This is a genomic window from Shinella sp. G-2 (genome assembly GCF_050172695.1).
Classification (GTDB): Bacteria; Pseudomonadota; Alphaproteobacteria; order Rhizobiales; family Rhizobiaceae; genus Shinella.
Map to the genome: position 1 here is coordinate 114192 of NZ_JBBEYH010000010.1, position 52665 is coordinate 166856.

Consider the following 52665-nt stretch of genomic DNA (forward strand, 5'->3'; position numbering starts at 1 on the left):
GTGCTCGGAGAGGTGCCGCAATCCAGCGACTTCGAGATCCTGAAACTCAATTCCACCCCGATCATTGCCTTTGCCAGCCGGGACTACCCTATCGGCGACACCGCACGCATTTCCTTTGCAGAGCTTTCGAAACACCCGCTGGTCATGCGGGAAATGGGGTCGAAAACCCGCCAGAAACTGGAAGTCATGGCACAGCAATGTGGGATCCCCCTCACCCCGCTCATCGAAGCGGAGGGACGGGAAGCGGTACGAGAAATCGTTGCTGCCGGCGGCGGTATCGGCTTTGTCTCCTCGGCCGAGTTCGGACAGGACAACCGTCTCGTCCCAATCGAGATTGACGCCCCGGAAATGCTGATGGACGAGGCTCTCATCTGCCTTCGCGAGCGCGCGAACGGCAAACTCGTAAGCGCATTCTTCGATATCGCACGGAAACTTGCCCCCATGCATGCCTAGGTCAGAAACGACGAACCCGGCATGTCGGGTTCTGCTCTTGATGGGAGTCGGACCACACACGCCCTCGAGCGGCAGCCTGTCGCCAACTGGCACCAATCACAGGGCGTGTCGTTGGCGTACGGATCGCACCGTCCTCGAAGGGAATGATGATCATTCCCGGTCCGATGAGCATCTTGATACGGTCGAACTGGAGCTGGCCGAGGTGCCGGTGGAAACAATCGTCCATGCTCGCGGAGGGTTTGTCTGCTGCCCAACACCGCCGCCATTCCGGCCTGCGCCGTCGGGCGCATAGTGTCAAACCTCAGGGGTGCTCTGGCTTTCGATGCTATGAAGCAGTTTTCGAAGCAACGCGGACAACAGGTCTCGCTCCTCCCGGTTCAGCGGCTGCAAGATCAGAAGCTCGTTGGCCATATCCGCCCTGAAAGCCTGTTCCGCTAGCTCTATTCCCCGCGGCAGCAATGTCACGACGACGCTTCGCCCATCGAGGTTCGATTTCTCGCGCCGGATGAGCCCGGTTTTCTCGAGCCGGCTCAGCCGATGCGTGAGGCCGCCTGACGACAGCATCATCGACGTGTACATCTCGGTCGGCGTCAGCTGGTAGGGCGGCCCCGCCCGGCGCAGCGTACTGATCACGTCGAACTCACCGCGGTCGAGACCAAAGGCCGCGAACGTCTCCTCGATGCTGCCGGCCACGAGATTGGAAAGCCGCTTCGCCCGGCCGAGAATGGCCATGGGCTCGGTATCGAGGTCCGGCAGCTCTCGCATCCATTGAGCGCGTCGTCGATCGACGTGATCTTCCAGTGACGCGCTGTCGCCGCGCTCGCCGTAGCTTGCCCTCTCGCCTTCTTCCTTCATTGCCTGCCTCGCGTGCCGTCTCACTCCGTTCGCCGATCCTAGAGCAAGCGTCGTTCGCAATAAACTGTCTTCGCGCAAAGATATATATCTTGACAGGAAGATAGTTTTGGCAAAATATCTTCTCACGAAGACACTTTCATCCCACCGGCACACCAATGGCAGCAGGAGAGCAGAATGATCACGGTTCGCCGTCACAAGGAGCCCGCACCCGACCAGCGCCGCACCGTTCGGCTGGAAGGCCGTGAGATCGGAAGCCCGGTTTCACTCTTCCTTGTCGATGTCGAACCCGGGCGCGGTTCGGAACTGCACATTCATCCCTACACCGAGACCTGGATCGTCCAGAAAGGCGAAGCGGAGTTCACGGTCGGCGAAGAAACCGTGCACGGCAGCGCCGGGGACGTCGTCGTCGGCCCCGCTCACGTTCCCCATCGCTTCACGAATGTGGGAACTGGGCGACTGGAGATCGTCTCCATCCATCCGAGCGCGACCATTCAACAGATCAATGTTCAAGACGTCGCGCCCCGTCATTCTTGACGGCAGAAAGACACCAATCCCGCAGCGGAGTGCTGCCAGACCAAGGATCAATGGAAATGAACACGCCTGCCATGCTCTGGACCGGCCGCACCCTGACCGGTCTCTTCACCCTGTTTCTCCTGGGCGCATCCATCACGCCAAAACTGCTGGGAATGCCGGTCGCCGAAGAGACGCTGGCTCAGCTCGGCTGGCCAGCGGGTTATGCCCTCATGATCGGCCTGATCAAACTGACATGCCTCGTGCTCTACCTCGTCCCTCCGACACGTCTGCTCGGCGCGGTCCTGATGACGGGGCTTCTCGGTGGAGCGATGGCGACGCAGATCAGGGCGGAAAGCCCGCTCTTCAGCCACATCCTGTTCAGCGGCTATCTGGGGCTTTTCATGTGGGGCGGGCTCTGGCTTCGCGACCCGCGCCTGCGGGCCGTGTTTCCCTTTGTCAGCAAGACATAGACCGACGTGCTCCGGTCGGATCGCCCTCGCTGCACACTTCCAGGCATTATCAATGCGGACGAGGCATCAACGGGCCTCCCTCGTGCACCTGCATCGGCAGGATTCGGACAGGCCGCGCGCGGCAGCCCAAACGCTCAAACGCCGATCGGCCGGCGCGCTTCGACCGACAGCACCCGCTTGAGGCTCCACTGCGAGCCGCAATGAGCAACGCCCGGCATTCACATGCCGGGCGTTCTGTCGAATTACGGGTTTCGGATCGTCAACGCCGGGTTATGGGCGAAGAAGTTGTGCGGCATGATGTGCACCGTCTTCCATTCCGTCGACATGACCGGCCAGTCCTCCATGCGCGGAATGTGGTGGAAACCGGCGGAGAACCAGGTGACGATGTCCTTGCCCATCAGGCTCTGGTCCTTCTTCACCCATTCGGCGAGCGTATCGGAGCCATCGCTCTGCATGGCGAACTTGCCGCCGGCATAACGCTGTTCCGGGTCGTAGACCGTGTTCCAGACCGAATATTCGATATAGGCGTTGCGCTTCATCGGCGGATCGTTCTCGAAGTCGAACGGACCGTAGGACACGTCGCCGTGGTGGATCATGTAGCCCGGCTCATGGCCGAGATAGCCCTCGCGCGACGGGTTGGAGATATGGAAGTAGCGCGGCTGCGAGGAGGAGAGCTTGTAGCGGGCCTCCATTTCCGTCATCGGCATCTTGTGCTCGACCGTCCACATCGACTTGCGCGGGCTCGACGCGTCGAGCTTGGCCGGCACGATATCCATCGTCGAGAAGTGGTTCACCGGCTGGTCGACGTCGAAGTCGATGCGGAAGTTGAAGTAGTGGTCGTGGTTGGCGGCGACGAGATTCGGCGCGATCAGCGTGCCGTGCGCCGTGTCGGCCTTGGCCGTCGGGTCCTTCATCGAAGTGGAGGCAACGCCCTTCACCGCATCGAGGCCGGTCGCGCCGACATAGATGTTGACCTGACCGTTCTGCTGCAGGCGGTAGTCGATGAGATAGTCATAGTTGCCGACTTCCGAGGCCGTGCGCACCACCAGCTCCGTCGCCGGGCGGCCTTCTGCGGGGATCGGCTTTTCAGGCGTCTGGGCAAAGACTTCGAAGTGGCGCCAGGCCGGATCGCCGATGCTGCGTTCGAAGACGCACACCGCATCCGGGATGACGAGGGGCGAACCCTTGTCGTCGGCGATGGTCGCCGGCAGGAAGGTGGCATGCGCGGGGCAGTCGATACCGGCGCGCAGCGGCGTCAGGAACAGACCGAAACCATATTCCCCGCTGTCCATGTAGGTGCGCCAGTACCAGCCTTCCGACGGGTCCATATAGGGCACGAAGACCTCGGACAGATGCGCCTGGTAGATGACCGAACGCCAGGTGCCGGCATCGTTGACATCGAGATTGGAGACGACGAGGCCCGGGCGCTTGTCGACGCGGAAATTGAAGCGCCACATGTCCCATTCGATATGGCTGCCATCGATCTTGTAGTTCGGGCCACCTTCCTGCACCAGCTTGACGGGGTTGAATTCCGGCCGCAGCGGCAGACGCTTGGCGACCTCCTCCTCCGTATAGCCCCAGCTGTCCTTCGGCAGGTCAACCACGCCAAGGTCGACGACACGCACCACTTCCTTCTTGCCGATGTCATAGACGGCGAAGAGGTTTTCAATCGGCTTGGCGTAGAAGTTGGAGCCTTCGGGCACCTGATAGCAGGGCACCTTCATCAGGCGCGAATTCTGATATTCCTCGGTGAAGAAGTTGCCACCCGTCAGCGGCAGGCAGAAGGCCTGCTCCGGCTTCAGCCCGCGCTTGGCAAGGCCCGCCACCATTTCGGGATGGCCGAGCGCGCCTTCCAGCGCGCCCATGAATTCGGTGAAGAGCACCATGGGCTGGCCCTTGGTCTTCTCGTTGCTCTCGACCGTGCCCTTGCTGATGTTGACCACCGCCTCGCTGAAACCCTCGGCGCTGGTGAAATGCACCGTCGCCTTGCGGTCGAGGGCGGCGCCCTCCTTCCAGGCGAGCACGTCGGCCTTGGCCGGCTCCTTCAGCTCGATCAGCGGATAGAGCGTGTTGTCGTCCACGACCTTTCCGTCGCGCAGAATCTGGTTGATCTTCTGGTATTCCTCGGCCGTCAGTCCATCGAGCGGATGGGCGGCGGCGGCCGTTGCGGCAAGGCCGAAGGCCAGCGCCGTTGCGGCAAGATGTTGCGTCAGTTTCATGATCGTTCCCTCTTTCGTTGTCGTCTCAGGCAAAGACCACCTGGATATCGGTGTATTCGGCAAGTCCCTCGTCCGCGAACTCGACGCCGATGCCGGACTGCTTAACGCCGCCGAAGGGCGCATTCGGCTGGATGGCGCCGTGTTTGTTGATCCATACGGAGCCGCAGGCGAGACGGCTCGCAACCTTCTTCGCGGCCTCTATGTCGGACGACCAGACCGACCCGCCGAGCCCGTTCGGGCTGTCATTGGCAAGCCGGATCGCCTCCTCGACGTCGGAGTAGCGGATGATCGGCAGTGCCGGGCCGAACTGCTCCTCGTCGACGAGTGCATCGCCGTTACGAAGGCCGGCGACGATGGTCGGCGGGAAGAACAGGCCCTCGCCCGGTTCGCCGCCGACCAGCACCTTGCCGCGCCCCTTTGCATCCGCGACGAGACGAGACACCTTGTCGAACTGCATGCGGTTCTGGATCGGTCCGAGAATGCTTGCCTCGTCCATGCCGTTGCCGACGGGGATCGCCTTCGCATAGGCGACGAGTGCCGCGCAGACCGCATCGTGGATGCTTTCATGCACGTAGAGCCGCTTCATCGCCGCGCAGGTCTGGCCGTTGTTGATGAAGGCGCCCCAGAACAGACCTTCGGCGATCGCCTGCGGATCGGCATCCGGCAGCACGATGCCGGCGTCGTTGCCGCCAAGCTCGAGCGTCAGGCGCTTCATGGTCGTGGCAGCAGACTGCATGACCTTCTGGCCGGTGGCGCAGGAGCCGGTGAAGACGATCTTCGCGATATCCGGATGCGCCGACATCGCGCCACCGAGATTGAACGCCCTGTCGTCGCCCGTCACGACATTGACGACACCCGGCGGCAGAACCTCGTTCATGATCTGGACAAGCCGCAGCGTCGAAAGCGGCGTATAGGGCGACGGCTTGACGACAACCGTGTTGCCGGTGCGCAGCGCCGGCAGGATATGCCAGACGGCGATCATGACCGGGAAGTTCCACGGTGTGATCGAGCCGACGACGCCGAGCGGCTTGCGATGCAGCTCCACCCGCCCCTGCTCGTTGTCCTGCAAAATCTTGACCGGGATCGACAGCCCCGTCGTATAACCCGCCCAGGCGACGGCGCCGCCGACCTCCCAGCGCGAGCCGAGGCCGTTCAGCGGCTTGCCCTGCTCCAGCGTGATGATTTCGGCGAGTTCCGCCGCATGTTCCTCGATCTTTGCCGTCACCGCGGCACAGGCCGCCTGCAGGGCTTCATCGCTCTGCGCCGACCATGACGCAAAGGCCGCCTTGGCGACGGCGACGGCTGCATCCAGCTCGGCACCGCCCATATTCGGCGCACGGCCGACCTCGTCACCCGTCGCCGGGTTGAGAACGGCAAAGTCCGAACCGACATGGGCCGGCCTTCCACCGATGGTTGCCTTGAATTCCATCATTTCCGCCTCCTCCATGACGGACCGCCTCCTCCGGCGGTCCTATATGGTGGCAGAGAATAGAAGCGGACACGGCGTCAGACTTGGACGGCGCCGTCCCGCCTTTTGGACAAAAGCGTCAATGGCAGCGCGCAACCGCACCCGGCGTCGCGCCGTATTTCTTGCGGAACTCACGGTAGAAATAGGAAAGATCGTTGAAGCCGCAGTCGAAGGCGACGGCGGTGACGCCTTCCGACGGTTGCTCCCGCCGTGCGGTCAGCCGGGCATGCGCCAGCTCCAGCCGGCGATTGAGCAGCCGATGACCGGGCGTTTCGCCAAGCGGCCGGAAATGCCGCTGCAGCATGCGCTCGGACACGTTGAGGCGGGTGGCGAGTTCGCGCGGACCGAAGGTAGGGTCCGCCCGGTGGCGGTCGATCATCGCCAGCGCGCGCGACAGCAGGGTCTCGGCCGGCGTCGCAACGCCGGACACCCGGCTCGAATGCAGGTAAGCGCCCATCAGGCACAGGAACGCCTCGCCAAGCTGCGCCTGCGCGCCATCCTCCAGCAGCATCTTTGCGATGACCGCGCGCATCGCGACCCAGAGCGGATCCTCCCGCGAGATCGAAAGACCGCCAGCGCAGGCATTGCCGAAGCGATGCACCACCTCGTCGCGGGGAATGTGCAGCGAGACCTGGTTGGAGCGTTCGCCGCGGTAGAGAAAGGTCGAGGGTTTGACGGAATCGACGAGAAACATGTCGCCCGGCAAAAGCTCGGCCACATGATCCCCCTGCTCGACGCGACACTGGCCGGCATCCTGCACGAGCAGGAAAAAATATTCTCCGGGATCCTGCTTGATGGAGCGGGTGCTGCGGGCGACCTCGGAGGCATCGAGCGCGACGATCGCCGTATCGAACGGACCGACGCGCCGCGTGGTCACGTCGCCATTGACGACGCCGGTGCGCCGCATGGGCTCCAGATCGAAGGAACCGCAGACCTTACGGATTTCCGCCTCGAGAATTTCCACCTGTACCGGCTTGTGCCCCGGCGTCATCAGCGACTGCATTGCGCCCTCCCCGGCTCCCGCAGAATGCCTTCTCTCCCAAACTATCTCATCACAGTCCGCAGTGCTTGCCTATCACTCAAGCGCGGAAAAACCGCCGCCTGCCGCGGCCCGGCGCAAGCCCTCCGAAGGCGCCTCGGCAAGACCCTCCGCCGCGAGGCGATCAAGCACGGCCACCACCTCCGCAAGCCCCCGCGCCTCGGCATAGTGCATCGGACCGCCGCGCCATCGCGGGAAACCATAGCCATGGATCTTCACGAGATCGATATCGCCGGCGCGGAGCGCCACGCGCTCTTTCAGAATACGTGTCGCCTCGTTGACCATCGGCAGCACGATCGCATCGGCAATCGAAGCATCGTCCCATGTTCGCTGCGGCCGGCCCGTGGCCTCCTCGGCAATGACGGCCGCGACGGCTTCCGACGGCTTAGGCGCCCGGTCTCCGGGATGATAGTCATACCAGCCGCCGCCGGTCTTCTGGCCGAAACGCTGAAATGCGCAAAGCCGCTCCGCCACGGGCGCGAAGGGTGTCTCGCCCCGCTCGCGTGCCGCCTTGCGCTGGAAGGCGGCGATGTCGAGACCGCCGAGGTCCTGCGCCTCGAACGGTCCCATCGGCAGGCCGAAAGCGCGCATGGCGGCATCGACCGCCGAGGGCGTCGCGCCCGACAGCAGCAGGCGCTCGGCCTGGGCACGCGTCACCTTCAGGATGCGATTGCCGATGAAGCCATCGCAGATGCCGGCACGAACGGGGATTTTGGCCAGCTGGCGGGCGAGCGCGAAGCCCGCCGCCAGAACCTCCGGCGCCGTCGTCTCCGCCGGCACGATCTCCAGCAGTTTCATGACATGGGCCGGACTGAAGAAGTGCAGGCCGAGGAACCGCTCGGGATGGGCGATGCCGGCGCTGATCGCGTCGGGATCGAGGTAGGAGGTGTTGGTGGCGAGCACGGCATCCGGCCGGCAGACCGCAGAGAGCTGTTCGAAGACGGCGCGCTTGACGACGAGATCCTCGAAAACGGCTTCGATGACGAGGTCCGTATTGGCAAGCAGCCCGTAATCATCGCCACCCGTCACGCCGGCCATGCGCTGGTCGGCAACCTCCTGCGTCAGGCGCCCGCGTTTGACGGAGCCGTCGTAGATCGCCCTTACATTGGCAAGTCCGCGCTCGACGGCCGTGGCGTCACGCTCGATCAGCACCACCGGCAGGCCGGCATCGCGCAGGGCCGCGGCGATGCCCGCCCCCATCGTACCGCCGCCGATCACGGCAGCCGAGCGGATTTCGCGCGGGGTGATGTCGGCAAGTTCCGGCGGGCGCGGCGCGGCGCGCTCGGCGAAGAAGACATGGCGCAGGGCCGCGGCCTGTTCGGAGCCGCGCAGAGCGAGGAACGTTTCGCGCTCGAAGGCCATGGCATCGGAGAAATCCGTTTCGCAAGCCTTGCGGATGGAGGCGAGTGCGCGAAGCGGCGCATTCTCTCGTCTGGCCTTGGCCGCGACGGCCTTTTCCGCGCTTTCCCAGAAGCTGGCCTCGACGGCCGGGACGGCGCGTCTGGAGATCGGTTGCGGCAGCGGTTTTTCCGCAACGCCCGCCGCGAAGGCGACAGAACCCGCGCGCAGATCTCCATCGATGATGGCATCGACAAGCCCGAGGCCTTCCGCCTTCCGCGCGCCAACCGGGCTGCCGCCCGTTATCAGATCGACAGCCGCGGCCGCACCGATCAGGCGTGGCAGGCGCACCGTGCCGCCGGCGCCGGGGATGATGCCGAGTTTGACTTCCGGAAGGCCGAGGCTGGCGGAGGCGACGGCGACGCGATAGGCACAGCCGAGTGCCACTTCGAGACCGCCGCCGAGCGCGCTGCCATGGATCGCGGCGACCCACGGCTTCTTCGCAGCCTCGATGCCTGCCACGACATCCGGCAGGTGCGGCGGCTGGGGCGGCTTGCCGAATTCGCTGACGTCGGCGCCGGCGATGAAGGTGCGGCCGGCGCAAATCAGCACGACGGCCTTCACAGCCGCGTCCGCATCCAGATCCGCCACCGCCTCGACCAGCGCCTGGCGCAGCGCCTGCGACAGCGCGTTGACGGGCGGATTGTCGACGGTGACGACGGCGACGGAAGCTTCTCTCGCGATGGTGACGGTCATGATCTCAAATTCCCAGATAGGCGGCGCGGATGCGTTCGTCCGCGATCAATTCGGCCGACGGGCCGGACATGGTGATGCGCCCCGTCTCCATGACATAGCCCCGATCGGCGACCGAAAGCGCGCCAAAGGCATTCTGCTCGACGAGAAGCACGGTGACGCCGAGCGCCTTCATGCTTTTGACCACATCGAAGATCTGCGCGACGAGGATCGGGGCAAGGCCCATGCTCGGTTCATCGAGCAGCAGGCAGGAGGGCCGGGCCATCAGCGCACGGGCAATCGCCAGCATCTGTTGCTGCCCGCCCGAGAGACCGCCCGCCGCAAGGTTCCGCTTCTCCTTGAGGATCGGGAACATCACGAAGGCGTCCTCTCTGTCGCGGTCGACCTTCTCGTCGGCGAAGAGATAGGCGCCAAGGCGCAGGTTCTCCTCCACCGTCAGATTGGTGAAGATCTGCCGTCCCTCGGGCGACTGGGCAAGGCCACGCTGCACGCGGCGATGCGCCGACACCGTCGTCAGGGCCTCGCCGCGAAACAGGATGGAGCCCGCCGAAACCGGCTGGATGCCGGAGAGGCACTTGAGCAACGTCGTCTTGCCGGCGCCATTGGCGCCGACCACCGTGACGATCTCGCCCGAGGCGACATCGAGGTCGATGCCGTGCAGCACCTCGATGCGGCCGTAGCGTGAGCGCAGTCCCTCAACCGTCAGCATGTTTCGCCTCCGTCGACTGGGCACCCAGATAGGCTTCGATGACACGCGGATCTCGCGCGATGGCCGCCGGCTCGCCTTCGGCGATCTTCTCGCCGTGATCGAGCACCACGATATGGTTGGAAATGCGCATGACCATCTTCATGTCATGCTCCACGAGCAGGATCGACACACCTTCAGCCGCGACCTTGGCGATGAGGTGGTCGATCTCCTCCGTTTCGACGGCATTGCAGCCGGCGGCGGGTTCGTCGAGCAGCAGGACACGCGGCTTCAGCGCCAGCGCACGGGCGATTTCCAGCCGCTTCAGCGCACCGTAGGAGAGCGAGCCCGCCTCCTGTTCGCCAGCCCGGCCGAGGCCGACGCGGTCGAGCAGCAGCCGGGCGCTTTCCTCCGAGGCCCTGCTTCGCCGGCGGGCAGAGGGCAACGCGAAGAGATCGGCAAGGACCGGACCACGCTCATGCAGGTGATGACCGGCAACGGCGTTTTCCAGAACGCTCATCGACTGGAAGATCTGCAGGTTCTGGAAGGTGCGCGACAGGCCGCGGCGCGCCAGAAGATGCGGCGGCATGCGCGTGACATCCTCGCCGTCGAGCACGACGCGTCCGCGCGCCGGGGCATAGACGCCGGAGATCATGTTGAACAGCGTCGTCTTGCCGGCGCCGTTCGGGCCGATGACGGAGACGATCTCGCCGGGTTTCAAGGAGAAGCCGACATCGTTGACGGCGCGCAGGCCGCCGAAGTCGATGCCGAGACCTTCGATCTGAAGCAGGCTCATTCCCCCCTCCCCCGGATACGGCGCGCGATGGACGGCAGCAGGCCTTCGCGCATGAAAATCATCACAAGCATCATGACGAGGCCGAGCATGAGCTGTTCGTATTCCTGGAAGACCGTCAGCACCTGCGGCAGCGTCGTGAGGATCGCGGCACCGAGAATGGCGCCGAGCACGGAGCCGGCCCCGCCGAGCACCGTCATCGTGACCATTTCGATGGAATGCATGAAGCCCGCCACATCAGGTGTGATGAACTTGTTCTGCAGGGCCAGAAGCGATCCGGATACCGAAGCATAGACCGCCGAGATGACGAAGGCGACGAGCTTGTAATGCGCGACATCGACGCCGACCGTGCGGGCTGCGATCTCCGAACCGTGCAGGGCGCGAAGGGCACGGCCGGTCGGGCTGTGATAGAGATTGAGCGCCAGCCAGGCTCCCAGCACCAGCACGAAACCGGAGAAGGCGTACCAGAACTCGGTGTTGGAAAGATCGATGCCGATGGCCTTGAGCGCGGCGCGAAGGCCGAGTTCCGGCACCGCCATGCCGTCCGGCCCGCCGGTCAGCTGCGCCTCGTTGGAGAGCACCATCGAGACGAGAATGCCGAAGCCGAGGCTGGCGACCGCAAGATAATAGCCCTTGAGGCGCAGGATCGGCCGGCCGACGAGGAAGGCGATAACAGCGGAAAGGGCCGCGCCGAGCAGCGCGGCGAATGCGGGATGCAGGCCGAGATGAACCGGCGCCAGCGCGCAGGCATAGGCGCCGATGCCGGCGAAACCGGCATGTCCCAGGCTGATCTGGCCGGCATAGCCGATGAGGATGACGAGGCCCGTCACCGCCAGACCATTGACGAAGATCAGCGATCCCACCCGGAAATAGTAGGACGACGGGAAGAAGACCGGCGCGATCGCGATGACCGCGGCGAGGATGAGGAGCGTGGTTGCCTTGCTGGAGAGCCGCATGATCACACCCGATCCGTCGATTTGCGGCCGAACAGGCCCTGCGGCATGGCGAAGAGCACGGCGAGGATGACGACGAAGGCCGCCGCATCCTTGTATTGCGAGCTGATATAGCCGGCCGTCATGGCTTCGAGAACGCCGAGCAGCAGACCGCCCACCAGTGCGCCCTTGGGGTTGCCCATGCCGCCGAGCATGGCGGCGGCAAAGCCCTTCAGCGCCAACGCGAGACCGACATCGTAGCCCGTCAGCGTGATCGGCGTCACCAGCACGCCGGCGAGCGCGCCGATGGCGGCGGACATGGCGAAGGAAAGCGTCATCACATAGTTGGTGTTGATGCCGACGAGCTGGGCGGCGACGCGGTTGTTGGCCGTCGCCAGTACCGCGCGGCCGATCAGCGTGCGCGTGAAGAACAGCCAGAGACAGATGAAGACGGCAAGCGCGCCGGCAATCACCCACAGGCTCTGCGGCAGGATGGTTGCGCCACCGATGAGGATCGGCTGGTCGCCGGAGAAGGCCGGGAAGCGGTGCAGCTGCTTGTCGAAGACCAGCTGCGTGGCGCCACGGATGAAGATGGATGCGCCGATCGTGATGATGATCAACGAGACGACGGGCGCGCCGCGGGCAGGCTCGATGGCGAGCTTGTTGAGCGCCACGCCCACCGCCGACGTGGCGATGATGGCGATCAGCGCGGCGAGCGGCAACGGCAGGCCGGCGGCATGCGCGAAGAAGGTGATCATGCCGCCGAGCATGACGAACTCGCCCTGGGCGAAATTCACGACGTCGGAGGCATTGTAGATGATCGTGAAGCCGAGCGCGACGAGCGCATAAACAGCGCCGACCGTGATCCCGGACAGGAGAAATTGCAGGAGTTCGGGCATGGATGCCTCCGCTTCGCGCACGACGGTATCCGCCGGCCCGTGCCTTCAGGGCCCGGGCCGGCAGGCTCGATTACTCGACGATCTTCCAGCCGCCCTTTTCGATCTGCAGCATGCGGAAGGCCGAGAGGTCGAGGCCGAGGTGATCCTCGGCCGTCATGGTGACGGTACCCGTGGTGCCGACCAGACCCTTCGTGCCTTCGATGGCATCGCGGATGTCGGACGGCTCGGTGCTGCCGGCACGCTTCAGCGCATCCACGAGAATACGCAGCGCATCATGGGCGTAGCCGCCGAAGGTCGAGACCGGCTTGCCGGTCGCCTTCTCATAGGCGTCCTTGTAGGCCGTGACGACGGCGCGCTGCGGATCGCTTTCCGGCAGGAGCTTCGCGACGAGCAGCGCCGTGCCCGGCAGGCGCACGCCTTCGGCCGCTTCCGCGCCGGCAAGCTCGATGAAACCGTCGGAGGCAACGCCATGCGACTGGTAGAGCGGCAGGCCGACGGCGAGCTGGGCATAGTTGCGCGTGACGATGGCCGGCCCCTGGCCGAAGCCGGGGTTGAGTACGGCCTGGATGCCTTCCTTGCCCTTGATATTGGTAAGCTGCGGCGTCATGTCGGCGTCGGTCGGGCCGTAGGTCTCGTCGGCCAGCACCTCGATGCCGTAGTCGCCGACGATGGCGAGGCACTGCTTGTGCATGGAGGCGCCGAAACCGTCGGAACCGGAGATCATGCCGATCTTGGTGATGCCGTTCTTCTTCATGTCCTCGAAGATCTTCGCGCAGGCCATGCGGTCCGTGTGCGGCGTCTTGAAGGTATAGGGCTTGACGGGATCGATGATCTCGATGGCGCCGGCCAGCGAGATGAAGGGCACCTCGGCATCCTCGAAGACCGGAATGATGGCCATGGAGGTGCCGGTCGTCGTGCCGCCGATCACGGCGACGACTTCGTCATCTTCGACGAGACGGGTGGCGAAGGTGCGTGCCTTGTTCGGGTCGCCGCCGTCGTCATAGATCACGAGTTCGAGCTTCTCGCCATTGACGCCACCGGCGGCGTTGATCTCCTCGACCAGCATCTTCAGCGTCTTGGCCTCGGGATCGCCGAGGAAGGATGCCGGGCCGGTTTCCGAGACGGTCGCGCCGATCTTGATATCGGCGAAAGCAGGCGCGGCAAGCCCCAGAACGAGCGCAAGGGCGGTGGTGGCAAGCGAAAGTTTCATGTCGGTTCTCCTCCCAACAAAGACAAAGGGTTAAAGCAAAAACACCTCTCACGCCGCCGCGGGGCGGCGCCACATGACCACGCGGAACCGGTTGGCGACGAACGCCGCATCCGTCAGGCTGGCATTGCCGGCCGGATTGGCGCCGGTGACGTGGAAATCGCTGAAGGCGGCGCTCTGGTTGACGTAGATGCCGCCGGTCAGATTGACCGAAAGATTGACGCCCGCCGCGGCAAACCGGTCGGCGGCGGCAAGGATTTGCGTCTCGTCGGTGGCATAGAGCGCCGCGGTGATCGCGCCCTTGCGCTCGGCAAGGTCGGCTGCGCGGTTCACGCCATCGACGACATCGTCGACCGCGACGACGAAGGCGATGGGACCGAAACGTTCTTCCGCATAGGTTTCGTTGTCCGACGCATCGACCGCGAGGATCAGCGGCGTTGCGGTTCGGGCATCGTCGAGGCCTTCGACCGGTGCGGAATCGCGGACGAGACGGCCAAGCGCGCGAACGGCGGCGACGCGGGCGAGCGTCGCGGGATTGGCGATGGCGCCGCAGACACCGGCAGCGCGCGCCGGATCGGAAAGCAGACCGTCAACGGCAGTGGCGATCCCGGAGGCAACCTGGTCGAAGCTCTTGTGGCCCTCGTTCGTCTCGATACCGGCGCGCGGGACGAAGATATTCTGCGGGGCGGTGCACATCTGGCCGGAATAGAGCGACAGCGAGAACGCGATATTGCCGCACATGCCGGCGAAATTGTCGGTGGCGCCGATCACGATGGAATTGACGCCGGCCTCTTCGGTGTAGACGTCAGCGCCGCCGGCATTTTCCCTGACCCAGCGACCGAAGGCATTGGAGCCGGTATAGTCGACGAGCGCTGTGGCGGAGTGCCGGACGAGATCCCTGGTGATCTCAGAACCGGGCGCATCGGCGGCGAGCAATACGATGTCGGCGGCAAAACCTTCTTCCACCAGCACCTGCCTGATAATCTCGACGGTGATGGCAAGCGGGAGGATCGCGGCGGGATGAGGCTTGACGATGACGGTGTTGCCGGTGGCAAGGCTCGCGAACAGACCCGGATAGCTGTTCCAGGTCGGGAACGTGTTGCAGCCGATGACCAGCGAAACACCGCGCGGCACGATGCGCCAGTGCTTTTCCATGACGATAGGCTCGCCCTTGCCCTGCGGCTTGGTCCAGGTCGCCGTCGCCGGCGTGCGGGTCATCTCGGCATAGGCATAGGTGACGGCTTCGAGGCCGCGATCCTGCGCATGCGGACCGCCGGCCTGGAAGGCCATGGCGAAGGCCTGGCCCGTCGTGTGCATGACGGCATTGGCCATCTCGAAGCTGCGGGCATTGAGGCGGGCGAGGATTTCGAGGCAGATACCGACGCGGATTTCCGGTGCGGCGGCCGCCCATTGCGGCGCGGCGGCACGCGAGGCGGAGACGAGCATGCCCACGGAGGCGGCGGGATAGGTGATGCCGAGGGAGGGTCCGTAAGGCGAGACTTCCGCACCGACGACGCCGTCGGAGGGATGGCCGGCGAGCGTGAAGGGCTGGCCGAGACGCGCCTTGTAGGCGGCAAGTCCGTCGTCCCTGGCGGTTTCGCCATAGATCTTGCCGCTTGGCACTTCAGGATAGGCAGTCCAGAAATCGCGCTTGGCAGCGGCCTGCAAGGCTGCTTCCAGCGTGGGGCGATGGCGCTCGAAAAGTGCGGTCATGGCTGCTCCTCCCAGTCAGTGCTTTTATAATTGACTGACCGGTCGGTTTATGCAAGAGTTTTTTTACGGTCGCCGCTGGGAAGGGCGACAGGGAGGAAAAATGTCCAATTCCGACACCATTCTGTCGGCGCTTGCCGATGGCGTTCTCACCCTCACGCTGAACCGCCCCGACAAGCTCAACGCCTTCAACGACGAGATGCATCTTGCGCTGCGCGCCGGCTTCGAGCGGGCCCATGCGGACGACGCCGTCCGCGCGGTGCTGCTGACCGGTTCCGGCCGCGGCTTCTGCGCGGGACAGGATCTCGGCGACCGCGATCCGAAGAAGGGCGTGCCGGATCTCGGCCACACCATCGAGACCTTCTACAATCCGCTGCTGCGCCTGATCCGCAGCCTTGAAAAGCCCGTCATCTGCGCCGTCAACGGTGTTGCCGCCGGTGCGGGCGCCAACATCGCCTTCGCCTGCGATATCACGCTCGCCGCGCGCTCCGCCCGCTTCATCCAGGCATTTGCCAAGATCGGCCTCGTGCCGGATTCCGGCGGCACCTGGAGCCTGCCGCGCCTGATCGGCGAGGCTCGCGCCAAGGCGCTGGCACTGACGGCCGAGCCGCTCGGGGCGGAAACCGCCGCCGACTGGGGCCTCATCTGGCGCGCCGTCGACGATGACAAGCTGATGGAAGAGGCAAGCGCGCTTGCGACGCGTCTCGCCGCCGGCCCGACGCGCGGCCTCGGCATGACCAAGCGGGCCATCCAGGCCGCCGCCACCAATTCGCTCGACCAGCAACTCGATCTCGAACGCGACCTGCAGCGCGAGGCGGGCCGCAGCGCCGACTATGCCGAGGGCGTTTCCGCCTTCCTCGAAAAGCGCAAGCCGGAGTTCAAGGGCAGATGAGCGCCGCGACCCTTTCCCCGCAGGCGCTGGCCGAAGCCTGCGCCAAGGCCATGTGGGACGACGACAATGCCACCCGTCATCTCGGCATGGAGCTTGTCTCCATCGCCCCCGGCGAGGCCGTCATCGCCATGACCATCGCCGAGATCATGACCAACGGCCACGGCACCTGCCATGGCGGCTACATGTTCACGCTGGCGGATTCGGCCTTCGCCTTTGCCTGCAACACCTACAATCAGCGCACCGTCGCCCAGCACTGTTCCGTGACGTTCCTCGCGCCGGCCTTCAAGGGCGACAGGCTGACGGCAACGGCGCGCGAAGTGTCGCGCCGCGGGCGCGGCGGCCTCTACGATATCCGCATCACCAATCAGGAGGGCGAGCACGTCGCGGAATTCCGCGGCCACTCGCGAACAGTCAAGGGCACGCATCTGCCGGAGTGAGGCAGACCATCCCCTATTCTTGCCCGTATTCTTGCCCGCATTCTTGGAGGAGAATTTCATGGAAGACCTGTCCCCCCGCCCCGGAGAGCTCGAGCCGATCGAGACCGCCTCGCGCGACGAGATTTCCGCGCTGCAGCTGCAGCGCATGAAGTGGTCGCTGACCCACGCCTACGAGAATTCTCCCTTCTACCGCCAGCGCTTCGATGAAGCGGGCGTGCACCCTTCGGACCTGAAGACCTTGTCCGACCTCGCAAAATTCCCCTTCACCACCAAGAAGGACCTGCGCGACACCTATCCCTTCGGCATGTTCGCCGTGCCGCGTGAAAAGCTCGCGCGCATCCATGCCTCCTCCGGCACCACGGGCAAGCCGACTGTCGTCGGCTACACCCGGAACGATATCGACACCTGGGCGACCGTCGTCGCGCGCTCCATCCGCGCCTCGGGTGGCCGGGCCGGCGACATCGTGCATGTCGCCTACGGCTACGGCCTCTTCACCGGCGGTCTCGGCGCGCACTATGGCGCGGAAAAGCTCGGCTGCACGGTCGTGCCGATCTCCGGCGGCATGACGGAGCGGCAGGTCACGCTGATGCAGGACTTCAAGCCGCGCATCATCATGGTGACGCCGTCCTACATGCTCTCCATCCTCGACGAATTCCGCAGACACGGCATCGACCCGCGTGAAAGCTCGCTCGCCGTCGGTATTTTCGGCGCCGAACCCTGGACGAACGCCATGCGCGAGGAAATCGAACAGGCCTTCGACATGCATGCCGTCGACATCTACGGCCTCTCCGAGGTCATGGGCCCGGGCGTCGCCAACGAGTGCGTCGAGACGAAGGACGGCCTGCATATCTGGGAAGACCATTTCTACCCCGAGATCATCCATCCCGAGACCGGCGAAGTGCTGCCGGACGGCGAGATCGGCGAGCTGGTCTTCACGACGCTCACCAAGGAAGGCCTGCCGATCATCCGCTACCGCACGCGCGACCTGACAAGGCTCCTGCCCGGCACCGCCCGCTCCATGCGCCGCATGGAAAAGGTCACCGGCCGCTCCGACGACATGATGATCCTGCGCGGCGTCAACGTCTTCCCGACGCAGATCGAAGAGCAGATCCTGAAATGCCGTGGCCTTGCTCCGCATTTCCAGATCGAGTTGAGCCGGTCGGGCCGAATGGACAACATGACGGTTCATGTCGAATGCACCGTCGAGATGGCGGACGAGAGCGCCCGCGCCGGGTCGGCCAAGGAACTCGCCCACCACATCAAGAGCATCGTCGGCGTCTCCACCAGGATCACCGTGCACGAGCCGGGCGGCGTCGCCCGCTCGGAAGGCAAGGCGAAGCGCGTGGTCGATAACCGGCCGAAGGAATGAATGTAGGGATAGCCCGGCACCGGCTTGACTGTGTATAGGGAGGTCAGCCGCCCTTCCCGGATAGCAGGAACAAGCAGAGCAGGAACCATGGCACGCACGCGCGCAGTCGATTTCGAGGAAAAACAGCGTGGCATTTTGTTGAGTGCCGCAGCGGTCTTCGCCGAGATGGGCATGGAAAAGGCGTCCATGTCCCAGATCGCCTCGCACAGCAACGTGTCCAAGGCCCTGCTCTACCACTACTATCCGAGCAAGGACGCGCTGATCTTCGATATCGTGCGCACGCATCTGACGGAACTTGCCAATGCCATCGAGGCCGCGGACCGGCCGCAGCTGGATCCGCAGGCGCGCCTGCGACTGCTGGTCAAGGCGGTTCTGGCGAATTACGAAGGTCGCGACAACGAGCACAAGGTGCAGCTCAATGGCACCAGCGCACTCTCCCCGGACCAGCTTGCCGAATTGCAGGCCATCGAACGGCAGATCGTCAAACGCTTCTCCGGCGTGATCCGCGACATCAACCCGGACCTCAACAAGGACCGCCCGCTCCTGATGCCCGTCACCATGTCGCTCTTCGGCATGATGAACTGGGTCTATATGTGGTTCCGCCCCAATGGGCCGGTGACGCGGGACGAATATGCGGACATCGCGACGACGTTGATCCTGGAAGGCGTCAAAGCCGTAACCTGAGGCCGGCGCGCGCCGGCTTACTCTCCGTCCTTCTCCACATCCTTGCCCGTCGCCGCCACCGATTCCAGCCGTTCGGCAAACTCGCGCCGCAACGTGCGGCGCAATTCAGCGGCCTTGTAGCGTCTGACGTCCACGGCGTCCTTCGGCTGCAGTTCCGGCACACGCACCGGCTTTCCCGTATCGTCCACGGCAACCATGGTAAAATAGCAGGAATTGGTGTGCCGGCGTTTGCCTGAGCGGATGTTTTCCGCCTCCACACGAATGCCGATCTCCATGGAGGTGCGACCGGTATGGTTGACCGAGGCGCGGAAGGTGACGAGCTCGCCGACATGGATCGGCTCCTTGAACATCACCTGGTCGACCGACAGCGTCACCGCATATTGCTGCGAATAGCGGGACGCGCAGGAGAAGGCGACGCGATCGAGCAGGTTGAGCAGCGCCCCGCCATGGACCTTTCCCGAAAAGTTCGCCATGTCGGGCGTCATCAGCACGGTCATGTCCAGGCGGCGGGGATCCTGCTCGATCGGCGTCATCAATCACTCTCTCGTTTTGGCCACCATCGTCAGAACGTCGTATTGCGCGACGGTGGCGCCCAGCTGGTTCGTCACATTGCAATCCCAGCGCACCTCGCCGTGCTCGGCATTGGCGCGCGGATTGATCTCCTTGCAGGTCAACTGCACCTGGAGCGTATCACCGGGATTGACCGGTGTCAGGAAGCGCAGGTTATCGACGCCGTAATTGGCGAGCACCGGGCCGGGCGCCGGATCGACGAAGAGACCGGCTGCGAAGGAGACGATGAGATAGCCATGCGCCACTCGCCCGTCGAAGAACGGGTTCGCCTTGGCGGCCTCCTCGTCCATATGGGCGTAGAAGGTGTCACCGGTGAAGTTGGCGAAATGCTCGATATCCTCGAGGCTCACCGTGCGCGATGCGGTGATCAGCTGGTCGCCGATCTTCAGTTCCGCCAGCGACTTGCGGAAGGGATGTTCGCCGCCGCCCTGCGCTGCAGCCCCTTGCATCCAGCGGCCGGTAACGGCCGACAGCATCGTCGGGGCGCCCTGGATGGCGGTACGCTGCATATAATGCTTGACGCCGCGCATGCCGCCCAGCTCCTCACCGCCGCCGGCACGGCCGGGGCCGCCATGCACGAGGCCCGGCAGGGGGGAACCGTGACCGGTGGAGGACTCGGCGCTGATGCGGTTGCCGATCATCACGCGGCCGTGGAACGGTGCAAGCCCGAGCACCACCTCTTCGGCAAAACCGGGATCGTTGGTGAAGACGGAGGCAACGAGGCTGCCCTTGCCGCGCCGGGCGAGATCGACCGCTTCTTCCGCCGTGTCATAGGGCATGACGGTGCTGACGGGGCCGAAGGCCTCGACATCGTGGATCGCACGGGCCGACCCCGGCTTGGCGCAATAGAGCAGAACCGGATTGAGGAAGGCGCCGGCCGCGGCATCGCCGGACTGGATGTCAGCCTGATCAGGGTTGCCGGCGACGATCTCGGCATCGGCTGAGAGATCGCGGATGCGGGCGCGAACCTCTTCGCGCTGGTCGAGGCTGGCGAGGGGGCCCATGCGGACGGCTTCATCGGCGGGGTTGCCGATGACGGTCTTGCCGAGGCGCGCGCGCAGGCTTTCGATGAGGGCTTCGCTGTAGGAGCGGGGCGCGATGACGCGGCGGATCGCCGTGCATTTCTGGCCGGCCTTCACCGTCATCTCGCGCGCGACTTCCTTGACGAAAAGGTCGAACTCCTCCGTGCCGGGCACGGCATCGAGACCGAGCACGGCGGCGTTGAGACTGTCGGCCTCCATGGTGAAGCGCACGGAATTCTCCACGATGGCCTTGTGCGTCTTGAGGCGCTGACCGGTGGAGGCGGAGCCGGTGAAGGTCACGGCATCCTGTCCCTCGACATGATCGAGCAGATCGCCGACCGAGCCGCAGACGAGCTGCAAGGTGCCTTCGGGCAGAATACCGGTCTCGACGATGCGGCGGACCATCAATTCGGTGAGATAGGCCGTCTGGCTTGCCGGCTTGACGATGGCGGGAACGCCGGCCAGCAGCGTCGGCGCCAGCTTTTCCAGCATGCCCCAGCAGGGGAAGTTGAAGGCGTTGATGTGAACCGCCACGCCCTGAAGCGGGCTCAGAATATGCTGCGCGGAAAAAGTGCCGTCCTTCGACAGCAGCTCCACGTCGCCATCCAGCAGCACGCGGGTGTTGGGCAGCTCGCGCCGACCCTTGGAGGCATAGGAAAGCAGCGTACCGATGCCGCCCTCGATATCGACCCAGCTGTCGGCACGGGTGGCGCCGGTGGCGGTCGACAGGGCGTAAAACTCTTCCTTGCGCTCCATCAGCGCCTGGCCGAGCGCCTTCAGCATGGCGGCGCGCTCGTGGAAGGACAGACGGCGCAGCGCCGGGCCACCCTTGTCGCGGCCGTAGGCGAGGATCGCCTTGAAGTCGATGCCTGTGGAATCGATGAAGGCGACGGGCGCGCCCGTCGAGGCGTCGAGCAGCGGCACGCCGTCCTTCGCGCCGGCGACCCACTGGCCGCCGACATAGCTTTCAAGCCGGCGCGGCCGGTTTGCCATGACGTTCATGTCATTATCCTCTCATTTCAGTCCGAGCGCAGAAAGCTGCGCATCGACTTCGGCCTGCCATTCCGCAAGCAGGGTCTCGTTTGGCGTATGCCGCAGCCCAAACCGGGACAGCGTCTCGAAGCGGGCCGAGCCGGAATGGCCGAAACTCGCGGCAACGCGGGGATACCAATAGGCGACCGAGGCCTTTGCACCGTCACGGCCCACCGCGCCATCGATGATCTGCAAGAGGCCGGCAAGCCCGAGTTCGGCATGGCGTGTCTCGCGCGGCAGGATGGCACGAAAGACTTCGGCGAGCGGCTGATAGGAGACGCGCGACAGCTCCTTGAGCTGCACGACGCTCGCGCGGCCCATCAGCACGTTCATGACGACGGCGTCGACCCAGCCTTGCAGCGGATAGTGGAAGACGGAAAGGCGCATGTCGCCGCCTTGTCGCGCCGCACCGATATCGGCCTCGCGGGCGCGCCGCTCGGCCCAGGGATGATGTACGGCATAGCGTCCGCCATCCGCGCCAAAGGTCTCCATGATCCGCAGGACCTTGCCCGCATGGTCGGCCTTTTCCAGCACGATGCGGGCAGCGGAAATGCGTTCCTGAATACCCGGCGCATCGTTGATCGTATCAGCAAACCCCGCCGAGCCGGCCAGCTCGCTGTCGACGAAGCTCGCCATCAGCCGCAGCAACTCACCGCGATAGCGCGGCGGCACATTGGCGGGAGACGAGAGAACCCCGCCCTTTGCCAGGTAATCCTCGATCGGCATCGTATCGGACATGGCGTATTCCCCCTACTGGTCGTAGCTGACGACGATGCGGTCGGTGAGCGGATAGCACTGGCAGGTCAGGACATAGCCCTGCCGCACCTCGTAATCTTCGAGCGCATGATTGACCTCCATCTCGGCCTCGCCCTCGATGATCTTGGCGCGGCAGGTGGAACAGACACCGGCTTTGCAGGCATAGGGCGCGTCCATGGCGTTTTCGAGCGCCGCGTCGAGCAGGCTCTGGCCCTGTTTCGGGAACTTGAAGACGCGTGTCGCGCCGTCGAGCGTAACGGTCGCCTCGCACATCGCCCCCTGGTCCGCGCCGGCGATGGCCTCCACCTTGCGCTGCGCCCGGCCGGGCTGCGAGGAGGCGAAGAGTTCGAACTTGATCTGGTCGTCGCGAAGCCCATGCGCGCGAAGGGCCGCGGCGATGGCCAGCATCATCGGCTCGGGGCCGCAGATGAAGGCAGTGGCGATCGACGTGATATCGATCCAGCTCTTGAAGAGAGCCGCGCATTTCTCGCCGTCGATGCGGCCGGTGAAGAGGTCGATCTCCTGCGCTTCACTTTCCAGCACATGCAGCACGGAGAACCGGCCGAGATAGAGGTTCTTCAGGTCCTCCAGCTCCTCGCGGAACATGATCGAACTGATCTGCCGGTTGGCGTAGACGAGCGTGAAACGCGCGCGCGGCTCGCGCGACAGCACGGTCTTGATGATCGAAAGCACGGGCGTGATGCCGCTGCCACCGGCAAAGCCGAGATAGTGTTTGGACACCTCCGGCTCCAGCGCGGTGAAGAAGGCGCCCATCGGCGGCATGGCTTCCAGCGTGTCGCCAGCCTTCAGGTTCTCGTTCACCCAGGTGGAGAAACAGCCGCCGTCGACGCGCTTGATGCCGACCTTCAACACGCCCTCATCCTTGCCGGCGCAGATCGAATAGGAGCGGCGCAGTTCCTCGTCCTCGAACTTGCGGCGGAAAGTAAGATACTGTCCTTGCGTGAAGTCGAAGACGGCGCGGTCCTCCTCGGACGGCCGGAGCGTGACGACGACTGCATCGCGCGTCTCGCGGCGAACGTCGGTCACGGTCAGGGGATGAAAACGTGCCATGCGCGGGCCCTCTCCCTAGAGCATTTCCAGCCGGAGCAGCATCGCTTCGGCGTCGGACAATGCGGTAAAACAAGAAACCGGAGCGTGTCGGGCGAACCGGGTTTGCCGGGCACGCTCCAGGGTCAGATGCACTTGAAGTAGTCGAACGGTTCCAGACAGTCGGTGCAGCGATAGCTCGCCTTGCAGGGCGTCGAGCCGAACTGGCTGATCTTCTCGGTATTCACGGATCCGCAGCGCGGACAGGCGATCGTCAGGTTCGAACGGCCGGAAAGCCGATCGATGCGTTTCATCAGGATGCCATCGGCGGCCGTGCCGTCGATCGGCGGGGCGATGCCGTAGGCCTTCAGCTTTTCCCGGCCTTCGGCGCTGATCCAATCCGTCGTCCAGGCGGGCGAGAGCTGGCGCTCCAGCCGGACCTTCGAAAGGCCTTTCCCGGTGAGCGCCGTCTCGATGTCGAGATTGATGATCGTGGTGGCAGGACAGCCCGAATAGGTCGGCGTCACCGTCACCACGAGCGTGTCGTCCCGCCATTCGACGTCCCGGATGATCCCAAGATCGGTCAGCGAGATGACCGGGATTTCCGGGTCCGGCACTTTGGATAGCCAGTGCCACACCTCATCGAGCGAAGGACGGAGCGCCGGTTCCATGACCCTTCTCCTACCAGGTGGCGCCCGGATAGGCGCGCTGGAGGAACTGCATCTCGGTCAGGATGAAGCCGAGATGTTCCGTGTGCACGCCGCGCCGGCCGCCCTTGTGCATATAGCCATCGGCGGGCTTCTTCAGTGTGCCTTCGGTCAGTGCCTCGGCAACGATCTCGTCCCAACCGGCCTTGAGGCTTTCCGGCGCGGGAATGATGCCGGCCGCGACCAGTTCGGCGTCGAGCGCATCGCTCTGGAACATCTCGCCGGAGAAGGGCCAGAGTTCATCGAGCGCGTCCTGCATGCGACGGTGGCTTTCGGCCGTGCCGTCGCCGAGGCGGATGATCAGATCGCGGCTGCGGTCGAGATGGTAGGAGACCTCCTTGAAGGCCTTTTCCGCGATCTCGGCGATGCGCGTGTCGGACGATCCCTTCAACGCCTTGAGGAGCAGGTAGTGCCAGGCATCGAACAGGAACTGGCGCATCAGCGTCTTGCCGAAATCGCCGTTCGGGCGCTCGACGAGGAGGATATTGCGGAAGTCGTAACCGTCCCGCAAATAGGCGAGATCGTCCGCCGAGCGGCCCTTGCCTTCCACCTCGCCGGCGAGGCCGAGCCAGAGCTGCGTCTGGCCGATCAGGTCGAGCGCGGTGTTGGAGAGCGCGATGTCTTCCTCCAGCGCGGGCGAGTGACCGCACCATTCGGAAACGCGATGGCCGAGGATCAGCGTGTTGTCGCCGATGCGCAGCAGGAATTCCACGAGCGCCGGGGTCGTCATCACATGTGCCCCACTTCATCCGGAATGTCGAAGAAGGTCGGGTGACGGTAGACCTTGGAATTCGACGGATCGAACAGCGGGCCCTTCTCCGAGGGCGCGCTCGCGGTGATCTCGGAGGATTTCACCACCCAGATGCTGACGCCCTCGTTACGGCGCGTATAGACGTCGCGGGCATTGTTGATCGCCATCTCGGCGTCGGGCGCATGCAGGCTGCCGACGTGGCGATGGTTGAGGCCATGCTGGCCCCGGATGAAAACTTCCCAAAGCGGCCATTCGCTGGACATCGTGCTCTCTCCCTTATTCGGCGGCGATTTTTGCAGCGGCGCGGCGATCGGCGGCCTTTTCGGCATGCGCCGTCAGGCCGTCACGGAACCAGGCGCCGTCGCTCCAGGCCTTCTTGCGGGCATCAAGGCGCTCCGCATTGCACGGGCCGTTGCCGGCGATCACGTTGAAGAACTCTTCCCAGTCCGGCTCGCCGAAATCGTGGCCACCCTTCTCCTCGTTCCACTTGAGATCGGGATCGGGAATGGTGAGGCCAAGATATTTCGCCTGCGGCACGGTCTGGTCGACGAATTTCTGGCGCAGCTCGTCGTTGGAGTTCTGCTTGATCTTCCAGGCCATGGACTGGGCCGAATGCACGGAGGCGTCGTCCGAAGGGCCAAACATCATCAACGAGGGCCACCACCAGCGGTTCAGCGCATCCTGCACCATGGCCTTCTGCGCAGGCGTGCCCTTCACCATGCGCATCAGGGCATCATAGCCCTGGCGCTGGTGGAAACTCTCTTCCTTGCAGATGCGCACCATGGCCCGCGCGTAGGGGCCGTAGGAACAGCGCTGCAGCGGCACCTGGTTCATGATGGCCGCGCCATCGACCAGCCAGCCGATCGCGCCGATATCGGCCCAGGTCAGCGTCGGATAGTTGAAGATCGAGGAATATTTCGCCTTGCCGGAATGCAGCTGCTCGTACATCTGGTCGCGGCTGATGCCGAGCGTTTCGGCGGCGCAGTAGAGATAGAGGCCGTGGCCCGCCTCGTCCTGCACCTTGGCAAGCAGGATCGCCTTGCGCTCCAGCGTCGGCGCGCGGGTGATCCAGTTGCCCTCGGGCAGCTGGCCGACGATTTCGGAATGGGCATGCTGGCTGATCTGGCGCATCAGCGTCTTACGGTAACCTTCCGGCATCCATTCCTTCGGCTCGATCTTCTGGCCGGCATCGATGCGCTCCTGAAAGGCGCGCTCCTGCGGCTCCATCTCGTCGAGGGACCGGACGCGGGCGGCATCGGTCTTCACCATCTGGGCATACATGGTCTTTCCTCCGGTTTGCGCGTCAGACGCGTTCGAGAATGATGGCGATGCCCTGGCCGACGCCGATGCACATGGTGCACAGCGCATAACGTCCGCCCTGGCGGTGGAGCTGGTAGGCAGCGGTCGTCACGAGACGCGCGCCGCTCATGCCGAGCGGATGGCCGATGGCAATCGCCCCGCCGTTCGGGTTCACATGCGCGGCATCGTCAGGCAGGCCGAGATCACGCAGAACGGCGAGTGCCTGCGAGGCAAAGGCCTCGTTGAGTTCGATGACGTCCATTTGACCCAGCGAAAGGCCGGCGCGGTCCAGCACCCGGCGCACGGCCGGCGCGGGGCCGAAGCCCATGATGCGCGGCTCGAGGCCCGCCGCAGCCATGGCGACGACGCGCGCCTTCGGGGTGAGGCCCTGCGCCTTTGCGATCGCTTCGCTGGCGATGATGAGCGCGGCAGCGCCATCGTTGACGCCGGACGCATTGCCGGCCGTGACGGTGAGATCCGGGCCGTTGACGCCCTTCAGCCTCGCAAGCTGCTCGGCCGTCGTGCCGGGACGGGGATGTTCGTCGGTGTCGATGACGAGCGGATCGCCCTTCTTCTGCGGCAGGGAGACCGGGACGATCTCGTCGGCGAAGACGCCGGCCGCATGCGCGGCGGCCCAGCGGGCCTGGCTGCGTGCGGCAAAGGCGTCCTGGTCTTCCCGGCTGATGGAGAAATCGGCGGCGACATTGTCGGCCGTCTCCGGCATGGAATCGACGCCGAACGCCTTCTTCATCTTTGGATTGACGAAGCGCCAGCCGATCGTCGTGTCGTAGACGGCATTGGCGCGAGAGAAGGCGCTTTCGGCCTTCGGCATGACGAAGGGAGCGCGGCTCATGCTCTCAACGCCGCCGGCAATGACGAAATCACAATCGCCGGCACGGATAGCGCGCGCCGCCATGCCGACGGCATCCATGCCGGAGCCACAGAGGCGATTGACCGTCGTTGCGGGAATGGAAACAGGAAGGCCGGAGAGCAGAACGGCCATGCGGCCGACATTGCGGTTGTCCTCGCCGGCCTGGTTGGCGCAACCGTAAATCAGATCGTCCACCTTCGACCAGTCGACGCCGGGGTTGCGCGCCATCAGACCGGCAAGCGGCAGGGCGGCAAGATCATCGGCACGCACCGACGACAACAGTCCGCCATAGCGGCCGATGGGTGTGCGGACGGCATCGCAGATAAAGGCTTCGGACACGCGGCTTCCTCCCTGGCATCCAGGCCGGCCTCCTTCTCCTCGAAAGATTGACCGACCGATCGGTTATATATTTACCAGCAGACATATCACAAATCAATGGCACTTTTGCGATTTTCTGTGACGCTTTATCGCGACGGCCTGTATCCTAGCACAGAGACCGAGTTTTCCGCGCAAATTGTGCGCTAGTTTGCGCCGCGCAACAGCGAAAGACGACGCGCTGTCGCCTCGCTCATCTCCGGCAAACCGCCGTCCACGGTCACGAAATGGCGGGCGACATGCTGGTCCGCTTCCGGCGAAAGGCGAAGATAGAGATCGGTGAACAGGCTGCGCGCCGCCTCGCCCGGCCAGTCCGCAGGCAGCGCCGCCTGCGGCAGGCGCGGGTCGCGCAGCACGACGAGACGAAACTGGTGCACCAGCACAAGCCGCGCCACGAGGCTTTCGGCGGCGCCGAGACGCGCGCCGCCTGCCAGAAGTTCGGCAAGGCGCCTGAAGCGGTCGATGAAACCGCGATAGGCCTCCGCATGCTGCGCGAGGTTCCAGTGATCGGCGGCAAACGCGCCGAGATCGCCCGCGCCGCTCACCACATCTGCGCGGAAGACAACGGCGGGCTGTTTCAGCACCGGCATGGCGCGGGCGCCAACGGCGAGGCGGGGGCCAAGCCGGGCATGCCCCGCCCGCTCCAGCTGCTGCATGGCCTCGTCAGGCGCGTCGCCGGTCAACTGCACGAAGTGCCAGTCCGCCGTCTCCGACGGGCCGAACAGCAGGCGGGCGGCAGCGGCAAACTCTGCACGAGCGGGAGCCGCGAGACGGTAGAAACTGCGCCGGCCCTCCCGTTCGCCCGAAAGCTGGCCGGCGGCAACGAGCCGCGAAACGGCAGTGCGCACCAGGGTCTCGCTGATGCCGACGGCCGCACAGGTCTCGATGAGGTTGCCGGTCCAGACCACGCCGCCGCGCGGTTCCACCACGTCACCATAAATGGTGACGATGAAACCGGCCGCCTTCAACGGGCTGCCCTCGATGATCGCCCTCAGCAGGGCGTCAAAGGTGGGCCGTGGTCTGTCGTCTTCAGCCGGCAAGTCGCTCCCCTGCCCCCAAGTTCATTTCGATGGTGCCGAGGACTAACGCAGAACGGGGCCTGTCGAAAAGCCCCGATGAACAACAGGCACGGCCGGGTATCTCAAGTAGGGTTCATTGCGCAAAGCATGAACCTGCATAAAACGCCATCACATGGGGGGATTAATCACCCGGTGTTTGAGCCCACGCGAAGTTTCCAACGGGGGACGTCAAGCTTTCGAAGCTCGGTCCTTTCCACTCAAGTGGGAAGCGCAGTCGTGTATTTCACCGCCTTCAATGCGAAATGGGATGACGATGTCAGGACGGCGTCATGCGTGAGAATTCCTCTCATGAGGAGAGCTTCATATTCGCGTACGTCCCCCACCACCGCCCGGATCAGGTAATCCCAGTCACCGGACATCGAATAACACTCGAGCACTTCCCGATGGCTGTTGATGAAGAGTTCGAAATCGCGCCGCGCGGCGGGATCATGCGATTTCATCCTGACCTGGCAGAAGACGTTCAGGCCCTTCCCGACCGCATCCGGATCCACGAGCCGAACGGTCTTCCCCAGAACGCCGGCCTGTTCGAGCTTGGCGATCCGTCGCCAGCAGGACGCCGCCGATGCCCCGACCCTCTCCGCCAGCCGGGTCTGGCTGATATCGCCTTCCTCCTGCAACGCGCGCAGGATGGCCTTGTCGACACCGTCAAGCGTGATTGTTTCCATTCAATTTTCCAAAAATTATGAAGTTACTAATTCATATCTTAGGCCGAAGGCGCAGATATTGAAAGGAAAATAGCGCGGCAAGCGACTACACTGATCCCGATGTGATTACGGGAGGATCTCATGGACCAGGTTGTCGTGAAGGGCCGCAGGCGGAACGCACCCGATGACGGGATCGACTGGCACCGGGTTGCCTATATCCTGCACCTGTCGCGCGCACTCGACGAAATGGAGGAAACGCGTCTCGTACCGGAAAAGAAGGTGCTCTATCAGTTTTCCGCTCGCGGACACGATATGGCGCAAATCCTCCTGGGGATGCAATTGACCGGCGTCCACGATGCGACGTGCGGCTACTACCGATCGCGGCCACTTCTCCTTTCGCTCGGCGTCGATCCGGCTGATGCGCTGGGTTCCGCGATGGGGCGAGTCGGCGGCTACTCGGACGGACGCGACATCGGCGTGGTCTTCAATTATCCCAACCGTTCGGGCCCGTCGGCCCTGCCGATGTGCGGCGGCGTCGGCGCGCAGTACACGCCGACCGCCGGCTGGGCGCAGGCCATGAAGTATTACGCCGAAACGCTGGGGCGCGTGGAATATGCCCGGGATATCGGTGTCGTGCTCGGCGGCGACGGATCGGTCGCGTCGAACGGGTTCTGGGCGGCCCTTACCGCGGCCACGACCCAGGCCCTTCCCATGCTGTTCTATATCGAGGACAACGGTTTCGGGATTTCGGTACCGTCGACGATACAGACGCCCGGGGGAAATATCGCCGCCAACCTGGCGAGCTGGCAGGACCTCCAGATTTTCGATGGTGACGGTTGCGACCCCGCCGCCGCCGCGCGCCTCACCCGGGAGGCCGTGGAATTCGTCCGCGAAAAGCGCCAGCCCGCCCTGCTGCGCCTGACCGTTCCGCGTCTTCAGGGCCACAGCTTCCAGGACACGCAGACCTACAAGAGCCAGGACCTCGTGCGGGAAGAATGGGATCGCGACCCCCTGCCGCGCCTTCACGAATTTCTCGTTCCCGCCGTCATGACCGCCGAGGCATGGGACGATGCGCGGCAGCAGGCGGAAAACGATACGGAGCTTGCCCGCCAGGCAGCCGAGGCCCGCCCGGCGGCCGATCCCACCACCGTGACCGACAACGTCTTCTATAGCGGCGCGATGCAGACCATGGGCGGACAGCACGGCGAAGGGTATGTCGCCCCCGCCGGCACGGAAGTTCCACAGCCTTCGGGCGCACGGATGAACATGGTCACGGCGATCCGCAAGACCCTTGAGCATGAAATGTCGATCAACGAACGCGTTGTCGTCTTCGGGGAGGACATCGGCCCCAAAGGCGGCGTCCACGCCGTGACGCTCGGCCTTCAGGAAAAGTTCGGCGGCGGCCGGGTTTTCGACACCTCCCTGTCGGAAGAAGGCATCATCGGCCGCGCCGTCGGCATGGCGCTGGCAGGCTTGGTACCGGTGCCCGAAATCCAGTTCCGCAAATATGCCGAGCCCGCGACGGAGCAGATCAACGATTGCGGCACGATCCGCTGGCGTACGAACAACCGCTTCGCGGCTCCGATTGTGGTGCGCATGCCGGGCGGCTTCTTCAAATGCGGCGATCCCTGGCACAGCCAGACGAACGAGGTCGCCTTCGTCCACCAGCCCGGCTGGCAGGTTGCGGTTCCCTCCAATGCCGAAGACGCCGTCGGCCTGCTGCGGACATCGCTGCGCGGCAACGATCCCGTGATCTTCTTCGAGCATCGCGCGATGCTCGACCACGCCTGGGCACGTCGGCCCTATCCGGGCGACGACTTCACGCTTCCCTTCGGGAAGGCGAAGTTCACGCGCACCGGCGAGGATATCACCGTCGTGACCTGGGGCGCCATGGTCCAGCGATGCGAAGACGCGGCCGAAGGCATTTCGGCCGACGTGATCGACCTGAGGACACTCATGCCCTGGGATCGGGATGCCGTCCTGTCCTCGGTGAAGAAGACCCGCCGATGCCTCATCGTGCACGAAGACCTCGGCTCTGCCGGCTTCGGCGCTGAAATCGCGGCCGTCGTCGCCGACCAGGCGTTCATGGACCTCGACGCACCTGTCTCTCGCCTGACCATGCCCGATATTCCAAGCCCGCATAACCCGGTCCTGCTGGATTGGGCGGTTCCGTCCGTCGAACGCATCGCCGCGCGGATTGCCGCGCTTGTGGAGTTTTGAGCATGAGCACGACGATCGATATCCTGGCGCCGGTCGAGCAGGAAGGCACGAAAGCCGTCGTTCGCAACTGGCTGAAGCAGGTGGGCGACAAAGTCGCCGAGGGCGACGCGCTTGTCGAACTGGAAACGGACAAGGTCACCCAGGAGGTTCCCGCGCCGTGCGACGGGATCCTGACCGAAATCGGCATGCGCAGTGGAGACGACGCGCAGCCGGGCTCGATCCTGGGTCGCATGGCGCCTCACGTGCAGTCCCTTCCTTCTCGCGCCATGTCCGCCGGGCAGCAGCCCCTCTCCGCTCGGACCGGCATGCATTATTCGCCAGCGGTGCGCCGCGCAGCCGCCGAATACGGCATCGACCCTTCCACGGTCAGCGGTACCGGAAAGGACGGGCGTGTTACGCGGGCGGATATGGACCTCGCCCATGAACACGGAGCCCGCCCGCCTCGTTCCGATTCGACTGCCACCGAGGTCCCCCCGCCTCCAGAAGCCAGGATCGCTGCGCGTGCCGATACAGCCGCTCCGGTGTCCGCCCCCTCGCTGGACGGCAATGCATCGCGAAAGGTCCCGCATACGGCGATGCGCCTTGCCATCGCGGACCATATGCATCGCTCGCTTGCAACCGCCCCTCAGGTGACTGCCGTCGTTGAAGCGGATTTCACGGCGATCATACGTCACCGGGATGCCCATAAGGCCGCCATGAAGGCAGAAGGCGTGAACCTCTCATACACGGCCTACATCGTGGCGGCCTGCGTCGCAGCCATGCGGGTCGTCCCCGAGGTCAACAGCCAATGGCATGCGGACAGCCTGGAGATCTTCGGCGACGTCAATATCGGGATCGGCACTGCGCTGGGCGACATGGGCCTGGTGGTGCCGGTTCTCCGGCAGGCACAGAACCTTTCGCTCCAGGGCATTGCGGCGCGTCTGCAGGACGTGACCGAACGCGCCCGCAGCAACAGGCTGAAGGCCGAGGACCTGAGGGGCGGCACCTTCACGATTTCCAACCACGGCGTTTCCGGATCCCTTCTCGCTGCGCCGATCATCATCAACCAGCCGCAATCGGCCATTCTCGGCGTGGGCAAGCTCGAAAAGCGGGTCGTCGTCCGCAACGTGGACGGGGTCGACACGATCCAGATCCGGCCGATGGCCTACATATCCCTGACGATCGACCACCGCGCGCTCGACGGCCATCAGACCAACGCCTGGCTGGGCGAATTCGTGCGAACGCTGGAGTCCTGGCCCCGATGACGACGACGTTCGATTTCGACGTGCTTGTCATCGGCGCTGGCCCCGGCGGATATGCCTGCGCGATCCGCGCCGCCCAGCTTGGCCTTGCGACCGCATGCGTCGATGCGCGCGATACGCTCGGCGGCACCTGCCTGAACGTCGGGTGCATTCCTTCGAAGGCGCTTCTGACGGCGTCGCACCATTATCGCGCCATCGCCCACGGCGCCTGGTCGAGCTACGGCATCGACGCTGAAAACGTGTCGCTCGATTTCGCAAGGATGATGGCCGCGAAGGATGAAACGGTGCGCGGCCTGACCCAGGGTATCGATTTCCTTTTCAGGAAGCACGGGATCGAGCGGCTGCACGGATGGGCGGAGTTTTCAGGACCGAACCGCGTGTCGATCTCGGGCAAGGCGGTCACGGCGAAGTCCATCGTGATCGCGACAGGGTCCGACCCGTCGCCCTTTCCGTCCGTCGACGTGAACAACGAAGACGGTGTCATCGTCGATTCCACCGGCGCCCTGGCGCTGAAAGCCGTACCGGGGAGAATGGCCGTGATCGGCGGCGGCGTCATCGGCCTGGAACTGGGCTCGGTCTGGAACCGGCTGGGTTCGCAGGTTGTCGTCCTCGAATATCTCGACGACATCCTTCCCGGCATGGATCGGGACATCCGCACGCACATGCGGCAACTCCTTCGCAGGCAAGGCCTCGATGTCAGGACGTCCGTTCAGGTACAAAGGGTGGAGCGGGATGGTGCGTCGGCCGCGATCACGCTGGAAACCGGAGACGCCCTGGAGACGATCGTGGTGGACACCGCCCTGATCGCGACCGGGCGTCGGCCGAATACGTCCCGGCTCCGCCTGGATGCCGTCGGTCTCAAGACCAACGAACGCGGCTTCATACCCGTCGATCGTGCGGCGAAGACCGCGGCACACGGCATCTACGCGATCGGAGACGCCACACAGGGTCCGATGCTGGCCCACCGCGCCGAGGACGAAGGTATCGCCCTGGCCGAACGCCTCGCAGGCATCCCGCGCGACGTTCACCCCGGCATCGTGCCGGCGGTCGTCTATACCGATCCAGAGGCCGCCGGCGTCGGACTGACGGAAGAGACGGCGAAGGCTGCCGCGAACCCGTTTCGTGTTTCAACATTCCCGATGGCCGCAAATGGCCGGGCCAGGGCAAACCGCGAGACCGACGGCTTCGTGAAGATCATCGCCGACGAGAAGACGGACGTGATCCTCGGAGCCCATATCGTCGCCTCCCACGCGGGGACGATGATTGCCCAGATCGCCCAGGCCATGGAATTCGGCGCGACGGCGGAGGACGTCGCCTATACGTGCCACGCGCATCCCACACACAGCGAAGCGATCAAGGAAGCCGCCATGGGTATCAGGAGCCACCCGATCCACGCCTGACGCCACTACACCGCCCTGGCGCAAGGTGCCCATGGCGGGATTCTGGTTTCGACGCATCTGCGCTTGCCACCCACCAAACGCGACCGCACACGCGTGGCCAACAACTTCGAGAAGGAGCCTATATCGGCTCCGTCTTCACGAAGCCATTTGAAATCTCGAAGCGCCTGCGGTGGCTGCGCCATCGAGACGAAATTGTCCGACCAGGTCCCGGAGTCTCCGGGCTTCGGTCGCCAGGGTCATGGAAGCAGCGGTGGACTGCTCCACCATGGCTGCATTCTGCTGGGTCGTCTGGTCCATGGTGTTGATGGCTTTGTTGACCTCGACCAGGCCAACCGACTGCTCCTTGGCCGCCGTCGCAATGGCTGTCATGTGCTGGTTGATACCGGAAATGCGCTGCCCGATCTCGTTGAGCGCAACGCCTGTTTCACGCACGAGCCGCACACCACTGACAACTTCCGCAGACGATGTGTTGATCAGCGCCTTGATCTCCTTGGCGGCCGTCGCCGAGCGCTGCGCGAGTTCACGAACTTCCTGAGCGACGACGGCGAAACCCCTGCCGGCCTCGCCAGCGCGCGCGGCTTCAACGCCGGCATTAAGCGCGAGCAGGTTGGTCTGGAACGCGATCTCATCGATGACGCCGATGATATTTGAAATCTGCTGCGAGGAATTCTCGATCCGCTGCATCGCTGCCTCGGCCTGGCTTACCACGTCGACCGAGCGGACGGCTCCATGGTCAGCCTCGGTCGCAACGGCACGGGCCTCTTCGGTGCGTTTGCTGGAATTGGTCACGTTCGCCGTGATTTCATCGAGCGCCGCGGCGGTCTCTTCGAGCGAGGCCGCCTGACGTTCCGTGCGGTGGGCGAGATCGTTGGCGCCGGACGAAATTTCCTGCGTGCCGCTGTCAATGGCAGCAATGGCCTCGGACATCGCCATCAACGTTCCGCCCAACTGGCTCAGCGACGCGTTGAAGTCATGGCGAAGGCTCTCGAAATCCGGCGAAAACGGCTCGTCAAGCTGGAAAGCAAGATCACCCGAGGCAAGGCGCTTCAGTCCAGTGGCGAGGCCGGACGTTGCAACCCGCAGGCGCTCGGCCGCGTCGGCTTCCGCCTTCTGCTGCGTAGCCAGGCGATCGCTCTCTGCCTGCTGGCGCGCACGCGCAGCATCCATTTCGAGTTCGCGCTTGGCAATGGCCGCCTTGCGGAGCACCTCCACGGCGGCGGCCATCGTCCCTATCTCGTCCTTGCGACCGAGACCGACGCAATTCACATCCGTATCGCCATCGGCGATTTTCACCATGCCTGACGAGAGCTGAAGAATGGGCGCCGTCACAGATCGACGGAAGAAGGCGAAGAGTGCGATGGACAGGATCAGCGTCAGTCCGAGAATGGCTTTCAACGTGTACGCGATGGTATTTGCGGTCTGGGTGCTTCGGTCAGAGATCGATGCAGTGACGGTCTCGATCTGATCGCCGGCTTGCTCCATTGCGCCTTCCAGCGTCGAGAACTGAGCCATGAAATCCGGCAGCCCATTCATCGCGTCGGCCGGAGTTTTCTCCGCTGCCGCCACCATGTTAGTGGCGCTGTCGATATAGGTCAGGAGTGGCGGCTCGACGTCTGCAAGCGCCTTCTGCGTGATGGGGTCTTTCGCCAGCGACTTGTTCTCGTCGATCATGCCGCGGAAGGAGGCGACGTGTTCCGCGAGGTCCGCCTTCACCTGGTCGAAGCTTATGCCGGCGGCAGGATTGGAGGCATGCAGCGCGGCAAGAACATCAGCGCGAAGGGCATCGTGCATCATGTCGGCCTGCATGTGATTGCGAAGAATCTGCCCGGATCGGGCGATGTCGACCGCATTCGTATTCATCGCCGATGCCGACCAGATTCCAACGCCGGCCGAACCTCCCGCGATAAAGAAGATGGCCATGCTCGCAGCAGTGATCTTGTGTTGAATTGATGCCATCGCGCGATCCCCCCAAAGGAGGATTCACTATGTTAGGACTACCTTAATAAGGGGTAAATACACATAATTTTCAGGGGTACATTTCGTGGGTTTTCACCGAGATGGTATTCGGGACTAGAGGCAGAACAGATCGCGCTCTGTCAGCCATCTATGGCTTAACGACACGGAAAGCGCACGCTCTTTGCGACACAGCGCAAGGAAGTCAGAAAACTATCTGTCGCGAGTCTTGAGAAGCTGCCGCGCCTGATAGGTGCGGGCCGCCACGAACAATTCCCAGAGACGGCGGGAGGTGTTCTGCGGTTTGCGGCTGTCGGTCGAACGCATCGTCATGTCCTCGTTTCGCTGACGCGATATTACAGCCTGACCTGCCAGCGATGCTGTGCAGATTGCGCATTGCTGTATTGCCGCCCGCTCGGCGCTTGGCGGGACGGACGACAGGTGGTTTAACAATGCGAACCTTCTGCGGACGATCCCCGATGCACATCCCCATCAAGCCGATCTTCGTCTTCCACACCGCCGCTCGCGCCGGCAGCATCTCGCGTGCAGCCAAGGAACTTTCGGTCACGCCTTCGGCGGTCAGCCAGCAGATTCAGGCTCTTGAGATGCAACTCGGCGTCTCGCTTCTCGCCAAAGCAGGCCGCGGAATCGTGCTGACGGAAGCCGGCGAGCGCTATTTCTCGATGATCGCCGATCAAGTCGAGCACATCGCCGAGGCGACGGCTACGATCAAAGGCTTTCGATCGGTTACAAGCCTCATCGTCCGGGCCACGCCAACCCTGTCAAACAAATGGCTCCTTCCAAGACTGGGGGCGTTCCTCGACCGGCAACCCGACCTGGAGCTCCGGTTGGACGGTACGAACGAGCCGACGGACTTCAACCAAGAAATCGTCGACATCGAGTTGCGGCATGGCGACGGCCGCTGGCCAGGGCTGTTCGTCGAAGGCGTCGCGGAGGAAGAATTCATACCCGTCTGCGCGCCGCATTACGCGGCGGCCGGCAGTCTCTCCGCAGAAGACCTCCCGAAACTCCGCCTCATCCATTCCGCCAAGTCCCAGGCGCAGTGGACCACCTGGTTTCCGCTGGCGGGCGTCACGCCCGTCGATCGCTGGCAGCGCGTTCTGTTCGACCGCAGCCACATGGCGATCGAAGCCGCGGCGCGCGGAATGGGGATCGCCCTCGAAAGCACCTTGATGATGGAGGAGGAACTCGCTTCAGGCCGCCTCGTCTGCCCCCTTGCGTCCTATCCGCCACTCCGGTTGGTGACCCAATGGGTTGTCTGCCCGTTCGATCATCTGCGGCGAAAGAAGGTACGCATTTTTCTCGACTGGCTGCGCGAAGAGCGTGACGCCTGGGCCGCGAAGGGATAGGGATCAGCCGACCGCTACGCCTCGGCGGTCAAGACGGGCAAGAACCTGTACGACGATCTCGTCCGGCGACAAGCGGATATCGAGGTGGACAACGTCCTCGTCTTCTGTCGGCGGTTCCAAGGTCTGCAACTGGCTCTCCAACAGCGATCCGCCGGCAAAGTGGTTCCGGCGGCGGGCGAGACGTTCACAAATCAGCTCCGGGGAACCGGTAAGATAGAGGATCGGAAACGCCCCGATCCTCTCGCGCAGGAAATCGCGGTAGCTGCGTTTGAGGGCCGAGCAAGCGACGATCACAGGCCGGCCTTCCGCGCCGAGCGCCGCCTGCGCAACGGCTGCCAGCCAGGGCCAACGGTCTACATCCGTCAGTCCGATGCCCTGGCGCATGCGCTCGACATTCTCATGACTGTGATAGGAGTCCGCCTCGATGAAGACGCCGCCGCGCGCCGCGGCAAGCCGGCTGGCGATCGCGCTCTTTCCCGTGCCGGCAATGCCCATGACGAGGATGCAAGCCGCCTGCGCCCCTTCTGAACGCAGGCTTTGAGCGGCATTGGTCATGGTCAGTACATTCCCAGAAGCCGGATCGGCCCGAGCGTAAGGAACGGGAAGAGCACCAGGGCAAAGATGGCAAGCGTCAGCACCGCCATCGGCGCCAGCGAACCACGAATGACATCCTCCACCTTCATGTTCGCGACCTGCGCCGCGGCGAACAGGCAGACGCCGACAGGTGGGGTGACCAGCCCGAGCGTCAGCGTCATGACCGTGACGATCAGGAAGTGAATGGGATCGATGCCGAGCGCCTGCACCGGTGGCATCAGCACGGGAATGAGGATGAACATGGCCGGGATCGCCTCCATGAATATGCCGATGATCAGAAGGAAGACGAAGATAACCAGCATACCGGTCACCGGGCCGAGGCTCATGACCTGCATCAGTTCAGCCACTTTCTCCGGCAGGCCGTCATAGGTGAAGATCCAGGCGGCAAGCTGGGAGGTCGCGGCAATGAAGAGGATCGTGCCGGAAATCCGCGCCGTCGAGATGAGGATTTCCGGAATCTCTCGGATCGGAAGCGTGCGGTAGACCAGAAGCCCGAGCACGGCGACATAGACGACCGCGATCGCTGCCGCCTCAGTGGGCGTGAACAGGCCGCTGGCGATGCCGATGATGAGGATCAGCGGGGTGAGCATGGGCAGGATGGCGCGCAGGCCGGTCACCACAACGAGGCGGAAGTTGAACGGCGTCGGCGGATTGTAGCCGTAATGGACCGAGTAGAAATGGTTGAAGACCAGGAACGCGAAGGCGATGAACAGGCCCGGCACCAGGCCGGCGACCAGCAGCGTGCCGATGGAGACGTTGGCGATCGAGCCGGCGATGACGACGAGGATGGACGGCGGAATGATTGAGGAGAGCGTCGCCGTGCAGAGCGTCATGCCGACCGCATAGCCCTTCGGAAAGCCGTGCCGTTCCATCGCCTTGATCTCGATGGCGCCGACGGAGGCGATATCGGCGACCGAGGAGCCGGACACACCGGAGAAGATCACCGACGAGATCACGTTGACATGGCCGAGACCTCCTGGAAGCCAGCCGACGATCGCCTCGGCGAAGTCGAAGATGCGCTCGGCGACCCGGCCGCGCTCCATCACAGTCCCGACGAGGATAAAGAGTGGCACCGCCACGAGCAGGAACGAGTTCATCGAGGAGAACATCGTCTGCGAGAGCAGGTCCATCGGCATGGACGTATAGAGCCAGAGCGTCGCGACACCAGCGAGCGCCAGCGCAACGGCGAGCGGTATGCCGAGCATGCTCAAACCGAAGAAGGAGATGAGGAGAAAGAGCGACATGGATCAATGTCCCGATGAGATGGAGATGTCGGCATGGGCGCTTTCGCCCACCGGCAGGCCGAGTTCAGGAAGCGCGATAAGGTCGCGGCGGCTGCGCAGGGAATCGAAGATCGCCAGGATCGCGATGACAGCGGAAACCGGCATCACCATGCCGATGACCCACATGGGAATGGGCAGCGTCGCAGCGATCTCGCTCATCATGATCTGCTGGCGCACCAGCGTCAGCCCGGTCCAGCCCATCATCCCGAAGAAGAAGACCGAGGACAGGACATAGATCGGCACGGCGAGATGCTGGAAGAGCCGGCGTGCCATGACGAGGAAGACGACGACGCGCGCGCTTTCGACGGTCCGGAACCCGGCAGCAAGTCCGAGGAACACCATCCAGATGAAGAGAAAGCGTGTCGCTTCCTCGGTCCAGGGAAACGGATGCCCAGCAAGGCGGCCGACGACCTGGATCAGCACGACGACCAGGATGCCGAAACAAGCGGCGCCTGCCGCGACATCGGCAATGATCTTCACGAAAGTACCGAGCGGGGAACGCAGGGGAGCACGCATGGAAATGCCTTTCCGCAGGAATGAGACCGAAGCCGGATAAGACGGCACCTTGCCCGAAAGCAAGGTGCCGGTCGGGGCCTCAGTTCGTCTTGGCGAAGGACTGGGTGCGATCGAAGAAGGACTGGTCCTTCACGAGAGCCGCGAATTTCTCCGACAGCCCGGCCGCGACCTGTACGAAGGCCTCGCGCTGCTCATCGGTCAGCTCGTTGACCTCCATGCCATTCGTCTTGAGCGTTTCGAGCGACTTTGCGATATCCGCGGCGTCGTTTTCTGCCTTCCAAACCTCGGCTTCCTTAGCAGCGTCCTGCAAGGCGGTCTTGAAGGCGTCGCTGAGACCTTCATAGCGCGCCGGGTTCATGCCGAGCACCCAGGCATCGGCGATGTGGTTGCTGATCGTCGCGTACTTCTGCACTTCGAACAGGCGGGCGCTGACCGGAACGTTGAGCGGGTTTTCCTGTCCGTCGACCACCTTCAGCTGCAAGGCATTGTAGACTTCTGCAAAGGCCATCGGCGTGGGCGCAGCACCCATCGCGCCGAAGAATTCCACCCAGAGCGGGTTGTTCGGAACGCGCAGCTTCATGCCCTTGAGATCGGCCGGCGCGGTGATCGGCAGCTTGGAATTGGTGATCTGGCGCAGCGGACGGGACCAGAGATCAAGGCCGAGAATGCCGATATTGCTGAGATCGCCCTCCAACTCCTTGCCCAGATCGCTGTCGAGATAGGCGCGCAGTTGCTCGATGTCGCGGAACTGGTAGGGGATGGCGATGGCCGTGAACTTTGGATTGAAGGTGGCGTACAGCGAGGTCGAGTTCAGCAGCATATCCAGCGAGCCACCGGCAAGCTGCTTAACGCCGGCCGACGGATCGCCGCCATAGAGCGTGCCGTTTGGGAACACCTTGATGGTGAGTTCGCCGTTCGTCTTGGCCGAGACCAATTCGGCGAACTTGTTGGCGGCAAGGGTGATCTCGGATGTATCGGCATCCGGCGTCGAAAGCGTCAGGGTTTCAGCCACAGCAAGCGACGCCGAGAAAAGGGTCGCCGCTGCGACGAGGCCGCGAATGGTCATGCGTTTCATGTCAAATCCTCCCAAAAAAGTTGATGTCAGGCACAAGCCGTCGGTTTCGCGGTCTCGTTCATGCGCCGAAGTTCAAGAATGATTCCGCTATGATCCAGATCACCATCGCCGTTGTCGACCATGGTCTGGTAGAGCCGGTCGACCTCCTCGCCGACCGGTAGTCGCAATCCACGGCTATGGGCAAAGGCCAGAGCCGTGGACGTATCCTTCACCTGATATTTCGCAGGCCCGCCGGGCCGGAAATCGCCCGTCACCATTCTCAGCCCGTGCTGGCGGAAGATGGTGGAGTCGGCAAAACCGCCAAGCAGCGCCTCACGGACGCGGGCCGGGTTCGCGCCGCCCCGTTCGGCAAGCGTCAGGGCCTCGGCAACCGCGCAGATCGTCGAGGCGACGATGAGCTGGTTGGCGAGCTTCGTCAGCGCGCCGCTGCCGGCCGGGCCGACACGCGTCACCCGGCCGAGACAGGCGAACACAGCGGAAAGGGCGGCAACATCTGCCTCGGCACCGCCCGCCATGATGGCGAGCGTGCCCTCCCGTGCTCCCTTCTCGCCGCCGGAAACCGGGGCGTCGCTATAGGCCAGCCCCCGTTCGACGGACCGCTCGCCGATCAGCACTGCCGTTTCCACCGGAATAGAACTCATGACGACAAGCGCGGCTGCGGGTTTCATCGCGGTCACCACACCATCACTACCGAGAAGCACGTCCTCGCAGACCGGGCCTGCGCTGAGCATGCAGATCACCACGTCGGCCCCGGCGGCAGCTTCCGCGGCCGAGCCTGCAATCGCGATGCCGCGGGACGACAGCGCATCCGCCTTGTCCCGCGTCCGGTTCCAGGCGATCACCTGAAAACCCGCATCGGCCAGCCGCCCGGCCATCGGGCCTCCCATGATACCGGTTCCGATAACGGCAATCCGTTTCACGACGTCGGCCATGGTGTCCTCCCTTTACGGATAGCGACGCTGGAGGAAACGGACGGGCCGCTCCTCCAGGATGAGGGGCGGGAACGCCCTGCGGAACCGGTCGAGATGCGGCGTCTGCAAATGGGCGTCGAAGGCCTCGCGGCTGTCATAGACCTCGTAGAAGACGACGATGCCGCCCTCTCCTTCAGGCTGAACGACATCGAACTGCCGGCACCCCGGCTCGTCCGCCACCGAATGCGCCGCATCGTCGCGCGCGGCCTCCAGAAACTCCGCAAGCCTTTCCGGCCGCACGCGGAACTCGGCAATGACGACGAAAGCGTTCATCTTCCCGTCCCTCCCTGCGCCATCAGGCCGCTGCGTCCTGGCCGGGGCGGAAGCGCTCTTCCATCTCCTGGCGCAGCGTCACAACATCGAGATCGTTGACGATCTCCACATCGTCGAAGCTGACGATCTGGTCCTTCTTGATCGGCCGCTTGAGCTTGACGTTGTGGGCAAGGCCGATCGGCAGCGCCTTGAGATCAAGGCTGCGCGTTGCCGGAATGGCGTTCGCCCATACGGCGTAACCGCCTTCGCCGTCCAGCATCTCGCCGGGCTGCATGTCCTTCTTGGCGGTCGCCACGGCATCGCCGCGGAACTCCTTGGAGCAGCCGGTCGGCTCGTTGCGCAGCACCGTGGAGAGGACGCTGACCGAGGTCTCCAGGCCGATGATGTGGAACGGGCGCCACATGGAGGCGTACCAACCCGACGGATCGGTCAGGAGGCCGTATTGCTTGAAGCAGGCGCGGGCATATTCGTTGTGCGCCTTGAAGGTGACGAAGACGCCATAGCGGATGTTGTTGAACACCTCGCGGCCATCCGGCTCCTGGCTCGCCGCGATATCGACGAGACCGGACCGGGCCATGCGGCCGCCGTCGCTTGCGGGGCGGAAGACGCGGGCGAGGTCATGCAGGCCGGCCGGCGGGAAGGCAAGGCCATCATCGGGGCAATCGAGGCCTGTGCCGTTGGCGACGGCCGCCATCTCGATCGCCGCCTTGGTGCCATCGGTAAAGGAGTTGTAGAGCTTCGGGTTGAGGTTGTCCGCGGCGACCTGTTCCTCAGTCCAGCCAAACAGGCCCCACACCGTATCCGGCGTGGAATAGCGGTAGCGCGGCTCGAAATTCATGCCCTTGCCGGCCGCGGTAATCTCGAAACCGGTGGCGCGCGCCCAGTCGACGAGTTCGCAGATCAGCGCCGGCTGGTCGCCATAGGCCATGGAATAGATGACCCCGGCGGCGCGGGCCTTTTCCGCGAGGATCGGGCCGACCATCACATCGGCCTCGACATTGACCATCACGACATGCTTGCGGCTCTCGATGGCGCCGAGCGCGTGACGCGTGCCGGCGATCGGGTGGCCGGTCGCCTCGATGACGCATTCGATCTCGTCGCAGCCGAAGATCGCATTGACGTCGTCGGTTACGAAGGTCTGGCCGGTCTTCAGCGCGTCGCCGCAACTCTGCGCCTGATAGCGCTCCTTGGCCCAGCCGACGCGCTCCATGGATTCGCGTGCCTTGGCGACATTGAGATCGGCCACGGCCACCATATGAAGGCCGGAGATGCGCTGGACCTGAGCTAGGACCATCGAACCGAACTTGCCGGCGCCGATCAGCGCCACACGAACGGGACGGCCATTGGCCGCGCGCAGGGAAAGAAGAGAATAAAGGTTCATCGACACGTCCTCAGCTAGGGGATGATTGTGAGGAGTGTCCCGCTGAAGTGGACGCATCGACGAGCACGCGGCAGCGCCAAGCGCTCCACCGGTCGCAGTCATCAGAATGAGCCTTGTCTCCTCCGGGGAAGGCGAACCCGCCGCCACTCCCAGCCGCCTCCCGAGCAGCTTGGAGAAGAAGGTAAGCTCAATGAGAACTTAGCTCAATTTAGAAAGTCGAACACATTTGTTAGATTTTCTAAGCATTCTACTCGGTGTAGCCTCTTGAGTATCCCTGCCCCGATCGACACACGAGAACGAACCTGCCGAGCCGTTCGACGTCGTATAAACCGAATCCAATACCGCCTTGATGCAGAACGCGGCCTTCATCGGTAATGAAACAGGTTTTAATTTGGTTTCTAAGCTCTTGATTGGGATTCCAACCAACGTCGCACTCGGACTGAGTAGAGATTGCCACCTCCAAATCAACCTTCAAGGCAATGACGCGACCGCTGGCGCCGAATACTGATCCTGTTGCCTGGCAATTCCGAGGAGCCATTTGTGGAACCTTTGGCCGAACGGCTTTTCAAGAGCGGTCCTGTCCCAGGCGAGATAGTAGCTTTCGGAAAGCTTCATGCGAATGTCGAAGGGAACGATCAAACTGCCCGAGGCAATCTCGTCCTGCACCATGGAAACCTGTGCAAGTACAAATCCGCGCCCATTGGCGGCCGCGTCGATGGCGCTGCTCGACAAGGTAAAAGAAAGGCCGGAAAAGGTCTGCCGGCCATCGGCGTCGATGAGGTTTGCCCAGTCCTTCCATTGCGGCGATGCCTTGTAGTCTGCCTCCCATTCCACATTGAGCAGGGGAAATGTGAGGATGTCCTGCGGACAGCGCGGAGCGCCGTTTGCAATGAGCGCAGGCGAACAGACGGGCACGACCCAGTCGGTGAACAAGGCCGCCACGTGTTCGTGGGCATAGGAGCGCCGGCCGTAGGTGATGCGGAAATCCACCTCCTCGGCGCCGAGGCGAGGCTCCTGCTCCTGGCCGAGAATGCGCACATTCGAGCCCGGACAGAGTGATTGCCAATCGAAGATCTTGCGGCTGACCCAACGGCTGGCGACCGAGGACAGGGCGCTGAGCACGATGCCGCTTTCGTTCCGCGCACGCGTCAGGACGTTGGCGGCATGGGAAAGCTGCTGAAAACCCTTCGCAACCTCACGATAATAGAGCCGTCCCCAGGACGATAATTCCACCCGCCGGCCGCGCCGCTCCAGAAGCGTCAATCCAAGACACTGCTCCAGATTGCGCACCAGCTGGCTGACGGCTCCCGGCGACACGCCCAGGTCTTCCGCGGCAGCACTCACCGAGCCGCATCGTCCAATAGCTTCAAAGGCCTGCAAGCCGCGCAAGGACGGGTTCGACATCGTTGCACATTCCTCCACCGACGCATCCCAATTTAGATTTTCTAAAATAGAACGCAGTAGCTGGCAACTTGTTGGCGCCGGGAAAACAACGAACATTCGCTTATCAAAACGCAAGGAGAGCGAGATGTTTCTCAAGAATGCCTGGTACGTCGCGGCCTGGGATCACGAGGTAAGCCGCGAGCTGAAGCCCGTCACCATCCTCGGCGAAAAGATCGTTCTTTACCGCCTGCAGAATGGTCAGGCCGCCGCGCTGGAGGATGCCTGTCCCCATCGCAAACTGCCGCTCTCCATGGGCCGTATCAAGGGCGACGACGTGGAATGCGGCTATCACGGCCTGACCTTCGACTGTTCGGGCACCTGCACGCGCGTTCCGGGTGCAGAGCGTATTCCCCATGTCGCCAAGGTGCGTTCCTACCCCGTCCACGAGCGCTACGGCCTGCTCTGGATATGGATGGGCGAGGCGGAGAAAGCCGACCCGAAGGACATTTTCGAGGTGGAGTATTTCGACGATCCGGCCTGGGGCATCAATCGCGGCGAGTCGATGACGCTCAACTGCAACTACCTCTACATGACCGACAACCTGCTCGATCCGTCCCACGTCGCCTGGGTCCATCAGTCGTCCTTCGCAAGCTCGGCCTGCGAGGAAACGCCGCTGGAGACGACCGTGAAGGACGATGGAGTGACCGTTTGGCGCTGGATGATCGACTCCGAACCGGCGCCCTTTTATGCCCCCTTCCTGCAGTTCGAAGGCAATACGGACCGCAAGCAGCACTATGAGGTCCGCTATCCGAGCAACGCCATCATCAAGGCGATCTTCGCCCCGGCCCACACGGGCGGTGAAGGCCGCGCGCTACCGGAAAACACCTTCCTCATGGACAGCTACAACTTCATGACGCCGGTCGATGAGAACCGTACCAAATACTACTGGTTCCAGATGCGCAATTTCGCGCCCGACGATGCCAAGGTTTCCGAGAGCTTCGCCAAGTCGGTGCGCGGCGCCTTCGAGGAGGACCGCGTCGTGCTGGAGGCGGTCCATCACGGGATGGCGAATAAACAGACGCCGAACCTCGACCTGAAGATCGACGTCGGCCCGATGCGCTTCCGCCGCAAGCTCGCCCAGATGATCGCCGCCGAAGCGCAAGCCGGGCCTGCCACCGCAGCGGCTGAGTAAGGATCGCCCGAATGCTGGACGCCGCGGCCTCGCGCTTCCGCCCCTTCGAAGTGATCTCGAAGGTGCGCGAAAGCGCCACCATCACATCTTTCCGACTTGCCCCTCTCGACCGGCAGCAATGGCGGCCGTTCGAGGCCGGACAGTTCCTCACGATACGGGTTCCCGATAGGAAGGGTGGCCATGTCCTGCGCAACTATACGGTCTCCTCGTCCCCGCGCGAGGAAGGCACGTACCGGATCACCGTGAAGCGTGAGGCCGCACCGTCGCAGGACGTGCCGGCGGGTGTGAGCTCGTGCTGGCTGCATGACGAGATAGAGCCCGGCGCCGTCGTCGAAATCGACCTGCCGCGCGGCGCCTTCAAGCTGGACACCGCGAGCCGTCGGCCCGTCGTGCTGCTTTCCGGCGGCGTCGGGCTGACGCCCACGGTCTCGATGCTCGATGTGCTGGCACGGGAAAGCAACCGGCCCGTCTGGTTCATCCACGCCTGCGACAGCGGAGCCGTCCATGCCCTGCGCGGCGAGGTCGAACAGCTTGCCGCCCTCAGGTCCGGCATCACCGTGCATTTCTGCTACCGCTTCGCGGACAGCGCCGACCTCGACACGATGAGATGCCATTCCGAAGGCTTCCTGACGCGCGCCACGCTCCAAGAGCTTCTGCCGCTCGACGATTACGACATCTACATGTGCGGCCCGCCCCCTTTCATGCAGGCGCTTTATGGCATCCTCACCGGCCTCGGCGTCCGCAAGGAACGTATCGCCTATGAATTTTTCGGCCCGGCAAGCCTTCTCACGGAAGCCGCGCAGACAACACCGCAACCCGTGAAACCGCCGGCGGCCGACCAATCCCCCGCAGGCGACGGACCTCATATCGTTCTTCAGAAATCCGGGCGCAGGCTCGCCTGGGACGGCACGAGTGAATCCATCCTCGCCTTCCTGGAGGCACAGGGCATCGAGCCGGAATTCTCCTGCCGGGCGGGGGTCTGCGGAACTTGCGAACAGGGCCTCGTCTCCGGAGAGGTCGACTATTTCGAGGAGCCGCTCGACGTGATCCCAAAAGATCGGGTGCTGCTGTGCTGTACCCGACCGAAATCCTCGCTCGTGCTCGATCTGTAGCGACTGTGAACAAGAGGCTGCGGCCTGAACCCGGGGTGCCTCGCACCCCAAGGAGAACCCGTGACGAAAATGCTCCGAGACGAAATTCCGCTCAATCCGCATGTCGCCGGGCTGCCGCCCTATAATGCCGGCATGAATATCGCCGCCGCGCAGAAGCACAGCGGCCGGCAGGACATCGCCGCTCTTGCCAGCAATGAGAACCCGGACGGCTGCTCGCCGAAGGTCGCCGCCGCTCTCGCCGGCCTCAATCCGGCGCGGTACTGCGATCCGGCCTGCACGGCGCTGCGCACGGCCCTCAGCCACAAGCTCGATGTACCCGCGGACCGCATCGTCGTCGGCAACGGCTCGGAGGAGATGATCGCTGCGGTATGCCGCGCCATTCTTCGTCCCGACGCCTTCGTCGCGACGCTCTGTCCCGGCTTCGGCCTGCACGAGATCGAGGCGCTTGCCAACGGCGCGCGGGTCGAGAAGGTTGCCATGCGGGCGGACCTCGATTTCGACATCCCCGCGATCGTGGCCATGCTTGCGCAAAAACCGGCGATCTTCTTTCTCTCGTCGCCGTCCAATCCCGTCGGGCCGGCGCTCGACCGTGACGGCCTCACGCGCATTCTCTCGGCGGTTCCGCCACAAACGTTGCTCGTGCTGGACGAGGCCTATTTCGAGTTCACCGACGACGGCATGCCCGACGGACTTGCCGCCCTCGCAAAGACCGATCTCTCCTGGGTGGTGCTGCGGACCTTCTCCAAGGCCTACGGGCTTGCCGGCCTGCGCGTCGGTTATGCCGTGACGTCGGACCTGCGTCTGGCGCGCACCATGACCGCCGCCAAGACACCGTTCAACGTCAATGCAGCCGCACAGACCGCCGCTCTTGCTGCGCTGGAGGACGAAGCGTGGATGCGTGCATCGGTCGCCGCACTGAAGCAGGAACGGCGACGGGTCTCCCAGCGCGTCGCAGCCCTCGGCTTTCGCGTCGCCGGATCGCAGACGAACTTCCTCTTCATCGATGTCGGTTGGGACAGCCGGGCGGCACTGGATCACTTCCTGTCGAAGGGGATCATCATCAAGCCGTGGAAGGAAGCCGGCTACGAAACCTTCATCCGCATGACGATCGGCAGCCGCTCCGAAAACGACCGTTTCATCGAGGCGCTGAGCGCTCTCGCCAAGGAGTGACACGCCGAAGCGCTGCTCCAATCTGACAAGACAGAACAGGGGCCGATCCACGGTCCAGGGAACGAACCATGAGCGCAAACGCAAGTCTGCCCAAAGCGAACCGGGAGCCACATCGCATGTCCTCATTGACGCCATCCGGCCTGTTTTCGGGCGGCTATTCCGCTCTTCGCACCCGGTTCCTCGCCGCCGCGCGCACCGCCGGGGCGAGCCTCGTCGAATATCTGCACCCGCTGCACGGTCCCGATGGCGAGCGGCTTGCGACCGATGTCGCCTATCTCGGACGCAACGATGCCAGCAAGCTCATGGTGCTCATTTCTGGCACCCATGGGGTCGAAGGTCCGTTCGGCTCGGCCTGCCAGACCGCCTGGCTCTCCCAGAACACACCCTGGCAGCTTCCCGACGATACCGCCGTCCTCGCAATCCACCTCATCAACCCTTGGGGCACCGCATGGTCGCGCCGGGTGAATGAAGACAATGTCGATCTCAACCGCAACTTCATCGACTGGCAGCAGGCGCCGCCCAAAAACGAGCGCTATGGCGGGCTGCACGGCGCGCTCGTCTGTCCCGCGCTGGAAGGGCCGGCGCATGACGCGGCCATGGAGGCCTATGAGGAGGCCAAGCGGCGTTCCGGCGGCTATGCCGGCCTTGCTCCGATCATCGAAGCCGGCCAGTACGACTTTCCGGATGGATTGTTCTATGGCGGCGACGGCCCCGTCTGGTCCAACCGCACCCTGATCGACATTCTCACGACCTTTGCACAGCAGGCAGCCGAGGTGGTCGTTTTCGACCTGCACACGGGTGCCGGTCCCTACGGTTACCCGGCGCTGCTGTCCGTCGCCGAAAGCGAGCATGCCGGCCTGGATTGGGGACGCGGCATCTTCGGCCCCGCCCTTTCCATCGTCGTCACCGGCGCAAACGCGACCACGGATACCGGCATTGCCGCGACCGCGAACGGCTATGTTTCAGCGGCCGTGCGAACCGCGCTGCCGAAGGCCCGTGTCCTGCCGCTTGTGGTCGAATGCGGCACGCTTGATGGCGCCACCGTTTCGGACGCTGTGCAGGCCGACAACTGGCTTCACCTGTTCGGCAAGGTCGACACGCCCCTCGGCGGCAGGATCAAGGAAACCCTGCGCACCGCCTTCATTCCCGAAGACGCAGACTGGCAGCGCACATGCCTTGCCGCATCGCTGCGCCATTTCGACCGCGCCTTCGCCGACCTCAAGGCGGTCGGCGGTGCCGGCCCGGAAAAGACCGTTCCGGCAGCAGCGGCTGTGGCCGTTGTTGCCCATCCGGACGTCAACGGCCCGAGGCTAACCGAACGGCCGGCGATCGAGGTGCACGGCATCCACAAGCGCTTCGGCATCCTGCCCGTGCTGAACGGCGTCAGCGTCTCCGCGCAGCCGGGCGAGGTCGTGTCGATGATCGGCTCCTCCGGCTCGGGGAAAAGCACCTTCCTCAGGTGCATCAACCTGCTCGAACAGCCGAACGACGGACGCATCGTCATCGACGGCGAGGAAATCCGCATGAAGAAGACGGCGGACGGCAATGCCGTTCCGGCCGACATGCGGCAGGTCGAGCGCATCCGTTCGCGGGTCGGCATGGTGTTCCAGAACTTCAATCTCTGGCCGCACATGACCGTACTCGAAAACATCGTCGAGGCGCCGCTGCATGTGCTGAAGGAAGAGCGGCAGGCGGCTGTCGATCACGCCCACGCTTTGCTGAAGAAGGTCGGCCTCTCCGACAAGCACGCCCAATATCTCGGCCAGCTCTCGGGCGGCCAGCAGCAGCGCGCCGCCATCGCCCGCACGCTTGCCATGCGCCCGAAACTCATCCTGCTCGACGAACCGACCTCCGCGCTCGATCCCGAGCTGGTCGGCGAGGTGCTGCGGGTGATCCGGCAGCTGGCCGAAGAAGGAAACACGATGATCCTCGTGACGCACGAAATGCAGTTCGCGCGCGAGGTCTCGCACAAGATCCTCTTCCTCCATCAGGGAAAGGTGGAGGAAGAGGGTGCCCCGGCGGAGGTTTTCACCAATCCGCGCTCCGAACGCATGCGCCAGTTCCTGGCCCGAACGTTCTGACAGCCGCCGGCCTCACCCAACCAACAACGAAGCTCAACATGGGGAACCAGAACATGAAGCTGAAAAGTCTGCTGCTCGCCACGCTCTTTGCCGCCGGCCTCACCACGGCACAGGCCGCGGAAGGCGAATTGTCGATCGGAACGGAAGGCGCCTATCCGCCATGGAGCATGGCCGATGCCGTCGGCAACGTCACCGGCTTCGATGCCGATGTCGGCAACCTGCTCTGCGCCAAGCTGGAGATGAAGTGCCAGTTCGTCGTGCAGGCCTTCGACGGCCTGATCCCGGCGCTGAAGGCAAAGCGCTTCGACATCATCATCTCGGGCATGTCGATCACCGAAGACCGCAAGAAGGAGATCAACTTCTCCATCGGCTATGCCGAACTCGCCAACATGTTCGTCGCGCCGAAGACGTCGGACCTTGCCGGCATCAAGGATTTCGACAGCCTGATCAAGGCGCTCGACGGCAGGAAGGTCGGCGTACAGGCAGGAACGACCCATGCGCATTATCTCGAGAAGAACGCGCCGAACGCCGATCTGAAGACCTATGACACGCTCGACCAGATGCAGATCGACCTCGCCAGCGGCCGCATCGATGCGGCCTTCTCCGACAAGTCCGCGCTGGATGACTTCCTCGCCAAGCCGGAAGGCAAGGATTTTCAGCTGGTCGACGTCAAGATCGCAAGCTCTTCCGATGCGACGCTCGGCGAAGGCATCGGTGTCGGCATCACCCAGGAAAACACCGAGCTGAAGGCCCGCATCGACAAGGCGCTCTGCGAACTGGTCGCCGACGGTTCGATCGGCAAGGCGAGCCAGACCTGGTTCAAGACGGATATTTCCCGTCCCTGCAAGTAACGCCGACATGGCGTCTCCCGGACAGCTTCCGGGAGACACCGCCTCCGACAGGACAATAGACAGGTTTGGGCGGATCCGATGGAATTTGGATTATGGCAGGTATGGGAGGGCGGCTGGATCGCCGCGATCCTGCGCGGCGCGGCGATCACCATTGCCGTCGGCGTCGCGAGCATGGCCTTCGGCATTGTCATCGGCATTGCCTGCGGCCTGATCAAATGGGCGCGGCTCTTCCCGTTGACGCTGGCGGTGGATTTCTACACGTCGATCGTGCGCGGCGTGCCCGAACTCCTGATCATCTATCTTCTCTTCTTCTCCTCCGTCGAATTCGTGGGGCAGGTCGCCGCCGCCTTCGGCTATGAGGGACTGGCCGGCAACGGCTATGCCTTCGTCATCGCCGTCATCGCGATTGCGGCCATATCGGGCGCCTATTCCACCGAGGTCGTGCGCGGCGCGCTTGCCGCCATTCCCGGAGGCCATATCGAGGCCGCCCGCGCGCTCGGCATTCCCGGCAGACGCATCTTCCGCCGGATCATCGCACCGCAGATGCTGCGGATTGCCGTGCCCGGCATGAACAATGTCTGGCAGACCACCATCAAAGACACCGCCCTCGTCTCCGTCGTCGGCCTGCAGGAATTGATGCGCGCCGCCTTCGTCGGCGCCGGCTCCACCCGCCATCCCTTCATTTTCTATTTCATCGCGGCTGTCGTCTATCTCGTCATCACGCTGGTCAGCCAGGGTGGTTTCGACCGGATCGAGCGCCTTCTGCGCCCCCGCACGAGGACATAGGCCATGGATCTCGATCTCATCCAGCTAGCAGTTCCAACCCTTGCCAAGGGATTGTGGCTGACCGCCATCCTGACGCTGGCCGCCGTCGCCGTCGGCTTCAATCTCGGCCTTGCGCTCGCCGTCATGCGGCTTTCGAAAAACCGGTTCGTCAGCGGCTTCGCCAAGGGCTACAGCACCGTCTTCCGGGGAACGCCGCTGCTCGTCCAGCTCTTCCTCTTCTACTACGGCCTCGGCCAGATTGCCGTCGTACGGGACAATCCCGTCCTCTGGTGGATCATCGGCGATGGCGTTCATTGCGCCGTGATGGCGCTGGCGCTCAATACCGCCGCCTACACGTCGGAAATCCTGCGCGGCGGCCTCCTGTCGATCCCGGGCGGCCTCGTCGAGGCAGCACAGGCCTGCGGCATGTCACGGCTCCTGTGCTTTCGCCGGATCACGTTCCCGCTGGCCATAAGGCAGGCCCTGCCGGCCTATGGCAACGAGCTCGTGCTCGTCGTCAAGGGAACGAGCCTTGCCTCGACCATCACGGTCCTCGAAATCACCGGCCATGCGAAACGCCTGATGAGCCAGACTTACGCGATCCTCGAGGTCTTCGCCATCGCCGGCATGCTCTACCTTCTCATCAATCTGGTGCTGATCACCCTCGTCCGGCTGCTTGAAGCCCGCCTGACGCGCTACTTGCCGCGATAGCCAAATCTCTGAAACGACCGACACACTGGAAGGAAAAGACCATGGACGTACGCGCCGCCGTTGCCGTTCAGGCTGGAAAGCCGCTTGAAATCATGACCGTGCAGCTGGAAGGCCCGCGCGCCGGAGAGGTGCTGGTCGAAGTCAAGGCGACCGGCATCTGCCACACGGACGACTTCACGCTGTCGGGCGCAGACCCGGAAGGCCTCTTCCCGGCCATCCTCGGCCATGAGGGCGCGGGCATTGTCGTCGATGTC

Annotated in this window: 50 protein-coding genes (1 of these 50 cut by a window edge); 19 read left to right on the forward strand and 31 right to left on the reverse strand. The window is 63.9% G+C overall.

The annotated features are described in order from the left end of the window. Positions 1-453 carry the 3' portion of a LysR substrate-binding domain-containing protein gene (locus tag V8U06_RS17105; protein WP_427141670.1) on the forward strand. 423 nt of this gene lie to the left of the window's left edge, so only the last 453 of its 876 coding nucleotides appear in the window; the start codon falls outside the window, past its left edge; the stop codon is at positions 451-453. 294 nt (positions 454-747) lie between these two features. Here the strand turns inward: V8U06_RS17105 and V8U06_RS17110 are convergent, their stop codons facing one another. Continuing rightward, positions 748-1308 carry a MarR family transcriptional regulator gene (locus tag V8U06_RS17110; RefSeq protein WP_427141671.1) on the reverse strand — a complete coding sequence of 187 codons (561 nt, stop codon included), beginning with the start codon at positions 1306-1308 and terminating at the stop codon, positions 748-750. A gap of 174 nt (positions 1309-1482) precedes the next feature. Here V8U06_RS17110 and V8U06_RS17115 point away from each other — a divergent pair, with 174 nt between their 5' ends. Together V8U06_RS17115 and V8U06_RS17120 are read left to right on the forward strand one after the other, a co-directional pair. Then, positions 1483-1842 carry a cupin domain-containing protein gene (locus tag V8U06_RS17115; RefSeq protein WP_226922922.1) on the forward strand — a complete coding sequence of 120 codons (360 nt, stop codon included), beginning with the start codon at positions 1483-1485 and terminating at the stop codon, positions 1840-1842. 56 nt (positions 1843-1898) lie between these two features. Then, a complete protein-coding gene (locus tag V8U06_RS17120) occupies positions 1899-2291 on the forward strand; it encodes a DoxX family protein (RefSeq protein ID WP_427141672.1) in 393 nt (130 codons plus the stop codon). A gap of 242 nt (positions 2292-2533) precedes the next feature. On the opposite strand, the gene V8U06_RS17125 is transcribed toward V8U06_RS17120, so the two are convergent. From V8U06_RS17125 to paaN, 10 genes are all read right to left on the reverse strand, one after another. After that, positions 2534-4510 (reverse strand): tyramine oxidase, encoded by a 1977-nt coding sequence (locus tag V8U06_RS17125; RefSeq protein ID WP_427141673.1) that lies wholly within the window; start codon positions 4508-4510, stop codon positions 2534-2536. Positions 4511-4535: 25 nt separating this feature from the next. Then, positions 4536-5942: an aldehyde dehydrogenase family protein gene (locus V8U06_RS17130; protein WP_427141674.1), complete on the reverse strand. Its 1407-nt coding sequence runs from the start codon at positions 5940-5942 to the stop codon at positions 4536-4538. A gap of 115 nt (positions 5943-6057) precedes the next feature. Then, positions 6058-6981, reverse strand: coding sequence for a helix-turn-helix domain-containing protein (locus tag V8U06_RS17135; RefSeq protein WP_226922926.1), 924 nt, complete (start codon positions 6979-6981; stop codon positions 6058-6060). Between the two features lie 72 nt (positions 6982-7053). Then, positions 7054-9111, reverse strand: coding sequence for a 3-hydroxyacyl-CoA dehydrogenase NAD-binding domain-containing protein (locus V8U06_RS17140; protein WP_427141675.1), 2058 nt, complete (start codon positions 9109-9111; stop codon positions 7054-7056). 4 nt (positions 9112-9115) lie between these two features. Beyond that, the gene (locus V8U06_RS17145; protein WP_226922928.1) at positions 9116-9817 is read right to left on the reverse strand and encodes an ABC transporter ATP-binding protein; all 702 of its coding nucleotides are present in this window, start codon (positions 9815-9817) and stop codon (positions 9116-9118) included. Then, positions 9804-10589 carry an ABC transporter ATP-binding protein gene (locus tag V8U06_RS17150; protein WP_427141676.1) on the reverse strand — a complete coding sequence of 262 codons (786 nt, stop codon included), beginning with the start codon at positions 10587-10589 and terminating at the stop codon, positions 9804-9806. Before V8U06_RS17150 ends, V8U06_RS17145 begins: the two co-directional genes overlap by 14 nt. Continuing rightward, positions 10586-11542 carry a branched-chain amino acid ABC transporter permease gene (locus tag V8U06_RS17155; RefSeq protein ID WP_427141677.1) on the reverse strand — a complete coding sequence of 319 codons (957 nt, stop codon included), beginning with the start codon at positions 11540-11542 and terminating at the stop codon, positions 10586-10588. The genes V8U06_RS17150 and V8U06_RS17155 overlap by 4 nt, the downstream gene beginning before the upstream one ends. Positions 11543-11544: 2 nt before the next feature. Next, positions 11545-12417 (reverse strand): branched-chain amino acid ABC transporter permease, encoded by an 873-nt coding sequence (locus V8U06_RS17160; RefSeq protein WP_427141678.1) that lies wholly within the window; start codon positions 12415-12417, stop codon positions 11545-11547. 70 nt (positions 12418-12487) lie between these two features. After that, complete coding sequence (locus V8U06_RS17165) at positions 12488-13627, reverse strand: ABC transporter substrate-binding protein (protein WP_427141679.1); 1140 nt, start codon at positions 13625-13627, stop codon at positions 12488-12490. Positions 13628-13675: 48 nt separating this feature from the next. Continuing rightward, on the reverse strand, positions 13676-15337 hold the full coding sequence (gene paaN / locus V8U06_RS17170; RefSeq protein WP_427141680.1) for a phenylacetic acid degradation protein PaaN: 1662 nt from the start codon (positions 15335-15337) through the stop codon (positions 13676-13678). Between the two features lie 100 nt (positions 15338-15437). Here paaN and paaG point away from each other — a divergent pair, with 100 nt between their 5' ends. The 4 genes from paaG (at position 15438) to V8U06_RS17190 (ending at position 18716) form a co-directional block, all read left to right on the forward strand. Next, a complete protein-coding gene (gene paaG, locus V8U06_RS17175) occupies positions 15438-16226 on the forward strand; it encodes a 2-(1,2-epoxy-1,2-dihydrophenyl)acetyl-CoA isomerase PaaG (protein ID WP_427141681.1) in 789 nt (262 codons plus the stop codon). Further along, positions 16223-16663: a hydroxyphenylacetyl-CoA thioesterase PaaI gene (gene paaI, locus V8U06_RS17180; RefSeq protein ID WP_427141682.1), complete on the forward strand. Its 441-nt coding sequence runs from the start codon at positions 16223-16225 to the stop codon at positions 16661-16663. The genes paaG and paaI overlap by 4 nt, the downstream gene beginning before the upstream one ends. A gap of 58 nt (positions 16664-16721) precedes the next feature. Continuing rightward, positions 16722-18032, forward strand: a complete 1311-nt coding sequence (paaK, locus tag V8U06_RS17185; RefSeq protein WP_427141683.1) for a phenylacetate--CoA ligase PaaK — start codon at positions 16722-16724, stop codon at positions 18030-18032. An 87-nt stretch (positions 18033-18119) separates the two neighbouring features. Continuing rightward, a complete protein-coding gene (locus V8U06_RS17190) occupies positions 18120-18716 on the forward strand; it encodes a TetR/AcrR family transcriptional regulator (RefSeq protein WP_226922936.1) in 597 nt (198 codons plus the stop codon). Between the two features lie 17 nt (positions 18717-18733). Here the strand turns inward: V8U06_RS17190 and V8U06_RS17195 are convergent, their stop codons facing one another. From V8U06_RS17195 to V8U06_RS17245, 11 genes are all read right to left on the reverse strand, one after another. Further along, positions 18734-19249 carry an acyl-CoA thioesterase gene (locus V8U06_RS17195; RefSeq protein WP_226922937.1) on the reverse strand — a complete coding sequence of 172 codons (516 nt, stop codon included), beginning with the start codon at positions 19247-19249 and terminating at the stop codon, positions 18734-18736. 3 nt (positions 19250-19252) lie between these two features. Then, positions 19253-21310: a phenylacetic acid degradation bifunctional protein PaaZ gene (gene paaZ, locus V8U06_RS17200; protein WP_427141684.1), complete on the reverse strand. Its 2058-nt coding sequence runs from the start codon at positions 21308-21310 to the stop codon at positions 19253-19255. Between the two features lie 12 nt (positions 21311-21322). Further along, entirely contained in the window at positions 21323-22078 is a 756-nt protein-coding gene (locus tag V8U06_RS17205; RefSeq protein WP_427141685.1) for a Phenylacetic acid catabolic protein, read from the reverse strand. 12 nt (positions 22079-22090) lie between these two features. Next, a complete protein-coding gene (gene paaE, locus V8U06_RS17210; RefSeq protein ID WP_427141686.1) occupies positions 22091-23167 on the reverse strand; it encodes a 1,2-phenylacetyl-CoA epoxidase subunit PaaE in 1077 nt (358 codons plus the stop codon). A 122-nt stretch (positions 23168-23289) separates the two neighbouring features. Then, entirely contained in the window at positions 23290-23814 is a 525-nt protein-coding gene (gene paaD, locus V8U06_RS17215; RefSeq protein ID WP_427141687.1) for a 1,2-phenylacetyl-CoA epoxidase subunit PaaD, read from the reverse strand. A 10-nt stretch (positions 23815-23824) separates the two neighbouring features. Then, positions 23825-24580 (reverse strand): 1,2-phenylacetyl-CoA epoxidase subunit PaaC, encoded by a 756-nt coding sequence (gene paaC, locus V8U06_RS17220; RefSeq protein ID WP_427141688.1) that lies wholly within the window; start codon positions 24578-24580, stop codon positions 23825-23827. Continuing rightward, positions 24580-24864 (reverse strand): 1,2-phenylacetyl-CoA epoxidase subunit PaaB, encoded by a 285-nt coding sequence (gene paaB / locus V8U06_RS17225; protein ID WP_023516149.1) that lies wholly within the window; start codon positions 24862-24864, stop codon positions 24580-24582. Before paaB ends, paaC begins: the two co-directional genes overlap by 1 nt. A gap of 13 nt (positions 24865-24877) precedes the next feature. Then, complete coding sequence (paaA, locus tag V8U06_RS17230) at positions 24878-25882, reverse strand: 1,2-phenylacetyl-CoA epoxidase subunit PaaA (protein ID WP_427141689.1); 1005 nt, start codon at positions 25880-25882, stop codon at positions 24878-24880. Positions 25883-25904: 22 nt separating this feature from the next. Continuing rightward, on the reverse strand, positions 25905-27110 hold the full coding sequence (gene pcaF / locus V8U06_RS17235; protein ID WP_427141690.1) for a 3-oxoadipyl-CoA thiolase: 1206 nt from the start codon (positions 27108-27110) through the stop codon (positions 25905-25907). Between the two features lie 182 nt (positions 27111-27292). Then, positions 27293-28186: a phenylacetic acid degradation operon negative regulatory protein PaaX gene (gene paaX, locus V8U06_RS17240; protein WP_427141691.1), complete on the reverse strand. Its 894-nt coding sequence runs from the start codon at positions 28184-28186 to the stop codon at positions 27293-27295. A 236-nt stretch (positions 28187-28422) separates the two neighbouring features. After that, complete coding sequence (locus V8U06_RS17245; RefSeq protein ID WP_226922946.1) at positions 28423-28890, reverse strand: Lrp/AsnC family transcriptional regulator; 468 nt, start codon at positions 28888-28890, stop codon at positions 28423-28425. Between the two features lie 120 nt (positions 28891-29010). Here V8U06_RS17245 and V8U06_RS17250 point away from each other — a divergent pair, with 120 nt between their 5' ends. The 3 genes from V8U06_RS17250 to lpdA are packed head-to-tail and all read left to right on the forward strand — an operon-like array spanning position 29011 to position 33730. Further along, positions 29011-31089: a transketolase C-terminal domain-containing protein gene (locus V8U06_RS17250; protein ID WP_427141692.1), complete on the forward strand. Its 2079-nt coding sequence runs from the start codon at positions 29011-29013 to the stop codon at positions 31087-31089. Positions 31090-31091: 2 nt separating this feature from the next. Beyond that, entirely contained in the window at positions 31092-32333 is a 1242-nt protein-coding gene (locus tag V8U06_RS17255; RefSeq protein WP_427141693.1) for a dihydrolipoamide acetyltransferase family protein, read from the forward strand. Continuing rightward, the gene (gene lpdA / locus V8U06_RS17260; protein WP_427141694.1) at positions 32330-33730 is read left to right on the forward strand and encodes a dihydrolipoyl dehydrogenase; all 1401 of its coding nucleotides are present in this window, start codon (positions 32330-32332) and stop codon (positions 33728-33730) included. The genes V8U06_RS17255 and lpdA overlap by 4 nt, the downstream gene beginning before the upstream one ends. Positions 33731-33865: 135 nt before the next feature. On the opposite strand, the gene V8U06_RS17265 is transcribed toward lpdA, so the two are convergent. Beyond that, a complete protein-coding gene (locus V8U06_RS17265) occupies positions 33866-35686 on the reverse strand; it encodes a methyl-accepting chemotaxis protein (RefSeq protein ID WP_427141695.1) in 1821 nt (606 codons plus the stop codon). Between the two features lie 476 nt (positions 35687-36162). Between V8U06_RS17265 and V8U06_RS17270 the strand changes: the two genes are divergently transcribed. Beyond that, positions 36163-37053, forward strand: coding sequence for a LysR substrate-binding domain-containing protein (locus tag V8U06_RS17270; protein ID WP_427141696.1), 891 nt, complete (start codon positions 36163-36165; stop codon positions 37051-37053). Between the two features lie 3 nt (positions 37054-37056). Here V8U06_RS17270 and V8U06_RS17275 read toward each other — a convergent pair whose 3' ends face one another. The 8 genes from V8U06_RS17275 to V8U06_RS17310 all read right to left on the reverse strand — a co-directional run bounded on the left by V8U06_RS17275 (position 37057) and on the right by V8U06_RS17310 (position 44550). Further along, positions 37057-37608: a gluconokinase gene (locus V8U06_RS17275; protein ID WP_427141697.1), complete on the reverse strand. Its 552-nt coding sequence runs from the start codon at positions 37606-37608 to the stop codon at positions 37057-37059. A gap of 2 nt (positions 37609-37610) precedes the next feature. Further along, positions 37611-38891: a TRAP transporter large permease gene (locus V8U06_RS17280; RefSeq protein WP_427141698.1), complete on the reverse strand. Its 1281-nt coding sequence runs from the start codon at positions 38889-38891 to the stop codon at positions 37611-37613. Positions 38892-38894: 3 nt separating this feature from the next. After that, entirely contained in the window at positions 38895-39446 is a 552-nt protein-coding gene (locus V8U06_RS17285; protein WP_427141699.1) for a TRAP transporter small permease, read from the reverse strand. Between the two features lie 79 nt (positions 39447-39525). After that, entirely contained in the window at positions 39526-40521 is a 996-nt protein-coding gene (locus V8U06_RS17290; RefSeq protein WP_427141700.1) for a DctP family TRAP transporter solute-binding subunit, read from the reverse strand. 26 nt (positions 40522-40547) lie between these two features. Then, entirely contained in the window at positions 40548-41453 is a 906-nt protein-coding gene (locus V8U06_RS17295) for an NAD(P)-dependent oxidoreductase (protein ID WP_427141701.1), read from the reverse strand. Between the two features lie 12 nt (positions 41454-41465). Next, positions 41466-41765 (reverse strand): putative quinol monooxygenase, encoded by a 300-nt coding sequence (locus tag V8U06_RS17300; RefSeq protein ID WP_427141702.1) that lies wholly within the window; start codon positions 41763-41765, stop codon positions 41466-41468. A 22-nt stretch (positions 41766-41787) separates the two neighbouring features. Continuing rightward, positions 41788-43146, reverse strand: coding sequence for an NAD(P)H-dependent oxidoreductase (locus V8U06_RS17305; protein WP_427141703.1), 1359 nt, complete (start codon positions 43144-43146; stop codon positions 41788-41790). 471 nt (positions 43147-43617) lie between these two features. Then, positions 43618-44550 (reverse strand): LysR substrate-binding domain-containing protein, encoded by a 933-nt coding sequence (locus V8U06_RS17310; protein ID WP_427141704.1) that lies wholly within the window; start codon positions 44548-44550, stop codon positions 43618-43620. A 124-nt stretch (positions 44551-44674) separates the two neighbouring features. Here V8U06_RS17310 and V8U06_RS17315 point away from each other — a divergent pair, with 124 nt between their 5' ends. The 8 genes from V8U06_RS17315 to V8U06_RS17350 form a co-directional block, all read left to right on the forward strand. Next, positions 44675-45721 carry a Rieske 2Fe-2S domain-containing protein gene (locus V8U06_RS17315; RefSeq protein ID WP_427141705.1) on the forward strand — a complete coding sequence of 349 codons (1047 nt, stop codon included), beginning with the start codon at positions 44675-44677 and terminating at the stop codon, positions 45719-45721. Between the two features lie 11 nt (positions 45722-45732). Beyond that, positions 45733-46833, forward strand: a complete 1101-nt coding sequence (locus tag V8U06_RS17320) for a 2Fe-2S iron-sulfur cluster-binding protein (RefSeq protein ID WP_427141706.1) — start codon at positions 45733-45735, stop codon at positions 46831-46833. 69 nt (positions 46834-46902) lie between these two features. Beyond that, a complete protein-coding gene (gene hisC / locus V8U06_RS17325; RefSeq protein ID WP_427141718.1) occupies positions 46903-48003 on the forward strand; it encodes a histidinol-phosphate transaminase in 1101 nt (366 codons plus the stop codon). Between the two features lie 116 nt (positions 48004-48119). Further along, positions 48120-50084 carry a DUF2817 domain-containing protein gene (locus tag V8U06_RS17330; RefSeq protein WP_427141707.1) on the forward strand — a complete coding sequence of 655 codons (1965 nt, stop codon included), beginning with the start codon at positions 48120-48122 and terminating at the stop codon, positions 50082-50084. Positions 50085-50137: 53 nt separating this feature from the next. After that, on the forward strand, positions 50138-50935 hold the full coding sequence (locus V8U06_RS17335) for a transporter substrate-binding domain-containing protein (RefSeq protein WP_427141708.1): 798 nt from the start codon (positions 50138-50140) through the stop codon (positions 50933-50935). Positions 50936-51013: 78 nt separating this feature from the next. Continuing rightward, positions 51014-51721, forward strand: coding sequence for an ABC transporter permease (locus V8U06_RS17340; protein ID WP_427141709.1), 708 nt, complete (start codon positions 51014-51016; stop codon positions 51719-51721). A gap of 3 nt (positions 51722-51724) precedes the next feature. Beyond that, on the forward strand, positions 51725-52411 hold the full coding sequence (locus tag V8U06_RS17345; protein ID WP_427141710.1) for an ABC transporter permease: 687 nt from the start codon (positions 51725-51727) through the stop codon (positions 52409-52411). 41 nt (positions 52412-52452) lie between these two features. After that, positions 52453-52665: alcohol dehydrogenase catalytic domain-containing protein (locus tag V8U06_RS17350; protein ID WP_427141711.1), on the forward strand; the 213-nt coding region annotated here is incomplete at its 3' end.

What these genes read in the sequence shown, in the direction of transcription:
- V8U06_RS17110 (WP_427141671.1), bottom strand. Translation starts at nt 1,308, where the DNA reads ATGAAGGAAGAAGGCGAGAGGGCAAGCTACGGCGAGCGCGGCGACAGC.
- V8U06_RS17115 (WP_226922922.1), top strand. Translation starts at nt 1,483, where the DNA reads ATGATCACGGTTCGCCGTCACAAGGAGCCCGCACCCGACCAGCGCCGC.
- V8U06_RS17120 (WP_427141672.1), top strand. Translation starts at nt 1,899, where the DNA reads ATGAACACGCCTGCCATGCTCTGGACCGGCCGCACCCTGACCGGTCTC.
- V8U06_RS17125 (WP_427141673.1), bottom strand. Translation starts at nt 4,510, where the DNA reads ATGAAACTGACGCAACATCTTGCCGCAACGGCGCTGGCCTTCGGCCTT.
- V8U06_RS17130 (WP_427141674.1), bottom strand. Translation starts at nt 5,942, where the DNA reads ATGATGGAATTCAAGGCAACCATCGGTGGAAGGCCGGCCCATGTCGGT.
- V8U06_RS17135 (WP_226922926.1), bottom strand. Translation starts at nt 6,981, where the DNA reads ATGCAGTCGCTGATGACGCCGGGGCACAAGCCGGTACAGGTGGAAATT.
- V8U06_RS17140 (WP_427141675.1), bottom strand. Translation starts at nt 9,111, where the DNA reads ATGACCGTCACCATCGCGAGAGAAGCTTCCGTCGCCGTCGTCACCGTC.
- V8U06_RS17145 (WP_226922928.1), bottom strand. Translation starts at nt 9,817, where the DNA reads ATGCTGACGGTTGAGGGACTGCGCTCACGCTACGGCCGCATCGAGGTG.
- V8U06_RS17150 (WP_427141676.1), bottom strand. Translation starts at nt 10,589, where the DNA reads ATGAGCCTGCTTCAGATCGAAGGTCTCGGCATCGACTTCGGCGGCCTG.
- V8U06_RS17155 (WP_427141677.1), bottom strand. Translation starts at nt 11,542, where the DNA reads ATGCGGCTCTCCAGCAAGGCAACCACGCTCCTCATCCTCGCCGCGGTC.
- V8U06_RS17160 (WP_427141678.1), bottom strand. Translation starts at nt 12,417, where the DNA reads ATGCCCGAACTCCTGCAATTTCTCCTGTCCGGGATCACGGTCGGCGCT.
- V8U06_RS17165 (WP_427141679.1), bottom strand. Translation starts at nt 13,627, where the DNA reads ATGAAACTTTCGCTTGCCACCACCGCCCTTGCGCTCGTTCTGGGGCTT.
- paaN (WP_427141680.1), bottom strand. Translation starts at nt 15,337, where the DNA reads ATGACCGCACTTTTCGAGCGCCATCGCCCCACGCTGGAAGCAGCCTTG.
- paaG (WP_427141681.1), top strand. Translation starts at nt 15,438, where the DNA reads ATGTCCAATTCCGACACCATTCTGTCGGCGCTTGCCGATGGCGTTCTC.
- paaI (WP_427141682.1), top strand. Translation starts at nt 16,223, where the DNA reads ATGAGCGCCGCGACCCTTTCCCCGCAGGCGCTGGCCGAAGCCTGCGCC.
- paaK (WP_427141683.1), top strand. Translation starts at nt 16,722, where the DNA reads ATGGAAGACCTGTCCCCCCGCCCCGGAGAGCTCGAGCCGATCGAGACC.
- V8U06_RS17190 (WP_226922936.1), top strand. Translation starts at nt 18,120, where the DNA reads ATGGCACGCACGCGCGCAGTCGATTTCGAGGAAAAACAGCGTGGCATT.
- V8U06_RS17195 (WP_226922937.1), bottom strand. Translation starts at nt 19,249, where the DNA reads ATGACGCCGATCGAGCAGGATCCCCGCCGCCTGGACATGACCGTGCTG.
- paaZ (WP_427141684.1), bottom strand. Translation starts at nt 21,310, where the DNA reads ATGAACGTCATGGCAAACCGGCCGCGCCGGCTTGAAAGCTATGTCGGC.
- V8U06_RS17205 (WP_427141685.1), bottom strand. Translation starts at nt 22,078, where the DNA reads ATGTCCGATACGATGCCGATCGAGGATTACCTGGCAAAGGGCGGGGTT.
- paaE (WP_427141686.1), bottom strand. Translation starts at nt 23,167, where the DNA reads ATGGCACGTTTTCATCCCCTGACCGTGACCGACGTTCGCCGCGAGACG.
- paaD (WP_427141687.1), bottom strand. Translation starts at nt 23,814, where the DNA reads ATGGAACCGGCGCTCCGTCCTTCGCTCGATGAGGTGTGGCACTGGCTA.
- paaC (WP_427141688.1), bottom strand. Translation starts at nt 24,580, where the DNA reads ATGACGACCCCGGCGCTCGTGGAATTCCTGCTGCGCATCGGCGACAAC.
- paaB (WP_023516149.1), bottom strand. Translation starts at nt 24,864, where the DNA reads ATGTCCAGCGAATGGCCGCTTTGGGAAGTTTTCATCCGGGGCCAGCAT.
- paaA (WP_427141689.1), bottom strand. Translation starts at nt 25,882, where the DNA reads ATGTATGCCCAGATGGTGAAGACCGATGCCGCCCGCGTCCGGTCCCTC.
- V8U06_RS17245 (WP_226922946.1), bottom strand. Translation starts at nt 28,890, where the DNA reads ATGGAAACAATCACGCTTGACGGTGTCGACAAGGCCATCCTGCGCGCG.
- V8U06_RS17250 (WP_427141692.1), top strand. Translation starts at nt 29,011, where the DNA reads ATGGACCAGGTTGTCGTGAAGGGCCGCAGGCGGAACGCACCCGATGAC.
- V8U06_RS17255 (WP_427141693.1), top strand. Translation starts at nt 31,092, where the DNA reads ATGAGCACGACGATCGATATCCTGGCGCCGGTCGAGCAGGAAGGCACG.
- lpdA (WP_427141694.1), top strand. Translation starts at nt 32,330, where the DNA reads ATGACGACGACGTTCGATTTCGACGTGCTTGTCATCGGCGCTGGCCCC.
- V8U06_RS17265 (WP_427141695.1), bottom strand. Translation starts at nt 35,686, where the DNA reads ATGGCATCAATTCAACACAAGATCACTGCTGCGAGCATGGCCATCTTC.
- V8U06_RS17270 (WP_427141696.1), top strand. Translation starts at nt 36,163, where the DNA reads ATGCACATCCCCATCAAGCCGATCTTCGTCTTCCACACCGCCGCTCGC.
- V8U06_RS17275 (WP_427141697.1), bottom strand. Translation starts at nt 37,608, where the DNA reads ATGACCAATGCCGCTCAAAGCCTGCGTTCAGAAGGGGCGCAGGCGGCT.
- V8U06_RS17280 (WP_427141698.1), bottom strand. Translation starts at nt 38,891, where the DNA reads ATGTCGCTCTTTCTCCTCATCTCCTTCTTCGGTTTGAGCATGCTCGGC.
- V8U06_RS17285 (WP_427141699.1), bottom strand. Translation starts at nt 39,446, where the DNA reads ATGCGTGCTCCCCTGCGTTCCCCGCTCGGTACTTTCGTGAAGATCATT.
- V8U06_RS17290 (WP_427141700.1), bottom strand. Translation starts at nt 40,521, where the DNA reads ATGAAACGCATGACCATTCGCGGCCTCGTCGCAGCGGCGACCCTTTTC.
- V8U06_RS17295 (WP_427141701.1), bottom strand. Translation starts at nt 41,453, where the DNA reads ATGGCCGACGTCGTGAAACGGATTGCCGTTATCGGAACCGGTATCATG.
- V8U06_RS17300 (WP_427141702.1), bottom strand. Translation starts at nt 41,765, where the DNA reads ATGAACGCTTTCGTCGTCATTGCCGAGTTCCGCGTGCGGCCGGAAAGG.
- V8U06_RS17305 (WP_427141703.1), bottom strand. Translation starts at nt 43,146, where the DNA reads ATGAACCTTTATTCTCTTCTTTCCCTGCGCGCGGCCAATGGCCGTCCC.
- V8U06_RS17310 (WP_427141704.1), bottom strand. Translation starts at nt 44,550, where the DNA reads ATGTCGAACCCGTCCTTGCGCGGCTTGCAGGCCTTTGAAGCTATTGGA.
- V8U06_RS17315 (WP_427141705.1), top strand. Translation starts at nt 44,675, where the DNA reads ATGTTTCTCAAGAATGCCTGGTACGTCGCGGCCTGGGATCACGAGGTA.
- V8U06_RS17320 (WP_427141706.1), top strand. Translation starts at nt 45,733, where the DNA reads ATGCTGGACGCCGCGGCCTCGCGCTTCCGCCCCTTCGAAGTGATCTCG.
- hisC (WP_427141718.1), top strand. Translation starts at nt 46,903, where the DNA reads ATGCTCCGAGACGAAATTCCGCTCAATCCGCATGTCGCCGGGCTGCCG.
- V8U06_RS17330 (WP_427141707.1), top strand. Translation starts at nt 48,120, where the DNA reads ATGTCCTCATTGACGCCATCCGGCCTGTTTTCGGGCGGCTATTCCGCT.
- V8U06_RS17335 (WP_427141708.1), top strand. Translation starts at nt 50,138, where the DNA reads ATGAAGCTGAAAAGTCTGCTGCTCGCCACGCTCTTTGCCGCCGGCCTC.
- V8U06_RS17340 (WP_427141709.1), top strand. Translation starts at nt 51,014, where the DNA reads ATGGAATTTGGATTATGGCAGGTATGGGAGGGCGGCTGGATCGCCGCG.
- V8U06_RS17345 (WP_427141710.1), top strand. Translation starts at nt 51,725, where the DNA reads ATGGATCTCGATCTCATCCAGCTAGCAGTTCCAACCCTTGCCAAGGGA.